The following is a 56,936-nucleotide window of genomic DNA, read 5'->3' as shown; positions in this document are numbered from 1 at the left end:
AATTGCTTGACCAGCTCGACGGCGTGTTCCGTATTGGTCGTCATCTCAATGGCAAAGTGACTTTCGTAACCAGCCAATGCCTGTAAAATCGCGTCAGCCTGCTGGCTTGTGTAGCCACGCATAATCACTGTGAACTTTGGATACTCTTCAACTTTCATTTCCAGAATTACTCCTTTATTTCATTGATCAATACTTCGTACACCTCATCGGCGTCTTTGGCTGCCACGATTTTTTTGATGGTGTGGGAATCAAGGGCAATTTCAGCTAGCTGGTTGATTGCCTTGATGTGCGGCCCAACGATTGCCACTGCCAGCGTTACCACAATGCTGACCTTCATTCCATTAGGAAAGACGGTGGGTTGCTTCAACACGAGAATGCCAAAACCGTCATTTTTAACGTCGCCTTCAGAGTCGGCATGGGGAATCGCCATCCTCTTGCCCAAAAAGCTGTATGCATCCTTTCCAGCATTCGCACGAGTAATACGCTGGATATACTGAGCAGTGATGCAGCCATCTTTAAGGAGCTTTTCAGCAGAAGCCGCGATAGCCGTTTTCCAGTCCGCCACGTAGTCCTTAACCACGATATGTCGACGACTCAGATAGTGGGCAAGTGCAGGCAGTTCCGTCGGCTCGGAACGCGTTTCATCACTCAACAAGGTACGCTGGATATCGCGCCGCAGCCGCTCCATGTCAATGATGTTGGCATTCTTGCTCACTGCCGCGACAATTTTGTTGACCTTATCATCGATCGCCACCACGTTCATCTCTCGCAGGACGCGATAGCGCAGGTTCAATTGCTGGATCCGACTCATGTTCGTGGGAATAATGAACTGCTTCAGCTTAGTCGTAAGTGGCACTGTAGAGAACACGAGGTCGACTTGGCTTTGGTCGGGATTGAAGTCTCTCACTGAACTGGCACTGGCGAGCTCGATCTCTGGGAAGGTTTGCGCTAACTGCGCGTATAAGATCCGAGTTTCGACGATGCCTGCGTTCGAGACGATTCCCGCCCGCAGCCGCTTGGCTTGGTTGAAATGAGGGGCGTCGTGCTGCTGTCCTGATTCCGAATCAAGGACCAACCCGAAGTAGTAGGCAATCAGCTGCAGCTCATTATTTGGAAAACGCTTGCCAGCCAATTTCTCGATTGGCTTGATAATTTCCCTAACAATGTCAATGAGAATGCTGCGATCTTCATCGCCAACGCTGAAGGTGTTTTCAATCAGCGGCATCCCGTATTTCACTCGGTAATAGGCTGGTTGCAAATGAGCAATCAGCTTATCGCGAAAGTCTGAGCGCTTGTCGATCGTGCTATAGGTAATTTCCTCAAATCGGTGAATCATCGTGTCCACCGCAAGGGAGAAATCCTCATCAAGCGTATTGTCATCGCGATACCAGGTGTTAGAAGTGAGAAAGATCAGAACGAGCCACTGAAAGTCGCTTTCGGTGTGGTACCAATTTTCGGGGAGAATGTCACGTAACTTGGTATATTCGATGCTGTTCGCAACTGCGGGCTCCTCGAAGTCAAAACGCAGATTGTGGAAAGTCAGAAGCCGAGAGATACTAGCCTGCAAACAGCTGATTAGTAATTTCCGCGATCGATCTGAATAATCTGTGCGCAACGCCTTTTCAGCCTTGGCCACAATAGCCTCAGTGTCCTCGCGATTGACAATCACCAGGGCTTCGATGTCGCTCTGTCCGCCCTCAAACCGTTGTAATCGAGTGGTTACTTCCAGCAGTAGGATACGAATCTTCAGCTCAGGGCCAAGAATGCGGTAACCATTTTGTCTGTCATACGACAGTTGGAGACCCCTTTCCTCCAGGTAGTTCGCAACCCCTTTCAGATCTTGGGTCACTGTGGTCTTGCCAACGTTCAGAAAGCTGAACAGATGATTCAGGGAAATATACTGGCCGCAGACTAGAACGTAGAAAATAATGTCAAACATCCGCTGTGTCTCATCGCGATAGCGTACCCCACCATCGGAGTTAGGAGTATCCGCTTCGAGACTTGCGAGGTATTTTAGGAGCTCGGAGCCAATCACAAACGCGCCATTGCGTGTCCGCTTAATCTGCGGCAGGTTAATCTCCTTCAAATGCTTGTTGATTTTTTTGATTGAATAGTCCAGCTGACGCCGGGTAATCCCTAGCCGGCTAAGGATATCCGTACTCGTCACATCAGGAGCGGAAACGATTGTATGCAATACGGTCATTTCCCGACTATCCATGAAACCTCACGCTCCTTTCCACGATTTAATTATAGAATGAATGCACTTTCAAAAATGGACGATTAGTTTCGTCTTTTGTCACACCTGATTAAATTAAATGTAGAACGATGGCATTGATGAGGGCTAAGCCCCCGGGTCATTAGGGTTTCCGACTTGTACAGTAGTGAGCACTAAGGCTCAATAGACAGTACAAGGGCATGCGAAGTCTCGCTCTCGCCAACCTCTGCGGTATTGTTCATAAACGTTATGGCGAACATATCTAGCATTCCAGACTTAACTCGCACTCTGGCGTCTGCAGGCAGTACGAAGACGCCCGCCACGGGTGGCTTGGGTCGCTTACCGGCATCTGTCCGGCTGGGTACGATGGAATCTCTCTGCTTAACATGATTCAAAAACCAAAATTGTGCTGCAACATGATATTCCCTGGTTATTGCAAGCATGATAAGAGGTTGCTCTTACGCCAATCCTTTAAATCACTTCCTCGATAGAACCGGATGTTTATCCTCCAATTAGCCGTACTTGCATATTTAACAGGCTTCCTTTGTACTTACTCAGGACGTATTTTTTGAGTCCCCTCTATCCGTGGGTATATAGTCGATTTATACAGGCAACGCGACTGTCACCGACTGAGCGAGGTGGTTGAATTGATTATAAAAGCTGCAAACGAGATACCTCTGGATGAGATCGTGGCGTGCCACACCAACATTGGCATCGAGGTGGAGAAGGTCCGCGTCGATCCGGAGAACCGGCTGAGCGAGCGACCGTTCCCCGCCAACTTCAATGCTGACATGCGTGATTTTGTCGAGCACGAATTCTTCAACGCGCAGATCGAGTTCGCGCTGCCGTTCGAACCTGTCGTCGACAAAAACCTCGCGCGCGGGGAACAGATTATTCGCGCAGCCGCGAGCCACCTGGCACCAGACGAACGGCTCTGGCCATACAGCTGTCCCCCACCACTGTCAGAGATGCTGGCGCAAAAGCATATCTCCAGGCAGCCAACAGAAACTTATGACTACCGAGAGCGCCTCAGTCACATCTATGATCTGCGCCGCATTCTCAACACTGGCATCCACATCAACCTCAGCTTCAGCGAGCAGGCGCTGACCGAGCTGCTTCGGCTGACGGACTTTACGACGACCGATGAGCTTTACGTGCACTTGGCGCAATACTTCATGCTCCACCGCTGGCTGTTCACGTATCTCTTCGGCGCGACCCCGCTGGCGTTTGCCGGGTATTTCCCGGGTGATGCGCCAACGCACCCAGTCCGCAGCCTTCGCAGCAGCCCGTTGGGTTTCCCGACCAACATCCACGGTGACTACCACTCAGTTTCGGGCTATGTTGCTCGCATCGAAAAGGCGCTCGAAAAGGGCGAGCTGCTGGCGCCAGGCCAGTACTACGAACCAGTGCGGCTGAAAAGTAAAGTGGGCAAAGACCCACGCGCGCTGTTGACCGAAGGTGTGTCCCACCTTGAGCTGCGCGGCTTCGACCTGAATCCCAACACCGCCACCGGCGTCGCCGCGGATCAGCTGCGGCTGGTCCAAAGTTTGGCCCTCTTTTTCGCCACTCAGCCGGTCCTCGAAGCCGACGAATTCGAGGTGCGCCTGGCGGAGTCGCGAATCCTCAACAATCAGATTGCGCTGGAGGACCCGCGAGACAACTCGATCTGTCAGGAACGGGCAATCGGCCTTCTCTCTCGGCTCTGCGATTTCGCTCGGTATAACCACTTCCCGGCAGCGTATCAACAGGCCATTGCGCACTACCTGGACGCCAGCATCGACACACGCGCCAGCCTCAGCTACACCGTCTGGCAGCAGCTCGCCAAGATTGACGACCCCGTCGCGGCTGATGCTTGCGCCATATTTTTCTAACTTCAAACGACCTAAACTAATGCATGCGTCATCCCAACCTGAGGGTGACGCTTTTTGATTGCAAAATAAAAAAGCAACGGTTACCCGCTGCTTCGCTATCTTTCCTAATAGGAGGAGGAAAAGATGGTAAGAAAGGACGCTTGGAACTGGTGTCTCTTATTGGAGGTTGCTTATGTCTTGCATAAATATAGTTTACCAGATGAACGGCAATTTATGCAAGCGCTTTCTGCGTTTTTCTCAATCACACTTTGGGTTCGGTCGCCCGCTACACGAAAAAAGCCCCGCCTCAGCGGGACCTCTCTACAACGTTGCCTCAAGCTGCTCGGCGCCTTGTTCCAGCAGCGTCATCAGCGTGATGGTCTGCTCCGGCGTGACCACCGGCACGGCGCCATTTTCCAAAGTGTCGACCAGCGCCTCGTAATACTTCTGGTAGCCGCCGACCTCAGAGACGACCTTTTCCTCGTGGTATTGGCCCGCGTCGTCCAGGTAGGACAGCGTCCCATACTGGTCCGGCCGGTCGACGCCGAAGTCGGGATGGTCAGGCCCCGGCATGTAGAACTTTTTCATCATGGCTTCCTGCTGGTCGGTTTCCTGCTTCAGGAAGCGGCCGCGGGTGCCGTACACCACAAACGACGGGCGGTAATTCAACCGGAAGAAGCTCGACTTGACCGACACCTTCAAGCTGTCTGGGTAGTGCATGCCGATGTCGAAATAATCGGCCATGTGGTCCGGCCCCAGCAGCTGGCGCACGTCGTAGTCGACGCTGACCGGCGTGCCCCAGTAAGACAGCACCTGGTCCATTGTGTGCACAGCGTGGCCGTACAGGAAGCTGCCCAGCCGCGAGTACCCGGTACTTTTTTCCACGGCAGCGGCGCGGTAGTAGTCAAAATTATCCTCGACTTCGTAAACCTTACCCAGCTTGCCGGACTCGATCACCTTCTGCACGGTGAGAAAGTCCGAGTCGAAACGCCGGTTCTGGTAGCCTTCCAGCAGCAGCCCCTTTTGCTTGGCGTGGTCGAAAAGTTCGCGCGCCTCGTGGGCCGTGGCCGTGAATGGCTTTTCCAGCAGAACGTTCTTGCCATGGTCCAGCGCGGCTTTGGCGAGCTCAAAATGGGCCTGCGGCGGCGTGGTGATCGCAACCAGCTGAATCTCCGGGTCGTCCCAGATATCGTTGATGTTAGTGGTGTATTTAACGTCTGGGAGCTTGGCCCACGGCGAGTCATCGTGCCGCGCGTAAATCGTCTTCACCCGAATGTCTTTCACCTGCCGCGAAAACGGCAAGTGATAGCGATTCGTCGCCTTGCCGTTGCCGATATAAGCCATTGTGATCATCGTATTACCTCCCATGAAATCGTTCACGTTAACTTTAGTCGAACCGGCGCGAAAATACAAAAGTCACGGCGAATGAGAGGGACATGAAACTTCAATTGCGGCTCGCTTAAAACGGGTGAATTGGTCTAGACTACCTGTTACAATCCCCCTGATAGGAGGTTTATACATTTGAAAAAGCGTACGTTATTCACCGCCGTTAGCGTCCTGGCGCTGCTCGGCGTTTCACCATTGACCACACAAATCGTTCACGCAGCAACATCCGCCACGACCCGGACAGTCGCTGCGGGCGACGCGTCAGTGCTGTATCCCAGCAGCTTTAACGTCAAAATCGAAGGCGTCGGTCACAACTCCGATGTGATGAAGGTGACTGCCGACAAAACTTACCAAGGCACCTGCACCGTGGGTTATTATGGCGCCGATGGTCGACTGCCACTTGAGCACATGACACTCGTCTCAGACAATCCGAACGTGAAAATGACAGTTGTCAGCGTCACGGCTGAAGACCCAATGGCACCCGGCAGCCGTTTCACGATCCATTTCACTATCTCAGTTCACGGCGAAACGAGCACGGCGCCCGTTGTCTCATACATTCACATTGAGCGCACCGATGGCGGCAAAATGACCAGCTACGGCCACGGCCAAACTTTCGTCATTGTCGCACAGAGCACGCCGGAAAAGCCGGAACCAAAACCTGAACCCAAGCCAGAACCCAAACCTGAACCGAAACCGGAGCCTAAACCTGAGCCAAAGCCTGAGCCGAAGCCCGATCCAAAACCCGAACCAAAGCCAGATCCAAAACCCGAACCAAAACCGGAACCAAAACCTGAATCGAAACCGGAACCAAAACCTGAACCGAGACCTGAACCAAAACCGGAGCCAAAACCTGAACCGAGACCTGAACCAAAACCAGAGCCAAAACCTGAACCGAGACCTGAACCAAAACCAGAGCCAAAACCTGAACCTGAACCAGTACCTGAGCCGAAACCGGAGCCTAAACCAGAACCAAAACCGGCGCCAAAACCTGAAACAAAACCTGAGCCGAAGCCTAAACCAAAGTCAACGCCCGGTCTTACGCCTAATCCTAGTCCGATTCGTTCCTTTCCAACCAAGCAGTCCGCCAATTCTAGGCACACTTTGAATAACCAGAACCAGCTGCCGCAAACAGGTGACCAACCCAATATTGCCATCACCACCTTTGGCTTGATCACCCTGCTGAGCACAGTACTCGCATTTTTCCGTAAGCACAAAGCTTAATGACCAATCAAAATGGCCCTATCTCTGCAACGAAACGCAGAGATAGAGCCGTTTTCATCCCCAACCGAGCAGGCGAATCAGCGCCATCGCGACAACGCCGACAATCACGACCGCAAGCAGGCTCTTGGAAACAACCGCCGTGATCACCGCCGGCACCGACGCCAGCAGGTTTTCCCAGTTGATGCCCGGCCAGGCACCTCGGTGATAAACGAAGATATTTTCAGCAATGATTGCGGCGAAAATCGCAATCGGGACAAACGAGAGGAATTGCACCAGCGGCTTCGGGAATCGGAACGCCTTCGCCAGGATCAGCGGCACGACTTTTAACAGCCACAGCGCAAACCCGCACGCGAGGATCGTCATCAGGACATATGAATTAGACATGCGCGCGCTCGACCCCCATTCCAATCAGGCAGCCGGCCACTGTCGCGATCAGCATCGCCGTCGACCCCGGGAAAAAACGCATCAGCACATACATCATCACCATGACCACAACCACGATCTGGGCCTGGCGCACCAGTGGCTTACTGCGGTCGCCAATCATTTGCAGGTACAAGAGCCCGATGAACATCGCCACCGCGGCAAAATCCAGCCCAAACGCGTTGGGATTCGGGATCAGCCCGCCGAGCAGCGCCCCGACCACCGTCGCCAGCATCCACACGAGGTACGCGCCGACGTTGGCCGCATGAAACCACGCAGGCTTCAGCTTGTGGTCCGTGTAGTTGACCTTATTCATCGACAGCGCAAAGGTCTCGTCGGTCAAAAGTGTCCCAATCATGATGTTTTGCAGCAGTGACTCTTCTTTAATGTACGGCGCGACCGTCATACTCATCAGACTCATCCGCGAGTTGATCAAAATGGCGGACACCAGCATCGCGCTGATGGGACTCGCGGCAGCCAGCATCGTCGCCAGTACAAACTGCACCGACCCGCCGTAGACAATCAGCGACATCAGTGCGACCAGCCACCAGGCGATGCCAGCCGTGTGCGCGACGACCCCGAACGCAAGCCCGACGCCGATGTAGCCGAACACAGTGGGCAAGACGTCCTTCAATCCCGAACGAAAAGATAAGTCACCTGTCACTGCCGTCGCCCCCCAAACCATTAAAAAGTAATTAGAATCAGTGTACCAATAATCGCGGAGGATTCAAGCAGATTCGTCGACACTTGGGCGGCGGCTGAATCGTCGGCGATGGTCACCAGTGCGCGGTGCTTCGGGCCAGAACGAAAAAATCGCTAAAGGACGATTTTAAATGTGCCGACATGTGGAAATTGAGAAAATGACACACGACAAATTTTTGAATTGGCGCAGTGAATTGTACAAACCTTTGCGCTTCATGGGGTTGAGTGTTTAATAAAAATATGAACAACATTGTCATATTCGCCAGAACAGTCGCAGTCCTTATACCATCGCGATTTGTGGGCACCGACCGCGCCAATTTGTAAATTTGTCGTGTATGCTTTTGGAAATTTGAGCATGTGGCCCCATTTTTTTGAAGCCTTTTGCGTCAAATCGCCTCTCACCGAAAAGTGTTGGTTGCGCGCCCATGAAGCGTACAAATAAGGCGTCCTGCCACCATATAAAAAAAGTCGCAGGAAATGGCTGCCATGCGACTGTTACCACTCATCACAAGTTCTTCACACCAGCGTCAGCAAGAATCGCCAGTAACTATTTCGCAATCTGCTCCCTAGCTGCTTCGCCAGCGATCCGCCCGGAATTCCAAGCGAACGCACAGCTGATGCCTTCCATCGTTGGATAAGAGGTATCGTACATCCCGTTGGCGTCATTGCCAGCGACATAGGCGCCTGGAATTGGCTTGCCATCTGTGGTCAGCACTTGCATGTGCGCATCTGTGGCCACACCACCGATGGTCCCAAGCGAGGTCGACTGCGCTTTGACCGCGTAGAACGGACCCTTTTCAACCGAAAAACGCAGATAGTCGCTCGGCTTGTAGAAGGTTTCGTCATCCTTCGCCTTCACCGCTGCATTATAATCGGTCACCGCGGCCGTTACTGTAGCAGCAGAGACGCCCAGCTTTGCCGCTAACTCGTCAAGGGTATCTGCATGGCAAGCAGCGCCTTGGGTCTCAGCATCTTCGAGATCGGCAGGAAGATCCGGGAATGGCCCCACTTGGTGCGTCACCGGTGTATGCGCGAGGCTGGTAAAGGTCCGCTCAAACGAGTCGGTCCAATCAAGCTTGTTGGCGCGCAGATAATCGACTGTCGCCTGGTCGAGCACGTAGTAATAGTACCCGCCTTGCGTGTAAGTAATGTTGCCCCACAGCGCGAAATCGTAGCAGATGCTTTCATCCACAAAACGCTCCCCACGCCGATTGAGCCAAAGAAACGGCAGATTAGTCAACGTAAAGATGGTCTGATTGTGCCACTTCGGATCTTTGGTCGATACCACAGAAGCCGCGTGGTTTTCAAAATTGCCCAGCTTGCGCGTATCCGCACCAATCGCGTTGAGCATCTTGATCCCATCACCGGTCGCCTTGCGCTCACCCATGCTATAAAGGTTCGAGGGATCGATCGCGAGGTTTGCATTGACCATCTTTTTACTGCCAATATAACCACCATCTGCGACAATCACGGCCTGGCAGCTGATGGTCCCAGTGCCATTTTTGCCATCGATTTTCACAGCGGACACGTGGCCGTCCGTTGCCGTAATCTCGGTCGCATAGGTCTCCAGCAGCAACTGGCCGCCCTTGTCCTTGAATCCTTGGGCCAGGCGATCGAACCCGGCGAACTTGTCGATGTACTGGTGGTAAACCTTGGGCCGGCCTTGGTGGACCTCTTGGGTATTATTGACCAGCTCGGTGCGCAGCCCGTGAGCCGCCAGCCAGTCGATCGTGTCGGCAGACTTGCTGAGAATGGCCTTCGTGATGGCTGGATCGGAACGGTAATGCGTATAATCCATCATTTCCGTGTAAGCTTCCTTCACGGTAAAGTCACTGCCGGCCTCTTTCTGTGCACGACTGCCAACCGCAAACAGGCCTTGGGCGCCGAACATGCCGGCACCGCCGTACTTATTGCCCTTCTCCAGTAACATGACGTGCTTTCCCGCGTCAGCCAGGGTGATTGCAGCGCCAAAACCAGCGGCACCTGCCCCAATGACAACGACATCTGTTGTATAGTCCATTTCAATGGAACCTCCTTCGCATTACCGGGTTATTGTAAGCGAAACCATTTAAAAATGCGAATACGGTTTCACAGGCAAATGAACCCTCATCAAAAAAAGAGCCTCATCTGAGGCTCTTTCTGGACTAATCTTCTCTTCACGATTCTCTTATTGCTGCCAGACTGCGCTCGGCCTGCCGAATCTTTTCGACAAATTTGTCTGCCTCACCTTTGAGAAAGACACTATTGTAGCTCTCAAAGTACTGCCCAAACTCCGCCTCGTCTACCGAATAACCCCGGTAATCATTGGCCAGTGTGATCAGCAGCGTTGGTTTACCGTCAATCGAGCGTATCGCTGATCCAAAGGCATTTACTAGCTCGCCTGGATAAGTCACGATCCGGAACCCCGGCATGTCGATTACCTCACTCGTGGTCTGAAAATGAGTATGGCCAAAGTACCTGATATGCCGATAGGTGCTCAGAAAACCAGCCAGTTCAGCGCGCCGATCTCCCGTAGCGTTGTCGTAATCGTCGTTGACCTTACGCCACAATGCGTCAGCCTGAGGCGCAGTGATGGGATCATAGTCGCTGCCAAACGGAACAATTTTGACCTGCATTTTTTCCAAAGAGACGCGTTTCTCACGATACGTCGCTAAGCTATCGACCAAGGCTTTGGCTTTAGTGTCGACTTCTGCGAAAGAACTTTCTTTGCGCGTGTAGCGCGTGCTGGTATCCCCGCAATCAGTCAACATAACCAGTGGCCTGATTCCATATACCGCCTGGTAATAATGGCGCACACCGCCAACAAGGTCAGCCGTGATCTGGGTATTTTTGGCATTCATAATGGTCGGATGCGAGCCCAGCAGGAACAGGCTTGCCTGAAGCTTTTGATCTGCCGTCAGCACGACCAGCTGCACGATATCTGGGTTATAAGGAAGATCCTGCCGATTCCTGTTGGCATAAATACCTGCCGGCACCTTTGAGACACGCAGCGCCAGCTCCCCTGGGCGAGGATCTGCGGCCGCCCGCTCTGCCGCCTTGACTGCTGCTGCGGTCACCTTAGCCCAATAGCCTTCATCAATGTGGGGACTGTCTAATAGAAGATCTGTGACGGTCGGGCCGGAATGCGTATGAATCGCTGAAATGATGACCTGCTCCGGAGCTAAGTCCATCTGCTCCTGCAGTGCGCGCTTGATCCGGTCAACGCGGTAACTCGGGACCGCCACCATATCTAACGCAATGAACAGCAATCTGGTTGACTGCGCCTCCAAGTACAGCGCAGAGACAGACAAGTCGTCATGAATTCCTGTGGCGAACCGACTCTCGTACCCTTCCATCTCACAGCCAACTTCTGGATTAATGATCTCGTAGTGCGAACCTGCCAGCATTGAGAATGCCTCCTTCATACAAGGACAGTCTAAGCTAACTGAGCAAAAATATCAACTTTAAATTTATACTTGATATTTATATCAGTGCTGATATACTGACGTTGTAAAGGGTTCCAAAAGATGCTAGGAGGCATGGTTATGAAAAGCATGAACCGCTTCTTTGAAAGATTCCAGTCGTTTATGGAAGCGAAAATTGTTCCAGTTGCCAACCGCATCTCAAATCAGCGGCACTTAGCTGCTCTTCGAGACGGTCTGACAAACTTGGTTCCATACACTATCGTTGGTGGTATCGCGTTGATGATCGCAAATCCACCAGTCAACACGCAACTCGTCAAGCCGACCAACTTCTTCAACGATTTTCTGCTGGCTTGGATGAATTGGGCGCACACGTATTACAACGTTCTTACCGTGCCGTTCAACCTGTCGATCGGTGTGATCTCACTTTATGTTGTCCTTGGGGTCTCATTCCAGTTGGCTCGTTCCTACAAGATGGCCGCTTTTCCAAACGCACTGGTTGCGCTGATGACCTTCTTGGCGGTTGTTGCAACACCGGCAACCGTGAAGGGCAAGCTCCAGATCGACACCACGTTGCTGGGTTCGAATTCTATGTTCGCTGCCATTATTATCGGACTTGCTGTTATTGAAGTGAACCGCTTCTTGATCAACCATAAAATCGCAATCAAGATGCCCGCTCAAGTGCCACAGGCCGTCGCGGCACCGTTCGAGGTACTGATTCCGTTAGTCGCAAACATCTTGCTGTTTGGGGCGATCAACGGCATCATGGGCCACTTTGGGACAAACATCGGGACTTTCGTCTTCGCGGTCTTCCAGCCACTGATGCACGCTGGGGCCACGCTGATCTCCATGATGATTCTCGTCGAAGTGGCGTTGATCTTCTGGTTCTTTGGGATTCACGGGGACAACATGATTTCCGCCGTCACCACCCCTATTTTCACCGCCGGTTTGGTTCAGAACCTGCAAGAATACGCGAACCACAAGCCGCTGACCAATATCTTCGTTGGTAACTTTACCTTCATCTTTGGTGAAGCCGCCGTCTACATTGCCATTTTGGTCAGCATGCTGGTCTTTGCTAAATCTGCCAAGTTGAAGTCCCTTTCTCGCTTGGCTTGGCCTGCTACTCTGTTTAACATCAATGAGCCTCAGGTGTTCGGTGTCCCGACTGTTATGAACCTGTTCACCTTCATTCCAAGTTTCATCTGCCTGCTCTTTGATATGCCAATTGCCTACTTCGCCACAACACTTGGCTTTATGAGCAAGACAGCGATGAGTGTTCCGTGGACCCTGCCAGCACCACTGTATGCCTTGATTTCGACGCTCGACTGGCACTCACTGGTGGTTTGGTTCGTCATCTTCGCACTCGACTTTGTGATTGTCGCACCATTCATGATTGCGTACGATCGCCAGTTGATCAAGGAAGATGAGGCCGCTACCGCCCAAGCTGCTAAGTAATTGACGCTTAAGCTGACCGCCCACAAGCCTTGCCGCTTGCGGGCGGTTTAATGCTAGAATGGGGCTATCATTGACGAAGGGTGATAGCGATGGATCTGGAAGAACGTATTGGTATTTATTACACAACACTGACAAAGACTGAAAAGAAGGTCTACCAGGCGGTCTTAGCCAATCCTAAGCCATCTCTGGAGATGTCGATTCAGGATGCGGCAAAAACTTACCGCGTGTCTGTCGCTTCAATTCAGCGCTTCGTCAAGAAAGTTGGGTACCAAGGCTACCCGGAATTCAAACTTGACGTGGCCAAGTTTATCAAAGAAGACGCCCAGACGCCCGTTTCAGAAACCCGGCTTCAGCGCGTCATGCGCGGGTACGTTCAGACCTTCCAGACCCTGGCGACGCTTGACCTTGAGCCGCAATTGACCGCACTGGCAAAAGCGATGCATGCCCACCAAAGCATCAAGGCCATTGGGATCGGCAACACTGGACTGTCGGCGGAGCAGCTGGCCTACTCCATGTATTCCGAGGAGCGCTTTATTGAGCCGGTCACCGACCGGATCCGCGTAGACTATCTGAGCCAGGCGGTAACCGATCAGGACCTGTTGATCATCTTTTCCGTAACAGGTTCCACCGCCTCGTATCAGACTCTTCTGACCGCTGCCAAGCGCAAGCACGCTGCGAGCTTCCTGATCACAATGAATCAAGAAACCCCGCTTCTGCGCCTAGCAGATGAACACATCATCCTGCCCTCAACACACATCAACGATGCCAACAACACCCCGTACCAAGTCGATAACCGCACCATTCTTTACGGGTTCTCAGAGGTCATTTCGTATTACTACGCCACCAGCAAGTCACCCAAACTAAATAGTGCAAAAGCATAGTTAGACGGTGAACACGTGATGCTCAGCCGCTTACTGAGCATCACATGTTCACCGTTGATAGTCCCCTTAGGGCTGTTGGATATCCGTAACTATCCGGCAGTCCTTTTTGGTATGGAAGATTGAAATTTCCAACTTGTTCGAGCAGCTAATGCGCCCCCAGATCCTATCCGCAATGTTTCCCGTGAAACAATAAAAAGGAATCACTGCCGAATTAATTTCAGTGGTGATTCCGATGCCTTTGGTGTAACCATATCGACTAACCGCTACCGGATCAACGCCCCAGTGCCGCCGCCATGGCTGACAAACGCTTCAACCTGCTCAGCGGTTGCCAGCGGACTGTCGCCAATCTGAGCATGGGCCAGTGCGGTGCTGGCAATCGCAAACGCCAGCACCTTATCGACTGCCCACCCAGCATTTAGCCCGTGGATGATGCCGGCCGCATAAGCATCCCCGCCGCCGATGCGGTCGAGAATGGTGAGCTCCTGCTCTGCTGACCAAGTCAGCCCGGCCGGTGTGCACAGGAACCCCCGGATGTAGGTCCGGCCGTCGCGCACACTGCGCTCGGTGCCAGCAAAGGCCTGCAGCTCGTGGTCCCGAACGAACTGACTGAACAGCGTCTCATCATTCTGCTGACGGTCGTAGCCCATCAAATCGGTCAGGTCACGCCGGCTGCCGAAGACCACAGTGCTTGGCTTGAGGATACGCTCATAGTAGGCCTTCATCTGCTCATGCGTGTTCGCAGCGTTCAGCGCGACGCGGTAATTGAAGTCAAAATACACAGGCACGTGGGCCGCCGCGGCTGCATCCGCGAGGGCAAATGCCGCCTCACGTGTGCCTTCACTTAGACTCAGCGAAATGCCGCAGATATGCAGCGCATCCAGCCCGGTTAACACTCCGGCAAAATCATAATCGGCCGTGGTACTGGTCCCAAACGCGCTGGCGAGGCGATTCAGATAAGTCACCTGCTCGGCACGATTGCCAAAGCCCAGCTCCACGAAAAAGCTGCCGATGTGATCGCCGCGCCGAACGATGAAGCGATCGCTCATCCCCAAACGGCGCAGCCCTGCAGCGGCGGCGTCCCCGACTCGGTTGGCCGGCAGCGCCGACACCAGCACCGTCTCGTGTCCGAAGTGCGCCAAGCTGGCCAAAATGTTGACCCCGGTGCCCGTGAAGCTCAGCTGGACCTGGTCAGCCTGCTCCAGGAGCAAGTGGTCGGGCACAGTTAGGCGCATCATCACCTCGCCAAATGCCGCAATTTTCATCGCAAATCCCTCCCCAAAGTGACGACGAACGGTTTAGGCATTCGCCAGGACTTTTTTGACGATTTCGTACAGCTTGGCGACGTCTTCCGGCCGCGTATCGCCGGTCGCTTTGTCGATGATCGAGCTGTAAACATGCGGAATGATGCGGCGCACGCCAGCGGCCACGGCAATCTGCAGAATCTCCTCGAAGTTGTCGAGCGAGATGCCACCGGTCGGTTCCAGGTCAAAATCATTATCAGCGCAGGCCTCAGCGACGGCGCGGAACTCGGCCTCGTGGGCCAAGCCCTTCATTGGAAAATACTTGATTGAAGTGCCACCCATGTCCTTCAGCAACGCGATGGCAGTTGCCACTGGGACTTCGGCGGCCGCCTGCTGACTGCTCAGCGGGCCGGTAGCGATGTTGACGGTGCCCACGTGACCCGTCGGGGAGACCAGGCCATTGATCACAGTGTCGCCTTGTCCGAGCGCGGTGCGACTGGCCCCCACGCCGGTGAACACCTGGTTGACATGCTGCGGCTGAATCGCCGCGGCCACCCGGGTCACCATGCTGCTTTGATTCGGGTCGCCAGCGCCGAGGCCAACGGAGACGGCGTTATCGATCGCCTGCTGGTACAGCTTCATGTCGGCGATCGCGGCCTCGTCCGTTGGGTAATTTTTAGTCAACACGCCCAGCACGACGTGACCCTCAGCGGCCTTGTAGCAGGCCTCAGCATTTTCCACCGAGTTAGCCAGTACGTTCAGCGCCACCCGGTCCTGATAGTAATTTGGTTTCAATCCAGCCATTAGTTTTCCTCCATGATTTGGCGTAGCCGCGCAACAATCTGCGCCATCTCGCCTTCGTCGACTGCACGGATGTCGAATTCAATGATGCCTTCGTTGGCCCGGTACTCCCGCGTGTAGATCGCGGGGTTGCCACTCTTTAAAGCCGCCGTCACCGCCTTGGCGTCCAGCGGCGCATCAGCGGCCACCTTCACGCTCGCGCGATATATCTCGCGGCCCGCACCATCCTGGGCCTGAGTCGCGGTCAGCCCGGGCACCTCGTTCAGCGCCGTTAAAAATGGCGCCAGGCGGGCCTTCATGTGTTCACCGTCCTCGGGGCCGTCCTGCAGGTACTGCTCGATTGCGGCGGTCAGCCCCAGGATGTTGTCCTTGCCAATTTTCATTGCCCGGCCGATGCCATGCGTCTGCATTTCGATCCAGTCGATGTACGGCTGCTTGCCAAACACCAGCCCAGAAGCCGGTCCTTCAATCGCCTTGGCACCAGAGAACACGACGATATCGACACCGAGCTGCACGTACTTGCGCAGGTCCTCTTCCGCCGCGGCATCAAGGATCAGCGGCAGCCCGTGCTTATGCGCTACGGTCAGCGCGTCTTCAATCGACAGCATGCTTTTCTGCACGGTGTGGTGGCTCTTCACATACAACACGGCGACGGTTTGGTCAGTGATCATCATGTCAACATGATCCGGCGTGCACATATTGGCGTACCCGGCCTCAACAACTTGCCCGCCGCCAAGCTCGATCATGACCTCTTCAGGCGCGCCATAATCGACGTTGTGGCCCTTGGGCATCACGATTTCCCGCTTATTGAACCGCGGGGCGTTCGGGTGGTAAACATGATATTCGCTGCCCTGCCCGATCACGGCCGCGGTCGCCAGCGCCAGCCCGGCAGACGCCGAGTTGATCACCAGCGCGCCTTCCGCTCCCAGGAGTTTGGCGATGTGCTGGCCAGTTTTTTCGGTGAGAGCCGCCATTTCAAAAAAGTTCTGGCCGCCGACCTTCTGCGCCGCCAGCACCGTATTCGAAACTTTTGACACGCCCAGGATCGTCATCTTGCCGCTGGCGTTGATCACGTGCTTGAGTGAGTACCGCTGGTATACATCATCAGTCATGGTTGGCCTCCAATTCGTAGACGCTGCCGCCAACGATTGCATGCGTCGGCACGATCAGCGTGTCGCCGATGCGGTCGTTGTGGTTGGAATCCGTCAGCGTCGTTGTGCCCTTTTTCACTTCAAAAACCGTCACGTCGGCGTCGTAGCCGGGCGCCAAGTGGCCCTTGCTGCGCAGGTTGAAGTTAGCGGCCGGGGCGCTGGTGACCATCGGCACGACCTCGTTCAGTGAATACCCGAGCAGCAGCATTTTCTCCATTGTCGTCGCCATGTCGACCACCGGCCCGTTGGTGCGGTTCGTGTGGTAAATGTCAGTGCTCAAGGAGAACGGGTGCATGCCGGCTGCCTTGGCGACTTCCATGGTGTGGAAGTTGAAGCTGTCCGTGCCGTGGCCGACGTCAAAAATCACGCCACGGTTGTATGCCTGCCAGACAAAATTCTCGATGTTGCCCTGCGCATCCAGCATGCCATTTGGCTTGCCGTTATACGCGTGTGTCAGAATGTCGCCAGGTTCCATGAGCGCCAAGACATCGCTCAATTCCGGCGGATTCGCGCCGACGTGCGTCATCAGCGGCAGGCCGCCCAGTTCCTTCTGGATCCGCTTGCCGGCGATCAGCGGCTTGACGTCGTTGTCGATGACCACCGAGTGGCTCTCGCGCACCTTCATGCCCACGATAAAATCCGAGTACTTGGCCACGGCGTCAAACACCAGCTGGTCCTGGATCGTACTCATGTCGCCGAGCTCGTCCTGCGCCAAGATGCCGGTCTTGGAGACATTGATCATCGCGTACACGTTGGTTTTCTTAGTCTGCGCGATCGCCCGAAAGTCGCCGATGTTGTCGGCGCCGGTCGAGCCCGCGTCGATCACCGTGGTAACGCCGGTTTTGTACCCATCCTCGTCTGGATCGTCGTAGTACAGCGTCAGCTTGGGATAGCAGTGCGTGTGATCGTCGATCCAGCCGGCGGACACATAGTCGCCGTGCACATCAAGCGTGCGTGCCGCTTGAATGCCGTCCAGGTGGGCGCCAACCCCAGTGATCTTGCCGCCGTTGATTGCCAGCTCAATCGGCTCGCCGGCCGCCGTGCGCCCATTTTTGATGTAAAGCTCTGTCATGCCTCATGCCCCTCTTCAAATTGAAATTTGGTCCATGGCTTGATGAAATCCAGCAGCATCAGCTCCGCCGGGGCAATCGCGCCCACCTTGTTCTTGCGCGGATCGCGGTGCGGCGTCAGGACGACCTGCAGCTCATTTTTGTACTTGCCAAAGTCGTCGTTGCCGACCACCACATCCCCGCGTTGGAACTCACCGGTGTTGTCGTGGGCCGGGTTGGCCCGGTCCGCGTACTGCTTGCGCACCTCGGTGGAGCGGATCATGCGGTCCGTGATATCACCGCGGCGAAAATGCTGATTGGCCAGCACGATTTCACGCTCCACGGCGCTGGCACTTGGCAGCATCGTGAGCTGAAAATGTGTCTGGTACCGGTCCAGCTGGCCCAGTGCGGTCAGCTCTTCCTGGCTGGCATACGCATTACCGATGATCACATCATCGATCAGGCCGGTGGCAAACAGGTGCTTAGCCTGCACCACCAGTGGCAGGTGGCGGTGTGCTTCCAGCGTCGGCAGGCCGTCGTTGACACTCCAGGGGCCCAGTGTGCCGCTTTGAGAAGTGATGAACGCCGCCGTGCGCACGCCTTGACGCTTGAAGCGGCTGGTCGCGCTGGCGAAAAAGTCATACGGCAGCCCAGTGCCCTCCTGTGGGTAAAAATTGTGGCAGCCGTACAAAAACGGCACGTTCGCCTGGTAGCTCAAGATGTTATCAAGGTAGGCGACATCGTTGCTCATGTTGAGCTCGATGGCCAGGTGCTGCGGATTGTAGGTCAGCATGGCTTCCTTTTTGCCGTCAAAGCCCTGGTCCAGCCGAATGCCATCCGCGCCCAGCAAGGCGAAGTAGCTCAGGTCATCGTAGGAAATGCCCAACGCTTCGAAAATATTCGGCGCCACATCAAGAATGACTTCAAACCCCAGCTGCTTGGCCTCACCGATCAGCGCCTGATACTTGTGCGTCACCTGGTCCTTGCCCTCGCTGACCTCCAACATACTCATGAAGATCCGCGAGAACCCGGCCTTCGCGGCGCGCTGCAGATAGTCCTGATTAGCGGCAAAGTCGCTGTGATCTGGGTAAAGTGAAATACCGATTCTGCGTGGATTCAAACCTTCTGCCCCTTTTCCATTTTTTCAAACACGTCGCGATACTTGCCGGCGATGACCGAAGCGCCGAACACCGTGACCATGACCGGCAGCTCCCATCCCAGGTGGGCCAGCGTGCTGACAACGATGCTCAAGGCAATCAGGCCCATCTGCTGCAACGTCGTCCCGCTCGCGTTTTGCCGCCGAAGGAAGGCCGGAAACCATTTTTTCGTGACGATGATTTGGCAAACGATAAAGTACAGTCCGAACAACACCATGTAACTCATGAACATGCCTCCTTTGACTCACGCGCAGCGCGGCGACTAATCAGTGACCTTGGTTTTCGCGTCTGCGGCTTCTTTTTCCAGTTGCTGCTTTTCAAAAACCTTGAAGAACGGGTAGTAAACAATCAGGTAAATGAAGAAGTTGATCACTGATAGAACCAGTGCGGTCCAGCTCCAGTTCGTACTCATCATCGCGGCGATCGGCGCCGGAATGGTGAACGGCAGACGCGCCATCATCATTGGCACGATATGCGTCACCGTCGCGACATACGCCAATGTGCCCGTGATCAGCGGCGCAACGATGAACGGAATCCCCAAAAGCGGGTTCAGCACGATTGGCGCACCGAAAATAATTGGCTCGTTAATGTTGAACAGCCCCGGCAGGAACGACAGCTTTCCGAGGTCCTTCAGGTACTTGCTCTTGGAGAACATGAACAGCACCACCAGCGCCAATGTACCGCCTGAACCACCGATCCACACGAACCACTGCAGGAACTGCTCGGTGAAAATCGTTGGCAGATGCGTTGCCGCGGCGCCGGCGTGGAACTGGGACATATTCTCCGCGATACTCATTTCCCAGAACGGCCGGATGACCGGATCCATGATGGCCGCCCCGTGGATCCCGAGGACCCAAAAGCCGCAAATCAGGAAAATCGTGGTCAACCCGCCGAGCAGACTGTTTCCAGCCAGGAAGCCTTTGAGCGGCATGAGGATCATGGACAAGAAGGTGGAGATGTTAAACCCCAGCAAATCACGCACCACCCAGAAGAAAATCAGGATGATCGCGGCGGGGATCAGCGCGACGAAGGAATTAGAGACTTCCGGCGGCACCCCATCCGGCATTTTGATTGTGATGTTGCGCTCTTTTAACCAGCGGAAGATCTCGACCGAAACCAGCGCAGTGACGATCGCCGCGAACAGTGATGATGCGCTGAGGTTGGCGATGTTGAGATACCGCCCAGCGTCAATCACACCTTTAACGTTCTCATTGACCTTGGTGGGCTGCACCGTCGCCACCAGAAACGCCATGGTCGCGAGAATCCCACTCGTGAGCTGGTCCATTTTATAACTAGAAGCTAAGGCCGACGCGATGCCGAATGTGGCATACAATGACAAGATCCCGACGGTGAACCGAAATGGAATATCGAGCATCGCAGAATACGGAGCGAGAAAGTTCGCGACCGCCGTAATCGGCATGTTTTCCAGAATCGTGAAGAAAGAACCGACAATCGTCAGCGGCAAGGTCGCGATGATTCCTTTGCGGATCGCGGTCATGTGCCGTTGCTGACCGAATTTATTGGCTACCGGCAGCACTTTGGCATCCAAGAAGTTTACGAAGCTATCCATGTTTTTCATCCCTTTCTGGAAACACCATAACATTATAATCTTTGGCTGTAAACGCTTTTCCGGTTAAAAAAGGGCACTCTCATCAATCTCATTGCATCGTCTCAGTCACCGTTAATCCAGCGTTCCTCGCCAATGGACCACAGCTAAATTTACCGGATAAACAAAAACTGACCAAAGGCTTGCGCCCGGTCAGCCGGCATAAATTATAATGTTTTTAGACCTCGTACTCGATCGTGTAAGGGTGGACCGCCGTGTTATAAATCGCCAGCGAATCCTCAACCAGCTCACCGACCTCGTTGTATCCGAGCCGCACCCGCTTCATGGCAGTGGGCTCTTCAAGCTTCAGGATGTCGCAGACGGTCGCCGCGGGCTTGGTCAGCGTAAAGGAGTCCTCAAACCGCGAGACCGTCACGCCCGCCAGCTTTAGCACCTGGTACATCGAGTGCTGTTCGAGAAATTGCGCCGAAATTTTGGCCATGGGCACCCGGAGAAAATGAGTGAAGTAGATAAACGGTTGATCGTTCAACAGATAAACGCGGTCGACCCGGGTGATCTCCTCGTTGGCATCAGCAAACGTTGTCGGCACTTTGGTGAAGCTGCTTGAGGTGACACTCAGCACCTTCTTAGTCAGCTTCTTCCCTTCGCTATCTAGGATCGTTGAAAACGACTCGGCCTTGGAAAGTCGGTTGAAGGGCCGATTGCTAATCACAAACGTGCCCCTGCCGCTTTGCTTATTCAGATACCCTTCCTTGACCAGGATATCGACCGCATTTCGCACTGTGATCTTGCTGACCCCGTACTGCTCACCCAGCTCGTTTTCCGTAGGGATCATGGCGTGCAGCGGATAGGTATCATCAAAGATTTTGCGTTTTATATCATCCGCAATGTCACGGTACAAAATACCGGTTTTTTTCATAATTAAAATTCCTCGTCTTATTTATTGCTTTCACTATACCACAGGCAGTCCACATCATAGTCTTAAACATTATAATCTTTTACATGGAACTTGCCAATTCTAGTTAACATGCCAAATATATTTCTACCACGACCGTCTGGATTACGGTATATTGGCCTTGGCAAAACGTCACCATTTGCGACACTACCCGACTCAAAACATGTTGATAGGCCCCGCGCGAATCTGTTGTCAGGTAATTCTCACAGTATGAAAGGACTTGAACCGATGAGCATTCTAGTTGGCTTGATCAGCCTCCTGTGTGTGATTGCAATTTTCTATGGCATCATCATGGGCATCCGCCTGCGCCACCAGAAAAAGGCGAAGAAGCTGTTCGGCATCGCGACCGCTGGACTCGTGTTACTTTTATTCTCCGGTGCCGCTAGCCTGTACGGTATCAGAAGCGTCCACTCTGCCGACGTTGCGAGAATCGCCAATAAAGCCAAAATCGCGAAGAAGAAAAAACTGGCAAAGAAAGCGGCAGCGGTAAGTAGAAAGAAAGCCGCCGCCTCCAGCCTTAAAGCTGCGGAGGCGGCGTCAGCGTCGAGTCAAAAAGCTGTCGAAGCCGCCGCCAAAAAAGCCGCTGCGGATAAAGCCAAGGCTGAGGCTGCGGCCCAGGTCTCCTCGCCAGTCCAAGCTGCCGCCACTGCGAAAGCTCAGACGGCAAGCGCGTCAACTACTCGGACCACCGGATCCACAGGTAACGTGGGCAACGCGAATCATGGCTCACCCAGACAACCAACAACAACCGATCAGACCTCTGGTTCGCAGACGCAGGCCGCAGAGAATACCCATCCCCACTCATCGCCGACTGGTACTCATAGCATCACTACGGGTACCTATACCGATGAAAATGGGACCCATTACTATCGATCAGACGCCGACATAGAAAGTGACGGAAAGGGTGGTTTTGGCTCCGGTTATGGGACTGGCAGAGTTATATTTAGCGGCAACTAGCCTTTCTAAATCGGGAGCGCTGCAAAGAGCTCGTTGCAGTGATTATTCGCCAGTCAAAAAAACGGATGCCAAGTCGCCTTGGTGTCCGCTTCTTTGATTAACTTTAGACTTGATTTACTTCGCTCCGATCAGCTGCTCCTTAGCGTGTACCAGCTGAGTCAGCAGCGTGCAATACGGGGTGGCGATTCCGTACTTCTTACCCTTGCGCGCAACGGCGCCGTCGATGAAGTCTACTTCGGTGACGCGGTGGTGCTGCACGAGGTCCTGATGCATGGATGGATAGTGATCCGCGATGTCGGCGGTGAAGGTCGCCGCGACGTGGTTATATACCTCGGCCTGATCCAAGTCGACGCCTTCTTGCTTGGCGACTGCGGCGAACTCACCAATGATGGTGTGCAGCAGGTCAGGTGCTTCGCGGGTCTTGCCGAACTCACCGATATTGCAATCCAGCAGCGCACACAAGACGTTCAGCGTGCCGTTAACGCAGGCCTTGCGCCAGATGGAGTACTTCACATTGTCGCTGTACTTCGGGTTCAACCCGGCGCCTTTGAACACGTCGACAACCTGCAGCGCAAAGTCCTTGCCGGCAGGCTCGAAGTTCTGAAGTTCAACTTCGCCATCGCCGACCAGTACCACGTGGCCTGGACCAGTCATGCCGGCGGTCCACATGGTGATACCGAGAATCAGGTGATCTTTGGCGACAAACTTTTCCAGGACGTCTTCGTGACCAATGCCATTCAACAGGCACAGCACGTAAGTATCAGGATGAATCAGTGCCTTGACCTGCTCAAACATGCTTTCCAGCTGATTGGATTTCAGAAATACAACGATCAAATCCGCAGTAATGCCGCTTTGATCGATCTCAGACGGCGAATAAACTGGCATTTTAGCCGTTACCGGCTTGCCGTTGAACTCGGCCTGGATCCCGTCCTTGCGAATCGCATCGACATTTGCCTGCCAGCCGTCTACTAGCGTTACATCATTGCCGGCATTGTGCAACATAATGGCGAAGCGGCTGCCCATGCCACCGACGCCTAATACTGTAATTTTCAAAACTGCCATCTTCTTTCATTCTCAATTCTACGCCGATCAGAGACTCGCTTCAAAAGCGCCAGCCCCTGCCAGCAAAAAGAAGTACCCGAAAACACAGGTACTCCTCTTTGAAAAACTAGTCTGCAACCAGCTCAACTTCCACCAGCGCATTCGCCGGCAGAGCCGTCACCGCAAAAGTAGAGCGGGCGGGTTTACTGCTGGCATACTGCGCATAGATATCATTGAACGTTGTAAAGGTGCTCATGTCTGTCAGTAGGCAGGTTGTTTTGACCACATCATCAAATGACTTGCCGGCTGCCTTTAAAATGGCCGCCAGGTTGATCATGACTTGCTTTGCCTGCGCCGCGACATCATCCCCTGCCATTTTGCCGGTAGCCGGGTCCAACCCGATTTGGCCGGACACGTACAACGTGCCGTCGACCAGCTTAGCTTGTGAGTAAGGGCCGATTGGTTCCGGCGCCTGATCTGTGTAAATCGTCTTCACTGCCATGTCTTATTCCTCCTTCAACGCGTGAACCGCCTTGGCGAGCCGATTCAGCCCGTCCTCGATCTTGCTCTTTGGCGCGCCCAGATTGAACCGCAGGTAGTTGTGCCCACCATTGCCGTAGACACTACCGTCCATGATCGCAACTTTTTGCTGCGTGACCATCTCGTGCTGCAGCGTTGTCATGTCCAGTCCAAGCGGCGCGATATTGATCCAGCCAAGGTACGTGGCCGCCGGAATCTGGTAATCCAGGTTGAGTTCATCAGCCAAAAATTGCTTGGTATAAGCGAAATTCTGATCGATGTACGCACTGAGCTGGTCCAGCCAGTCCTCCTGATTGTTGTAGCATTCGATGGTTGCGAGCATCCCCAAGTACGGGACCGACGACAGCGCATTTTTCTGCTTCAAGCTGAACAGGAACTGCTCACGGTCAAGTGCGTCGGGCAGCAACGCGTATGAGCAGCCCAATGCGGGAATGTTGAACGCCTTGCTGGCGGAAGTCAGAACGGCTTTCGGGACACTCAACTCGTGGAAGTACTTCGCTAACGTGTTGACCTGGGTCCCCTTGCGCACCACGTCCATGTGGATCTCATCGCTGATGATCGCCACGTGGTAGGCGTCGCACAGCGCGACAATGCGCTGCATATCCTCATCAGACCAGGCCACCCCCAGTGGGTTGTGCGGGTTGCATAGCAAGAAGATCGCTGGGTGCTCTCGAGCAAACAACTGCTCAACCGTCTGCCAGTCCACTCCCGCATCGATATTGTATTGCACAAGGACCCGGTTATTGGCCGTCACCGTGTTGATAAACGCGTCATAGCAAGGACTGAAGGTCAGGACCTTTTGCCCTGGTTGACTGAATTGTTCCAGCAACTTGGCGAGACTGAAAATGACACTCGGACTGTACACGATACTAGCTGGGTCAATCACTGTGTCATAGCGCCGCTTGAACCAATTCGTGATGGCACCCTTGAACTCCGGATTGTTCCAGCGCGTGTAGCCGAACAGGCCGCGGCTTGCCGCCTTGGTCAGTACATCGCTGACGCCTTGTGGGGCCTTGAAGTCCATATCGGAAATCGTGAAAGGCAGCAGATTCGCTTCACCGAACCGATCCTTCACGTAATCCCACTGAGTCGAATAAGTCCCGTAACGATCGACCACTGTGTCGAAGTCGACTTTTCCCATTATTCTCCGCCTCCGTTAAAGCTCGATCATGTGCTCCGGTGAGTGTGTCATCAGTTCTGGCTCACCGTCATCATTGATCCAGACATCATCTTCGATCCGGCAGCCGCCGTGATCTTCAAGATAAATCCCAGGTTCAACCGTGTACGTCATGTGCTTCTGCAGTTTCTCAGTACTGTCACGGTTAAGCAGCGGATACTCGTGAACTGTCAGGCCCAACCCATGGCCGGTACCGTAAAGGAACTTATCGCCGAGCCCTTCTTTAGTGATATAGTCGCGCGCTGCCTTATCCAGGTCCTTGAGCGGCACACCCACGTGACTCGCGCGAATCGCGGTAAGTTGTGCTTCTTGTGTGACATCATAAATGTGCTTGAGTTCATCGTCGACATGACCCAACACAATGGTCCGGGTAATGTCTGAGAAGTAACGGTCCTTTTCAAACCCGAAATCGAGAATGATCATCTCATTATTCTCAATCACCTTGTTTGAGGCATGCCCATGTGGGAGCGCAGAGCGCTTGCCAGAAGCCACGATGGTCTCGAAAGCCCGGGCATCGGCACCATGATCCAACCCCCAGCTATCAATTTCATTAGCCACTTGCTTTTCGGTCATGCCCGGCTTGATATAGGTCAAAATGTGCTTGAATGCAGCATCTGCAATTGCCCCGGCGGCTTGAATCTTCGCCTTTTCGTCGGCACTCTTGATCATGCGCTGACTTTCGATCCAATCTTGAGTCGGCACCAGCTCAGCACCGTTTTCACCCGAGGTCAAAGCCAGATACTCAGTCACGTTCATTTCATCCGTTTCAATCCCTACCCGGTGGTAGCCATGGTCCGCCAGTAGCTGACGAATCGTACTTTCCATGCGCATCTGATTGTCGACGACTTCGAAGTCAGGTGATTGCGTCTTAAGCTGTTCAAAGTACCGGCCATCTGCGATTACATACTGCGCATCGGGAGCGATGAATACCTGGCCATAAGTCCCCGTAAAACCGGACAAGTAATAACGATTCGGCTTACTGTTAATCAGAAAACCATCAAGATTATGCTCTTTCATCTTGTTACGTAATGCTGTCAAACGTGCTGTTTGCACAATAACGCCTCCTGTTATTATTTCGCTGGTTTCGCAACAACCATCGTGCCCAGGGCCCAGTCGTGTAAGGCCAGATGTTTCTTATTCCAAAAAACTAACACCATGGAGATAATCGTAATCACCGTCCAGACTGCCGTGAAATAACCATCGACGTAAAACTTGGTTGCCAGGGTGATAAACACCTTGACGTAGGTCGACGTCGCCGTGGCCAAGCCCTCGATGCAGACAAGGAAAACAAATTGCCGCAGGATCAATAACCCCAAAGTCAACGGCTTACCATCACGCCGAACGATCTGAACATGATTTAGGTGCTTGCCCACAGTCTGCCAGGGATAGATACGCCAAGGCACGATAACGTAGTAGAAAAAGCCGAAGAGTAGGCAAAGCGCTGTTGTCGCAAGTGTCGCGCCATCGCTGATGCCAGCAGCGTGAAACATATACATACTGGTCATCGGTTTACTTTTACCGCTCAAAACTGCGTAGATAAGCACCGCTGGCAAGCCACTGACAATCCCACCAAGCACCCAATCTAAGACCCCGGACAAGACACGCGCATTCCCGTGGTCAGGAGCTAACACCGGTTCTGGGACCTGATTCGGCCCTGCGTTTGGCCGGTCTTTTCTTTTTCTCTTCGCCATCGTGATCTCTCCTTTAACAAATAAATCAGGCAGGTTGCCCTTGCCTGATCTATGTCAATCCGTGTTAGAAATCAAGGTGCAGGTCATCAAGCAAGGATTCATCTTCATCAGAGATAACATCCTTCTTCTCTGCCCGATGCTTCTCGTTCTCCAACTCTTCTCGCTCTGCCATTTTGCAGAATGGGTACCAAATTAGGATCGAGAACAGCATCTGTGCACCATTGACGATCAAGCCCCGCCAGTCGAATGTGGCTAGATAGCCTTCTAGGAAGACCCCCACATACGGCGGCGTGAAGACCGACATTTTCAGCCAGCCAAAGTGCATTGCCCAAGCCCCAAAGGAAGCAGTGATTGGGCCGATGATCGCGAACGGAATGAAGAACATTGGGTTCAGGACAACCGGTGCCCCGAAGAGAATTGGCTCGTTGATCCCAAACAGTGCTGGAATCAAGGCAATCCGACCAATCTTCTTCTGTGCCACAGCCTTAGAGAACATGAACCAGAATACCAACCCGAAGGTGATCCCAGTCCCGGTGAAGTTACCAAATGCAGAGTCTTCGCCTGGGGTGAAGAAGTGAGTCAGGGCCAGGCCGTTCTTCGCGTTAGCAATATTCTCGGCCAGGAACTGCGTGGAAATTGGCGCAGTGATTGGCGAGAGAACAGCTGGGTGAATCCCGAAGAAGAACAGCAGCGCCTGCAGGAACTTCAGGAAGGTGTAGGCGAATGGGTTGTCCATTGAACCAACCAGCGGTGCCAGGATGTTGGTGAAGATCATCGGTGGCAGTGTGTGCAGCCAGTTGACGCAGATGACCCGAATGATAACGAAGGCACCAACCGTAATGACAGAAATCGGAATCATTTCAAATGACTTAGAAACAAAATCTGGAACGGTGTCTGGCATCTTGATGGTAAAGTTACGCTTTTTGCACCAGCCAAAGATTTCAATGGCGAGGATACTGCCAAACATGGAAACGAACAGGCCTTTTGTGCCAAAGTAGGTCACATCAACGGCACCCTCTTTGGTGAAGTCAACGGCCAAAATCAGGAAGCTCATGACGGCCATTGAAATACAGCCAGGCACATCGAGCTTTTTTGAAACCGCCAAGTGATAAGCAATAATCGCCGACACGTACAAGGCCATCATGCCCATCCCAACCGTCGAAGGAATCGTGATCACCGAACCATACTTGATGATCCACTCCGAAAGGAAGTTATTCTTACCGATCATGTTAGGAATCGCATCAGGAATCAACGCGAAACTACCAATAATCAGCAGCGGCGTCATCGCGACCATGGCCTTCTTGATTGCACTCAGATAGATATTGCGATCCATCCAATTGGCAACGGGGGTAAAGTACTTGTTCATGAAGGCTTCGAATTTATCGAACATCAATTACTCCCCCCTTCTTGTTCCTTCTGGTTCTTAAGTTCTTGTTTGCGCTGTGCGATCAAAGCCTCCTTTACTACTGTGGCTCCGTCCATTGCGCCATATGTCTCTTTAGGAATAACGACATACGGGATATTACGTGGCTTGGTGACAGACTCAACAAAATCCTTCTTGTAGGAAATTTGTGGGGCGAGCAAGACAACGTCTGTCCCTTCGATTTCTGCGGGCAGTTGTTCTGCAGGGATCGCCTTAAGTTCAAAGGTACTTTCGTCAAGCGCTTTGCTATCCTTGATGACTTTCTTCATGCTGTCCATCATCATGGTCGTTGACAAACCGGCAACGCAGGCTAAAACGATCTTCATTTCGATTGCTCCTCTCTATCTCTTTCTTGGAAAATCTTGATTAGTTCTTCAATCAAATCCCGCGACAGTTGAGCTGTCATGTAATGATCCTGAGCGTGCACCATCAGCAGCGTGATCTTGTTTGCATCACTCCCTTCACTGAGTTCTTTTTGAATCATCTTCGTCTGAATGTTGTGTGCTTCAACATCCAAGTCATCGGCTTCTTTTAACAGCTTGTGGGCCTCATCGTAATTGTGGCTGCGCACCTGCTGCAGTGCCTCAAATGCTTTAGATCGGCTTTCGCCTGACGACGAGATCAGGCCCATAATGTCTTTTTCTGATTCATCCATCTTCATTACCCCTTATCAAAAATTGTAGATTTCAGTTACCGCTGCTCGATCGACCTTATGCGCCAACTCCTGAACCAGCTTGCTCATGGTCTCTAAGTCCCTCTTGGACGCCAGGGAATATGGATTGTGGCAGTACCGCAGCGGCAGACCCAGAACGGCGGAAGCGGTCCCATTATTTTCCAAGTGAGCAGTGCCGGCATCAGTCCCGCCGCCTTTGAACATGTCCTTCTGATAAGGAAGCCCCGCGTTATCAGCCACTTGCCGAAGAAGCCGAATCAGCTTAGGGTTTGGCACCATCGTCTTGTCGTAAAATTCAAACATTGGCCCCTGACCGATCTTACGAGTGTTCATGAAACCACGGTCCAACTCTGGGTTCTTGGCGACATCGATGGCAAAGAACAGGTCCGGATCAACGATGTGCGAGGTGAGGCGCCCGCCGCGGGTGCCAACCTCTTCGCTGCCCGTGAAAGCTGCAACCACATTGACGGGCAAGTCCTCGTCCTTGAGAGCCTGCATGGCCCGAATCAGTGAGAAGCAGCCAGAGCGATCATCCATCGCCTTGCCAGCTACCACGCCTTCAGGAGTCAGCTCGCGATAGTCCGACGCGAAGACCACCATATCTCCAACGTCGAGGCCAGAGGCGAGAAATTCTTCCTTGGAGTTAAAACCGAAATCTACATAAGTTTGGGTAATGTTACCAGCAGCGTCTTGAGTCGAGTTGAGAACGCCTTCGATTTTCTTACCGCTGGCTGTGGTTGCCCGCACGATCTCACTGTGCTTGGCGCGATCTTCCACGCCGCCCAGCGCCTGCAGGTACGCCATGCCGATATCGGAGATGTAGCGGATCATGAAGCCAACCTCATCCATATGGGCGGCAAACATCAATGTCGGCGCATCTTTTTCCTTGCTCGGCTTGGTCACCATCAAACTGCCGATTCCATCGAATGTAAATGTATCTCGATAATCGGCCAGTTCTTCCTTGATAATTGCCCGCACGGCTTGCTCGTTAGAGGCAACCCCGTCGGCATTCGAGAGCTTTTCCAACAATTTAAAATCCATGATTAATCTTCCAGTCCCTTCAGAGTGGCGACCAACGTGGAAAGCGTTGGGTCGTTGTAGACTTGACTAATTCTTGGTTCGCTTTGCATCAGTTGAAAGATGCTATTCGAGATGCTGCTGTAATACTGAAAATCTTGTTTAGCTAGACAGACCATAAAGACTAAGCGAACAATCTTGCCCTGCTCCCTCACCTCTGGCTTAACGATGCTCACAGCAATCGCACTCGCCTTGCCTTTCATCTCAATCGGGTGCGGCATGGCGATACCATTGTTATAAACAGTGCTCATGTACGCTTCTCGCTTGAGCACATTCTGCTCGAAGTCTGAATCGCCAAAACCAGTTGCGCTCATTTCACGTGCCATAGCCTGAATTAACTTCTGGTAGCTATCGATTGACTGCACGTGAAACAGCTGGGGTTTGATCAAATCGAGATAATCATTGGCCACATCGATTCGCGTCGGCTCACCGCTCGGCACTCGATCGATGAATAGGGCGCGTTTGATGTTATCAATATCACGATTTGTCAGCAGTTCTTTGATGTATAGCGTTGGCACTTTCGGTTCGCGCTTTAACGGTACAACGGAAAATATCAGGTCAGGCTTGAACGCTTCTAGGTCTGCCTCTTCCCAGAAAGAGAATGACTTAACCGTAGACTGTGGAAAAATGCCGACGATTTGTGTTCTGATCAGATTAGAGACCCCACCACCAGTCGTGCAAATCACCGCCACTCGACGATACTGGCGGGCTTGACGATTTTGCTCAGTTGCCAGGTGATTCAGAAAGTGGATTGCAATGAAGCCCAGCTCATCGTTTGAGACCTGCACCTGGAATTGACTTTCCAGAAACTGTGAAAACTTAAGCACCAGGTCAAAAACCATTGGGTAGCGAATGCACAGTTCAAGAAGCAGCGGGTTTTTGTAGGTGATTTTCTTATCAAGACGTTCCAGCAGGAAGGTCAGATGCGTGGTCAACCCTTCAATGAACGCATCATCCTGTGCGTACCGAGTATGATTCTTTGCGTCGGCGGCGGTGAAGAAAGTCCTTAAGCTATCTTTGATGAAAGTCTGATTGACTCCGGTGCGCGGCTCCTCTTGCCGCTGTAGTGACTGCTCGACCAACGACTGAAACTCATCCACAACGTCTTCGTCAATGTCGATTTGGAAATGCCCAATCACCTCCTTAAGGACCTGATTCATGCAACTATTAATTGCGTCATGTTGCTCAACCGCCACGCTTTTCCGTTGCATGCTAGGATGCAATGTCGCGTATACAACTAACACCCTGAGCCAATCCATCAGTACTTGGAATTCGTAGTAGCCAATACGCAGTTGGTTCTCGCGGATGCAATCCTCAGCAATCCGCTCGTATTCGTCAAACGTCCCGACCCTCTCATCCACTATTGTCACGATGTAGTTGTCACCTTTGAGGTAAAGCTCCAACATAAGCTGACGGATGGCCCGGCTGGTGCCGACGAGACGGATCCCATAATGGCTTTTGCGCTCTAGGCGAAGTCCGAACGATTCAACAAAGTTATCAACGGTGTTCAGTTTGGTGTAAAGAAGCGTGCCGCTTATTCCCATCTCCTCGGCTAAATCACCCACCGCAGTATACGGCTGGTCACTAGTCAGTACGTGCCCGAGAATGTCGACGACCAACTCTTCTTCATTGAGTACCGCATCGTCAGAGGACAATGCCTTCAAAAATGCGTTCAAGAGGTCTTTGTCCATCACCTCCAGTGCATACCCCTTGCCATAGGCGTTGCGTAATTGATAACCCTGGTCATGACCCGCTCTTTTGATGAAGGCCAGCTCATTTTGGACCGTACGCTTTGATACCTTAAGATCATCCATAAAATAATTGAGGGACAGGTACGTATCTGCTTGAGCTAATGCTTTTAGAATTAGATATGTCCGCATCTGCTGTCGACTCCTTTATTTATTTCTATGGTAAACAACAATTACTAATATTAACAGAAAACTCTTTGCATTAAAAAGTGCAGCGTATACAATGAATCACACAGTTGGTTTATAGAAGACTTATCAGCTGATTGACTTATACTAATTATCGACTGAGATTGCTAATAATAACATTACATGTTAGTCTTTGATACGTTTAACTTGCGCCCCCTCAAAAGATTTCCCTGTAACCATACAAAAATCACCCGAACGAGCGCGCAAATTGCGTGGCCGTTCGGGTGATTAGGTAACGATTCGTATGAACTAACTAGTTCTGATTCTCTTTCAAAATGGCTTCCGTCTTCTTCTGCAAGGCATCAAACGCATCCTTGCCGGAAGTCCCCTTGGAGATGGTGCTGTCGACGGTATCCATCAGGTCGTTACGGTAGTCACCGTAGCCGGCGAAGACGGTCGAAGCAAAGGCGGTGTCGGAGGCATCGACGGCCGCCTTAAAGGTCGGATTGGCCTTCAGGTAGTCCTGGTAGGTCGCGGACTGTGTGGCGCTCTTGGTGATCGGCACGTAGCCGGACTTCTTAGCCCAGTATGCCGCGTTCTGCTTTTTCAGCAGAAACTTCTGGAAGGCCCAGGCGCCTTGCTGCTGGGCCTTGCTTGCACCCTTGAACAGCACGTTGTCGTTCCCGTTGAGTGGCTCGGCGACAGAATCGTTGGCGAAGCTCGGCACGGTCGCGGTGCCCCACTGCATGCCCTTCGGCGCCTGCACGGAGCCGATGGAGCTGGAGCTGCCGATGCCGAACACGGCCTTTTGCTGGCTGAAGGCAACGGTGAAGTAGTAATCAGTGCCCGCCGTCTTGACGTACCCGGCCTTGCGCAGGCTGAGGATCTTGTCGACCGCGGCCAGTGTGGTCGGCGCGTTCAGGTTGGCCTTGCCGTCCGCCGTGATCAGCTTGTGGCCGGCCTGCATCGCCATGCCTTCAAGCTGCACGTCGTAAGACTGGTCCATCGCCAGCGTGGCGAGGCCCTCTTTCTTGAGGGCCGGACCCATTTTTTCAATGTCATCCCAGGTCTTCGGCATGGCCAGGTTGTACTTCTTCATCAGGGTCTCGTTGTAAAACAGGACCTGCGTGGATTCGGAGTACGGCAGGCCGTAATACTTGCCCTTATACTCGCCGGCCTTCAGGAAGCTCGGGTAAATGTCGCTGAGCTGCGCTGCGGACAGCTTGTTGCTGCCGTGAAGCATCTGCGAATCCCACGGGATCAGGAAGTCGTTCTTGACGTAATCGCCAATGTTGGTGGTCGGCGCCTGCGCCATGACTGGCAGGGTCTTGCTCTTGGCCGCCGCCATCAGCTTTTGCTGCAGGGCGTCATAGCTGCCCTGGCTGGTCGCAACGACCTTGTACTTGCTTTGACTCTTGTTAAAAGCATCAATGGTCTTCTGCTGGGCCTTGTTCCAGGCCCCGGTCATGCGGTGCCAATACGTGATCTTCACCGGCTCCGACTTGGACTGACTGCCGCTGTTGCCGCAGCCCACCAAGCCAACTGTCAAAAGTGCGCCAAATGCTAACGCGAGCACACGGCTCATGCGTTTAGTCATGTTAAACTCCTCCAAATATGAAATAATATGGTGTCTTGTCATTAGACATTATGCAGACTTTTGCCCGAAATTGAAAGGGATATGCTCTCATTCGTGAAATTTTTTCCAAACATTGACCCTTTTGCGCTCGGGTCTGAGCTGAAAACTGGTCAGGAACAGTCAGGTTAATTACTGAAAGCGTCACCATTTCGGGTCACTCGCCGCGACCACGTATGGGCACGCTGTAAAAATAACATATTGGCTGCCAGCACGCAGGTCAGTTTTCGATAATGCCGGCGCGAGATAATGGGCGTATGCTAGCGGAAAAAGGAGGCGCCACATGCCAGAAACTTACGGCTACATCAAAGCAGTTCGCGCGAAGGTCGGCCACATGCCGCTGATCCTCAACTGCGCAGCCGGCATCCTGCTGAATGAGCAACGCGAGGTCCTGCTCAACCACCGCACCGACAATGGGACCTGGAGCCTGCCGGGTGGCTACATGGAATACGGCGAGACGTACGCGCAAACGCTGATCCGCGAATACAAGGAAGACAGCGGCCTGGACGTCGCCATCGTGCGCCAGCTTCACTGCTTCGACCAGGGCGAAACGATTTATTCCAACGGCGATGTTTGCCAAACCATCGCCATGCTGTACGAGGTCAGGCAGATTGGCGGCAGCTTTGAAGAGGCCGACCCGAACGAAACCACGGAAATGAAGTATTGGCCGCTGGACGGCCTGCCGCCGCTGCTCAACCAGCAAAACGCGGACATGATCGCTTACGCCGCCAAGCACTGCTAAGCGTACACGCAAACGCACCGCCCGAATTTTTACGAGCGGTGCGTTTGTGTTTCACTGCGCCATGTTGCGCCGTGAATTAGGCTAAATAAGACTGGTTGGTCATCGTGACCAGATTTTGCAAAAGAAAACCGTCAATCATTCTTTCGCATTCCGTCTGATCCCTCAGCTGCATTTGAGTTGCCGCATCAATCATTGGCTGCTCGTTTGCTTCCGCCATGTCTTTCGCTCCCTTTCTCAGGGTCTACTGGCCGTTTTTTAGGTAGTCCAAACATCTCGGTACAATCCCACCATACCACATCACCCGGGAAATGATCGCCCCGCGGCACAGTTTTACATCAGCTGCCCGATGCCGTAGTGGATGATCATCGTGATGATACCGACGACCACGTTGCGGATCATCGCGTTTTTGACCAGGCCGTTGCCGAGCTTCGCGGACAGGTAGCCGGTCAGAGACACGGACAGGATAACGGCGAGAATGGTCGCCGGCCACTGCCAGGCCACCGGCGCGACCGTCATGGCGAACAGCGGAAAAATGCCGCCAGACGCCGCGGAGACCAGGGACGCAAACGCGGCGTACCACGGGTTCATGTAGTGGTTCTTTTTCAGGCCGTACTTCACGCGGATCACTGTGCCCAGCGCATCTTCGTGCAGCAGCTGGTCGGCGATTTGCCCCGCCGTTTCGGCTGTGACCCCGCGCGCGACGTAGTAGTCCGTGACCGCCTGTTTCTCGCCGGCCGGGTCGGTTTCAAGCAGCCGCGACTCCTCAGCCACGACCGCCTTTTCGGTGTCCTTTTGCGACGATACCGACGCGTACTCACCAGATGCCATGGAAAAGGCGCAGGCCAACAGGTCCGACAGCCCCGCGATGAAAATCGTGAACTGGTTGGTGGTCGCCGCCGCCACGGAGAACAGCACACCGACGACCGTCAAGATGCCGTCATTAGCGCCCAGGACCCCGGCGCGCAGCGTGTTCGCACGCTCCGCCATGGTCTGTTTTTCTTTGGTTTTTGGCGTATGCATTGTCTTCATCATGATTGACCGCTTCCTTTAGTGGGCAAACAATGTGCCGATCCAGTAGGTCACGGCCATCGTCAAGATCCCTGACACCACGTTGCGCAGCGCCGCCTTCCAGCGGTTCGCGTTGCCCAGCGCCGCGGCGATGTAGCCGGTGATGGTCAACGCGATCACGACCGCAACGACCGTCGCCCAAAGCTTGATGGCCGCCGGAAACAAGGTGATCGCCACCAGCGGCAGGATCGAGCCCGTCGGGAAGGCAATCATGGAGGACACCGCAGCCGCAACCGCGCTGGTCGTCTCGCCGGAGTCGAACCCGAACCGTTCGCGCACGGCCACGTTCAAGGGGTCGCGGCTCAGCATCTCGCCGGTGGCCTTTTTTGCCAGGTCGCCGGAGATGCCTGTCTTCATATATTTGTGCTGGATGAAATCAAACTCACCCTGATAGTCGTCGTCAAGTGCCCGGCTTTCTTCAGTGATCGCGCGCTTTTGCCCGTCGCGCTCGGCGTTCACGGAGACGTACTCGCCCATCGCCATGGACACGGTGCCGGCAAGCATGCCGGACAGGCCGGAAATCAGGATCGCGTAATTGTTGGCGGTCGCGCCGGCCACGCCGATAACGATCCCAGCCACCGACACGATGCCGTCGTTGGCGCCCATGACACTGGCGCGCAGCACGTTGACCTTTTCTGATAGCTTCATGGTTCCACCCCACAATTTATAACCATTCTAATATGTACATAAGCAAGTCTAAATCTCACCTTCCCCATTGTAAAGCATTAAGCTGGTTTTGTTTGGGTATCCTAAATAAACTGGTTGGCGGGTTCTCGTTGATTTACGATAATTCTTCCATATATGCCCATGCACGGGCAACCATCTCGGTATTTTCAAGCTTTTCATTCACCGAATATTCTCTCTCGCGTATTGATGAATCACTTTTACTGTCTTTTTGTTAGGGACACAAAACTAACTAAAGTGCCTAGAATCCCTGGCATTATGGGCATATTCAGCATATTTGCATGCATGCGTCAAGAACTTTTGTTAGGTAATCCTAACAAAATGCTTTACAGAGAAAACTTCAGCGGTATACTGAGAGTGATTTCAGAAAGGATTGGGGATATTGAAAGAAACAGATGCAACACCCAAAAAGCGCAAACTCATTGAGTACGCGAATGGGCCCTCACTGGAGGAGATCAACGGCACCGTCGAAGTGCCAAAAGGCAAAGGCTTCTGGCGTACGCTACTGGCTTATTCAGGTCCCGGGGCTTTGGTTGCCGTCGGTTACATGGATCCAGGTAACTGGTCGACCAGTATCACCGGGGGGCAAAACTTCGGGTACCTCCTGATGTCCATCATCCTAATTTCAAGTTTAATCGCGATGTTGCTTCAAAATATGGCGGCTAAACTTGGCATTGTGACGCAAATGGACTTAGCCCAGGCGATTCGGGCCCGGACCAGCAAAGCACTTGGCATTGTCCTGTGGATCATGACCGAGCTCGCCATTATGGCGACTGATATCGCGGAAGTCATCGGCGCGGCCATTGCGCTGTACCTGCTCTTCGGCATTCCGCTAGTCATTGACGTGTTCATCACCGTTTTTGATGTTCTGCTCTTATTGCTGCTGACGCGCATCGGCTTTCGTAAAATCGAGGCTATCGTGGTCGCGCTGATCATGGTGATCCTGTTCGTCTTCGCCTATCAAGTCGCACTGAGTCGGCCAGATTGGATCGGTGTGATCAAGGGCCTGGTGCCATCGGCTGGCACAATCGCTGCGCACCCAACGGTCAACGGCATGACGCCGCTGTCTGGGGCGCTTGGCATCATCGGCGCCACGGTCATGCCGCACAACCTGTACCTGCACTCGGCGATTTCGCAGACACGTAAAATCGACCACGACGACGAGGAACAAGTTGCGCAATCGGTGCGCTTCAGCCAGTGGGATTCCAACATCCAACTGTCCGTCGCGTTCATCGTGAACTCGCTCCTGCTGATCATGGGCGTGGCGGTGTTCAAAAGCGGCGCGGTGAAGGATCCGTCCTTCTTCGGTTTGTACCAGGCACTGTCTGACACCTCCGTCTTATCCAACGGCATTTTGATTGCCGTCGCCAAGTCCGGGGCGCTGTCAGTCCTGTTCGCGGTCGCCCTGCTGGCGTCCGGTCAGAACTCAACCATCACCGGCACACTGACCGGTCAGGTCATCATGGAAGGCTACATTCACATGCGCATGCCGCTGTGGGCGCGCCGGCTGGTCACTCGCCTGATCTCCGTGATTCCAGTCCTGGTCTGCGTGTGGATGACGCGCAACCTGTCGCCAGTCGCCGAACATGAGGCGCTGAATGACCTGATGAACAACTCACAAGTCTTCCTGGCGTTCGCACTGCCGTTTTCGATGCTTCCGTTGCTGCTCATGACCGACTCCAAGGCCGAAATGGGCAAGCGGTTTAAGAACTCCACCTGGGTCAAGATTTGCGGCTGGATCTCCGTCATCGGCCTGACCTTCCTGAACATGCTGAACCTGCCGGATGCGTTTGCCGGCTTCGTCAGCCCCAGCATGGAAACCGAAGCCCACATCGCCGCGTATGTGGCGATTGCCCTAATCATTTTGCTGCTGGCATGGTGCCTGTATGACATGTACAAAGGCAATCAGGCCCTCGTAGCGTCCGGCATGGCCCGCGACCAGTTAATCGCGGCCGGAAAGTCTGCCGACGAAATGGTCAAGCAGGAGCGCGCTGAAGAAACTGCTGAAGATCAACAGAAAAAGGAGGATAATCGCTGATGTCACCAGATGACTATCAAAAAATCCTCGTGGGTGTCGATGACTCGGCCGACGCCTTGGCCGCGTTTCAGTACGCGATCCACCGCGCCCGTGTCGACGGGGCCAGCCTCGTGATCACCACGATCATGGAAAGTGACGAGATGAACGTGTACGAGGCCCTGTCGAAGGACTACGTGCACGGCGAGCGCAAGGACCTCGAACAACACCTGTCCGAATACGTCCAACTCGCTGAAAAAGCCGGCATCAAGGATGTCCGCGCCGTGATCGGCGAAGGCGACGCTGGGGAGACTATCGTCAAAACGCTCATTCCCAAGTACCAGCCGGATCTGCTGGTGATTGGGGCCGCCGCCAAAAAAGGCATCGCCCGGCACTTCGGCTCGCAGGCGGCCTACATGGCGAAGTACGCGCCGTGCTCCGTGCTGGTGGTGCGCGAGTAACGCAAACATTGCCCGGGAAATTTTCGGGCTTTGTTTTTACTGGACATATGCAACATAAAACATATAACAAGTTAGGAAGTCGCTTATGAACTACTGGCTCCTCACGCTGACTTTTCTCAGTGTGAACTTAGACTTTTTCTTCATGCTGCTGTTTCTGCTGAAGCGCTATTCGCGCGGCGCAGTGATCCTGGGCTACGTGCTCGGCGTCACCGTGCTGATGACGCTGAGCTTTGCGATCGGCAAAACACTTGCACTGCTGGTCCCCGAATGGGCGCTTGGCGTCCTCGGCGTCCTGCCCCTGTACATGGCGCTGCGGCAAGATCACGATGCGGATCAGCCGCGAACGCAAAGCTCGGCCGTCGCCTCGGTGTTTCTGACCTACCTGTCTGTGTGCGCCGGCTGCAACCTGTCGATTTTCCTGCCGGTCTTGGCCGGCGAGACGCTGGCCCACTTCGGGGTCACGCTGATCTTCATTGCGCTGCTGGCCGTTGCGGTGGTCCTGGTCATCAACCTGATCGGCCGCCTGCCGCAGGTGGCGGCAGTGATGAAGGCCCATGGTGAAGCGCTGATGCGCGTGTGTTATGCGGCCGTGGGGCTCTGGGTCTTTTGGGACAGCGGTTTGATCGCCCACTTGCTTGCCTTCGTCTAGGAGATGGCCAAATGAATGCGCAACAATTGGCGGAAGCGGTGAAGATCTTCAAAGTCCTCAGCAACGACACCCGCGTCCGCATCCTGTATTTCCTCAAAAATCGCGAGGCCGATGTCACGACCATCGTCGAAGGGTTAGACATCGATCAGCCGCAGGTTTCGCACCAGCTGGCGATGCTGTATCAGTATCGGCTGGTTTCACGCCGCCGAGTCGGCCGCCACGTGTATTACATACTGGACGAGCCACACGTGCTGACGGTGGTCGACGCCATGTTGGCGCACGTTTCACGTGAAACCGCCGGCCAGCCCGTTAAACTATGAACCAACCAAATTGAGACCGCGTCATCCCCTCTGCCTGAGGCGGTGACGCGGTCTGTTTTGGTTGCGCAAATTCGCCCCACCTGATATGCTTAGATTGAGAAAAGTTTAGCCACGCCTAAAACCAAGGAGGGGTTCCATGTTTCAACTCACGGACCTCACCGTTGCTTACGATGCCACACCAGTGTTCACTGATGCGACCGTCACCTTCGACGAGGGCAAAATCACTGGCATCATCGGTCCCAATGGTGCAGGAAAATCAACGCTGATCAAGGCCGCTCTCGGCCTGATCAAAAAGCAACACGGCACAGCCACGTTCAACGGCCGCCCACTCAGCGTCTTCAAGCGCCGCATCGCGTACGTCGAGCAGCGCAAGGACTTGGACCTGACATTCCCCATCAGCGCCTTTGACGTCGTCTTGACCGGCACGTACGCGCGCCTTGGCCTCTTTAACCATCCCGGACGCGAAGAAAAAGCCCAGGCCAACGCCGCGCTGGACCAGGTTCAGCTGGGTGCGTTTGCACAGCGTCAAATCGGCAACCTGTCGGGCGGCCAGCTGCAGCGGGTGTTCGTCGCCCGCGCAATTGTGCAAGACGCGGATCTCATCATCCTCGACGAGCCGTTTGTCGGCATCGACCTGCAAAGCGAGGCCACCATCATGGCGATCCTGAAACAGTGGCGCGACGCCGGCAAAACCATTATCATCGTGCACCACGACTTGAACAAGGTCTTCCAGTACTTTGACGACCTGGTCGTGATGAACCACGGCATTATCGACTACGGGCCAGTTGCGCAGGTTTACACCGCGGCCAACATTACCCGCGCCTTTTCCCCAGACTTGTCGGCGGTCCTGTTCGACCAGCAGGAGGTGGCGCAATGACGACCATTACCGAATTTATCACCGCACTGGGACGTTACGGCTTCCTGCAAAGCGCACTGCTGGCTGCGATCATGGTCGGCATCATGTCCGGCATTATCGGGGCCTTCATCATCCTGCGCGGGATGTCGCTGATGGGTGACGCAATTTCCCACGCGGTGCTGCCAGGGGTTGCCATCGCCTACATGCTCGGCATCAACCTGCTGATTGGCGCCTCGGTGTTCGGCATTATCGCGGCGCTGCTCATTGGTTTTGTCTCGACCCACAGCAAACTCAAAACCGACACGTCGATTGGCATCGTGTTCTCCGCGTTTTACGCGCTGGGCTTCATTCTGATTGCCGCGGCCGGCAGCGCGGTGAACTTGAACCACATTTTGTTCGGGAACATCCTCGCCGTGTCGGACGGCGACATCATGACCACCGCCGTGGTACTCGGCATCGTGCTGCTGTTTGTGGTGACCTTTTACAAAGAGCTGCAGATCACCTCGTTTGACCCGGTGTTCGCGCAGACTTACGGCCTGAAAGTCCAAGTCATCCACTACAGCCTGATGCTGGTGCTGACGCTGGTGACCGTGTCCGCGCTGCAAACCGTCGGCATCATCTTGGTGGTCGCGATGCTGATCACGCCAGCGGCCACCGCGTTTCTCTGGACGAACGGGCTGGAGGTGATGCTGGGGCTCTCGGCGGCAATCGGCGCCGTCTCCGCCACCGTCGGCCTGTACCTCAGCTACACCTTCAACTGGGCGTCCGGCCCGGCAATCGTGCTGGTCGCCGCCGCGCTGTTCCTGCTGTCCTTCGTCCTGGCGCCCAAGCAGGGCTTCGTGCGGTTAAAAACGCGCATCTCCCGCCCGCGCCGCCAGGCAAAAACGGCCCACGGGCTGGCCGACGAGGAGGTGCTGTAAATGCGCCGCTTTTGGCTCACGCTGTTCAGTGTCACCGTCATGATTGCCGGCGTCGCCATGTTTTTGACCACCCGGACCGACCGGCCGCATGCCGATGCACCGACTGGCAAGTTGCGCGTGGTCACCACCAATTCGATTCTCGAGGACATGGTGCAGCAAGTCGGCAAGGATCAGGTCGAGGTTTATTCAATTGTCGCGCGCGGCACCGACCCCCACGAATACGAACCGCGGCCTGCCGACATCGCCGCATCCGCTGAGGCCGACGTGCTGTTTCACAACGGCCTGAATCTGGAAACCGGCGGCAGCGGCTGGTTCACCAAGCTGGTCGAGACGTCAGGCAAGCACTTTGACCAGGAAGTTTTCGCCGCCAGTGCCGGTGTGCGGCCCCGCCACCTGACGACCAACCCCAAAGAACAAGATCCGCACGCGTGGCTCGATCTGGCCAACGGCATCCAGTATGTGCAAACCATCACCACTATTTTGGCTGAAAAAGACCCGCAAAACGCCCCCTTTTATCAGCAAAACGCCGATGCCTACACGAAAAAGCTCGCAGCCTTGCACGAAAGCGCCCAGCGCCAGTTCCAGGACCTGCCGAAAGACCGCCGCGTTCTAATCACTTCAGAAGGCGCGTTCAAGTACTTCGGCGGCGCCTACGACCTGACCCCAGCCTACATTTGGGAGCTGAACTCCGAGTCCCAGGGATCGCCTTCGCAGATGAAGGCTGTGCTGGCCAAAATCGCCGAAAGCGACGTGCGCAGCTTGTTCGTCGAGACCTCGGTGTCCCCTAAGTCGATGACTAAAATCGCGCAGGACACCGGCCTGCCGATCCACGCCCAGCTGTTCACCGACTCGCTGGCCAAAACCGGCAGGACTGGCGACACGTACTACGACATGATGAAGTGGAACCTGGAAAAGATCCACGAGGGCCTGAGTAAGGCGTAACGCAAAAGAGGCCTCTCAGGGCCTCTTTTTTTTGCATTCAACTACTACTTCTGATCATCATCCTTGTTAGCAAACACGCTCGGATCGATGCGCGAGTCGAGTCCATCATCCTGGGTGAAGCCGTCATGCGAAACTGGCAGCGGCTTGGACGGCAGCAGCGCCAAGATGATCATGGACAGCAGCGCCGCCCATTCCACCAAACTCTGCGCGGTCGAGCCGCTTTTCAGCAGCTGCGCGCCGCCGTACACAATAAGCTGAATGGGAAAAATCCACCACGGGATCCCGCCGTCACGGTAGCGCCGAACCGTCAGGCCAATGCTCGGCAGAATCACGGCGACGTAGAACACGACCACCAGCACCAGAAAAATCACCAGGCCCGCCCCAAGGCTGGCAAACAGTTTCTTGGGATCGATCCCGCTGGAACTGCCCGCAATGGCGCCGATCACCGCCCCGAGAAAGGCGATCATCACGACGATGGATAAAATGGTCTGAAACAGCGTGATCCACCAGTATTCACTCCGGCTGGACCGCCCCTTGAAATTCACATAATTGCCAAAAAACGCCTTGATCGACGTGAAGCCGGTCGCGCGGTAGTACCGATTGTGCGCCGCGGCTTGCTCGGCTTGATTGGATTTGATTGCCATTTCCCTACCCCCTTCTCTAATGGTGACGAAAGAATCATAGCACGGGCGATTGCCTATCACAATATAATTAACATTATTAACCAATATTCGTTCGCTGCTATACCAATTTCACAGTTGTGCTTCTGGGTATGTGCTGCCAGACCTAGTCGTCACTGAACACTGTCCTCCTTGCCGGGTGCTCAAATTGGCACCATGGGGCGCAGTGAGTTTTTCCTGAAGTCATTAAAAAACGGCCAGCCCCTGTACGGAGCAAGCCGTTATTTGTGCTACTGCAATTCCTTAGGCCGCGGCGCCAGGACCACGTTGGCCCCCATCGACATCAACCCATTGAACGTCTCTTCGCAGTCGGTCAGGTCAAAGCCTTGCTTGCCTGTCGGCTCCGGAAATCTCACGGTGGTGATCGGTGCCACTTCATTCAGGTACTCCAGCGCGGCTGGGGTGTCGGTTTTCAACCCATCGTCCCACCAGAACAGCACCGGGTTCTTGCTGACCATCAGACTGACCTTGAACTCCATGTGACTCGTCCCCTTCCCATTGGTGAAAGCGCTTCATCCATTTCTAGGATAACGCATGTTAGGGTTAAAATGCGAATCATATGCTCAGGGTGCTGGCGTTTTTTTTAGCTCGCGACGGCCTCGGCCTCGCGCAGCCAGCCGTCCTGCATGTTGTACAGGTGGTCGGCAAACGGCATCAGCCGCGTGTCATGGGTCACGACCACCACCGCCTTGTTGTGCTTGACAGCCAGGTCCTTGAGCAGCGCGCCGACGACTTCGACGCGGGCACTGTCGAGCGCCGCGGTCGGTTCATCGGCCAAAATAATCGCCGGATCTGGGTACAGCGCCCGCGCGATCGCGACCCGCTGCTGCTGGCCGCCGGAAAGCTCGCCGGGGTACTTGTGCACCAGGTTCTGAATGCCTAGTGTTGCCAGCACTTCATCAAGCTGTTCCTTCGACAAATTCCCGTTCGGCTTGACCTTGTCGACCAGCTTGAACTGGTCGGCGACAGTTAAGTACGGCAGCAGGTGATAGGCCTGGAGCACAAAGCCGATGGCGTCTAGGCGCAAGGCGTCGCGCTGCTTCTTCGAGCGCTCGGTATACTTGACGCCGTTGACCTCAACGCTGCCGCTCGTCGGTGTCAGCAGGCCCCCCGCAATCGTGAGAAACGTGCTTTTCCCGGAGCCGGATGGCCCCATAATGAGACTCAGCGACCCGGCATCGGCCTCAAAACTGACGTCGTGCAGCGCCTCGACCCGCGCCGTGCCGGTGCCGAACACCTGGCTCACGTGTGAGACTGAAAATGAATTTTTCATGCGACTTAACCTCCAATAACGGAAACGGGATCAACGCTGAGCACCGACTTAATGGGAATGAGACTCCCAAGCAGCGCCATGACCAGCAGGCCCAGGCCCACTTCGGTCAACGCCGGAATGTCAAAGGCCATCGGCACGGCGCTCGGCATCACGGCCGCCGTCGCGATGGTCAACACCGTCGCCAGCACTAGGCCAGACAGCACCAGCAGCAGCGACTGCGACACCGTTGCGCCGACCAGCACCTTGCTTGGGATTCCCTGCGCGCGCAGCACCGCGTAATTCGGCAGTTTCTGCATCGTCAGGATGTACAGAAACACCGCGATGATGATCAGCGAGATCACCATCAAAAACCCGATCATTAGAATGAAGGTCGCGTTTTGCGCAGAGTACCCGGGCAACTTATTGATGACCTGCTGCTTGGTGTATGTTTTCACGCCGGTATTCGTATTTTTGTAGGCCTTGCTTTGCGAAATCACCGCCGAGCCGACCGGGCCCGCAACGATGCCGCGCAGCGCGGACCAGCTGCTCAGGCGGCCGTAAACCACTGGCGCGATGTTCAGCTTGGCCTTATCGGTGAAACCGACAATGGTGAACTTATCCTTGTAGTCGTTCAGCTGCAGCTTGTAGCCCAGCTTGTAGCCGGCGTTCTTGAACGCGGTGTCGACCACGACCTCGTTGGCTTTTTGCACGTTGCGGCCGGCTGTCAGCTTCAAATTTTTGTAGATGAACTGACTCGACTTCAGCCCCAGGAACACGGCAGACTGCTGCTTTTGGCCCTTAGCCTTGGCGACCACGCTGGTTTCGCCCAGCAGCGCCTCCTTGTTCGACAACTTGCCGACCTGCTTTTGGGACAGGAACGACTGACGCATGTCGGTGTTCGCGTCGGCGTTCAGCACGATGCGCTGCGCCTGCCAGCCATTGATGGCGTCGGTGTTTTGCTGCGCGAGGCCCAGCGCCAGGCTGGTCAGGATGAAAATCAGATAGCCGATCAGAACGATCATGAAAATGATCAGCCCCGAGCGCAGTTTTTCTTTTTTGATTTCTTTGAGTGCTAAAAACATGACCTCATTCTCCTTCACTGCCGCGCGTCAAGGCGATGCGCAGCTGCGCGATCCGGGCCTCAGCGGTTTCCGGCGCTAACATAATGTCTTTGACAGTTTGGTGATACAGTACCGTGAACGCCCACTGCTTAGCGTCGCCGCCCGGAATCAGCCGCGTTGGCGCCTCGCCCAGGTAGCCTTCGTTGTAGCGAAAATGCTGCTGAATCAGCTCGCGGTACTCGCACTGGTTGGTGGTTTCGACAAACTGACGCAGCGCGGCGATGTACTCGTCGACGTTGCCGGCGGTCGGCCGCTTGGGCATCCCCTGGTGGATCTCGCGCATCGCGATGCCGAACAGGTACCGGTACGCGTCGGTCAGATCGGTGAAGTACTTGTAAAACGCGCCGCGCGCAATGCCGGCGTCCTTTACGATCCGCGCCACCTGGGCGTCCGCCAGCGGGTAATGGGAAAATTCATTCAGCAGCGCCTGGCGGATGCGCGCCTGCTTTTCTTCATCTAAATGTTCAAAAGTGGGTAATACCAAGGCTAGTCCTCGCTTTCTGCGGTGGTGACGCCGTGTCACCACATGCCGATGTTGATTAGTATACGCGCCGGTGACACCGTGTCAACTTTTTTCGCTTATTTATTTTCAGAGGATTTGTGAAAAAGTGAGTTGACACTCACTTTTTAGTCAGGTATAGTGATCGGCGTTGAGTGAGTCACCACTCACCAAGGAGACGATACGAATGACAACTAGATTAATTGATTTGAAGCACCTGCAAAAGAAGTTCGGTAAGCAAACCGTTCTGGCGGACGTTTCGCTGCACGTGGACGCAGGCCAGATCCTCGGGCTCATTGGCCCGAGCGGCGCCGGCAAGTCCACGGCGATCAAAACCGCGCTGGGCATGGAAGTCGCGGACGGCGGCGAGGCCCTCGTGCTCGCCACGCACATGCCTAACCGCGCACTTTTGGGACAAATCGGGTACATGGCCCAAGACGATTCGCTGTACGACGCCCTCACCGGCGAGGAGAACCTGCGCTTTTTCGGCCGCATGAAAGGCGTCAAAAAGGATGCACTAGCCGCTAACATCGCGCATGTCGCCGACGTCGTGGACCTCACGCCCGACCTCAAAAAGCGCGTTTCCGGCTACTCCGGTGGCATGCGGCGCCGGCTGTCGCTCGCCATTGCCCTGCTCGGTGACCCCGAGCTGCTGGTGCTGGACGAGCCGACTGTCGGCATTGATCCGGCGCTGCGGCGCAAGATCTGGCACGAGCTGCATCAACTGCGCGACGCCGGCCGCGGCGTGCTCATCACCACGCACGTGATGGACGAGGCCGAACTCACCGACGAGGTCGCGCTGCTGCTCGACGGCAAGGTCATGGCCTACGATGCGCCGGCCAAGCTCGAGGCACAGTACCAGGTCAAGACGATCGAAGAAGTCTTCTTAAAAGCGGAAGGGGTGGCTTAATATGCGCGCACTGTACATTGCCCGGCGCGTCGTCACCGAGCTGATCCGCGACAAACGGACCCTGGCGTTGATGTTCGTGGCGCCGGTTTTGATCATGTTTTTGATGAAGCTGATTTTTACGCAAAGCGCGACGACAAGCGTCAAAGTCGCCACAGTCGGACTGAACGATAATGTCCGGACCGCGTTAAACGACGTCAAGCACGTGAGCGTGACCAAAAAGACCAGCAATGCCAGCGCGCAACATGCACTGAAGAATCAAAAGGTCGACGCCGTGATTCACGAAACCAGCGCCAGCCATTACACCATCACCTACGCCAACACCGATGCCACCAAGACCAGCCTCGTCAAGGCCGGCTTCAATGCGGCTCTGACGCAAAACGGCATGAAGACACTGAAGCAAACGACCGTCAAGCTGAGCAAGACCGTCAGCCAAATGGCGACCACCATCGCCAAGCTGTCCCCGCAAGCGGCCGCGGCCATGAAGCATCCCAAAGCCAAGGCCCAACCGCGCACCAAGATCAAGAGCCGCTACAACTATGGCGATAAGAACACCGGCTTTTTTGACAAAATCGTGCCGATACTGATGGGCTTTTTCGTCTTCTTCTTCGTGTTCCTGATTTCCGGCATGGCGCTGCTCATGGAGCGCACGACTGGCACGCTGGACCGCCTGCTGGCCACCCCGGTGCGCCGCGGTGAGATCGTGCTGGGCTACATGATCAGCTATGGCATCCTGGCCATGATTCAAACCGTCATCATCGTGCTGACCACAGTTGGCTTCATGGGCGTTGAAATCACCGGGACGCTGGGTGCGGTCATGGTCATTAACTTCCTGCTTGCCCTCGTCGCGCTGGCGTTCGGTATCCTGATGTCGACGCTGGCGGAATCCGAATTCCAGATGATGCAGTTTATCCCCATCATCGTCATCCCCCAAGTCTTTTTCTCCGGCATCGTGCCGCTGGATTCGTTGGCGAGCTGGGTCAAAGACATCTCCTACGTGCTGCCGCTGACTTACGCCGGCCACGCGATGACGCAGATCATCATGTACGGCTCCAAGCTCACGAGCCTGGGGCTCGACATCGGCGTGCTTCTGCTTTTCCTGCTGGTCCTGACCGGCCTGAACGTCCGCGGCATGCGGCGGTATCGCAAGGTGTGATAAACTGATCGCAGCAATAAGGAGGTCGCCATGCAAGTCAATTCAGTCGAGACATTATTGGCCAACAGCCTGGCACAGTCAGACTTGTCGGAAAAACAGCAGAACGTGCTGAAGGCCTGCCTGAAGCTTTTTTCCGAGCAAGGCTACGATCGCACCACGACCGCCGACATCGCAAACCTGGCCGGCGTGTCGGAAGGCACCGTGTACAAGCATTTTAAAAATAAGCGCGAGATCCTCGACGCCTTGCTCGAGCCGCTGAAGGCGAGCGTGCTGCCCGCCGTCGCCGACGAATTCGTCGCGGAAACAGGCAAGCAGCATTTTGACTCGCTGGAAGCCACCCTGCGGTTTCTCATCAGCGACCGCATGCGCTTTGTGGTGGATAACCGGCTCATCATTCGCGTCTTTCTGCAAGAGGTGCTAGTGAACACCGACTTGTTCGACAGTGCCCTGGCAATGGCCAAGCAACGCTTTGTCCCGGCCGTCCTGCCCATGCTGGCAAACTTCAGCCAGCCCCAGCATCCCCTCACCCTCGAGTCCTTTCGGCCGATATTCGGCCTGATGCTGACGTACCTGTTGCCGGTTATCCTGAAACCGGCACTGCAGCTCGATGTGGATCAGGCCACCGCCAAGATCCTCACCAGCGTCATGCCGGCCCTAACCTAGAAATCAACAACAAAGAACCACCGCACGCTCTTCATTCAAAGCGCGTGCGGTGGTTCTTTACGGTATGGGCAAATTCAACAGCCAGTCAACACTGCTGATAACCGTTCAATCTGCAGTTGTTCCACGTGAAACCGATCAATTCAACTCTAGGTTAGCTGGTCAAACCGCGCTATTTTTGCCCGTAGTACGCGTTCTTGCCGTGCTTGCGATAGTAGTGCTTATCCAGCAGGTACTGCGGCACGTGATTGTCCTTAGCGCTCAGCGTCATGGTCTGGTAATCGATCTGGCTGACGACCTCGAGCACCTTGGCGTTGTACACGGCCTTGGCCGGCGTCGCTCCCCACGTGAACGGCCCGTGCCGACTGACCAGCACCGCCGGCACCGCGTCGTGGTCCAGGTGCCGGTCGGCGAAGGTTTTGACGATCACCTCGCCGGTTTCCTCTTCATAGGCGCGCTCGATTTGCGCCTTAGACAGCGGCTCTGACACCGGCACATCCCCGTAAAAGGTATCGACCGCAGTGGTGTTCAGCGCCGGGACATCCATATTCGCACTGGCGAAGGTGACGGCGTACGGTGAGTGCGTGTGCACGATCCCGCCAATGTCCGGAAACGCGTTGTAAAGGACCACATGCGTTGGCGTGTCGCTGGACGGTCGCAGCTTGCCTTCAACCACCTCACCCTTCAGGTTAACGACCACCATGTCGCTGGGCTGCAGCGTTTCGTACGGCACCCCGGACGGCTTGATCACAAACAGCCCGGCGTCACGGTCGATCCCCGAAACATTGCCCCAGGTGAACGTGACCAAGTCGAGTTTGGGCAGCTGCATATTGGCCTCGTAGACTTCCTCTTTGAGTTTTTCTAGCATGCTAGCCTCCTACTCAATCACGATTGCCTTCACACCAAACAGCGTCGCCAGGTCCTTGATCTGGGTGGTGTTGATGCTGAAGGATAAAACCGTGTGGTGACCGCCGCCGTTTTGGATCCAGGCGGTCGCGCCTGCCTTCAGCCCCACCTTTGGCGTCCAAAGCTGACTGGCGACGGGCAGATGCGGCAGCGGCTTTTCGGCCAAGGCTGCGTTAACTGGGTAACCGATGAACTTGAAGCCGTCGCGGAAGTCCGCCAGGGTCACGTCAACCGCGTCGCCAGCAGAGCCGTTAAAGACTAGGCGGGCCGGATCGGCCTTGCCACCGATGTCCAGCGGGTGCACTTCGATCCGCGGCTTGTCAGAGGCGATGGAAGGATCAACTTCCAGCATGTGTGAGCCCAAAATGGCTTCGTGCCCTGGACGCAGATCCAGCGTGTAGTCCTCCATGAACGAGGTCTTCTGGTTATGCGCAAGGACCTTCAGAACGTGGCTGAGCGCAGACGTCTTCCAATCTCCTTCGGCGCCGAACCCGTAGCCTTCCGCCATCAGCAGTTGCGCCGCCAGTCCAGGCAGCTGCTCGAGTCCGTGCAGGTCCTCGAAGTTGGTCGTGAAGCAGTTGTAGCCGCGGTCATCCAGAAACTTTTTAATGCCCAGGTATTCGCGGAGCTGGTAGCGCACTGCGTGGTCATACTTGGCCGCATCATTCTCGCCGCGTACCACAGTGTACTTGGCGGTCAGGTCTTCGTATGCTTGATCGATGTCGGCTTCACTCACGGCATCGATTACCTCAACGACATCGTGCAGTGCGTAGTAGTCGACGGTCCAGCCAAACTTGATCTGGGCCTCGACCCGGTCGCCATCGGTCACCGCAACGTTGCGCATGTTATCACCGAACCGCGCCACTTTAGTCTGAAAACTCTCGGCGTAAGCCACGGCCACGTCTTCCCAGTCAGCGATTTGCTGCTGGACCTCAGGGGTTGCCCAGTGCCCATACACGACCTTATTATGAATGTCCAACCGCGCGTTAATGTAGCCGTACTCGCGGTCGCCGTGCGCGCTCTGGTTCAGGTTCATGTAGTCAAAATCGATTGTTTCGTAAGGAATATCATTGCGGAACTGTGTCGCCAGATGCAGCAGTGGCTTTTGCAGAAGTTTGGTGCCGCGGATCCAGTTCTTCGCCGGTGAAAAAGTATGCATCCAAGTGATGACGCCGGCGACCTGATCGCGGTAGTTGGCCTCCTTCATGAAGGCCGTGATCCCATCGGCCGTCGTCAAAACGCCCTTGAACACAACGGGATAAGGCAGCGTGCCACTTTCGTTCAGCTTGGCCGCGATGGTCTTGCTGTCGGCTTCGACCTGTTTCAGCGTCTCCTCACCGTACAGGGCCTGACTGCCCACGGCAAACCAAAATTCATATTGTTGTGCTAATTTCATTGTGAAGTCCTCCATTCAGATTTTCTAATCAACGAGACTGCCGGCCTGGCGCGCCAACGGCAAGGCCTTTTGGTAGCGGGCAAGAAAATGCTGGTAAGCTTCGCGTCCGCTTGGCTCTGGCGCGAGTGTGGTCGCCGTCGTCTCCTGAAACACCTCAGACTGCAGATATTTCGCGAGATCGCCGCCACCGACCGCAGTAAACTGTGCGAGCACCGCCATCCCAAACGGACCGCCGACACTGGCGTTCGTCATGACCGTGATCGGCAGGCCCAGCGCATTAGCCAGCACCTGCTGCGCGATCTTAGGGGTCTTAAAGAGTCCGCCTTGCGCGACCATCGTGGACTCCTTCAGCGTGACCAGCTCGTGCAGCTTTTCCATGCCGACCGCCAGCGGGGCAAAGGCCGCGTCCAGCTGTGTCGCCATAAAATTGGCCAGCGTCATCTGCGTGCTTGACGTGCGGACCTGAATCGGTCGGCCCTGATCGACCTGGGTGATGTTCTCACCGGACACATTTGCAAAAGCGAGCAGACCGCCCAGGTCGGCATCCGCCTTTGGGACTGCGACAAAAAGCCGTTGGTACAAGTCGTCAGGGGTCTCACCGGTAACCGCGGCGATGGCATCCCCCATCAGACTGATCCAGGCGTTGAGGTCTGAGGAACAATTGTTGGCGTGGACCATCGCGACCGGCTGACCAGTTGGCGTCGCCACAATATCGATTGCCGGATCCCAAGAGTCGGGAAGCTCAGGCAAAATAGTCATCGTGAACGCCGACGTGCCTACAGAGATGTTGCCTGAATTGACCGCCACACTATTCGTGGCGACCATCCCGGTGCCGGCATCCCCTTCCGGCGGCGCCATCACCGCCCCAGGCTGCAGCTCACCGCTTGGATCCAGCCGCGCAGCCCCGCCTTCGCTCAGGCGCCCAGCTGGTGTCCCAGCCAGCAGCGGCGCTGGCAAGATCTGGCGCAGTTGCAAGTGGTGCGCCTGCACGGCCGGCAAGGTATCAAAGACCACCAGCTTCATCGCGTCGTACTGATCAGTGGCCGGATCAATGGGAAACATCCCTGAGGCGTCACCGATCCCAATCACCCTTTGCCCGGATAACTGCCAGTGCACATAACCCGCCAGTGTCGTCATAAAAGCAATCTGATCGACGTGGTTTTCACCGTTTAAAATCGCCTGATAAAGGTGGGCAACACTCCAGCGCTGCGGAATGTTGAAGTGAAACAACTGCGACAGCTGCTCCGCGGCCTGGCCCGTGGTGTTATCACGCCAAGTCCGAAACGGTGTCAACAGCTGGTCGTCGGCATCAAACGCCAAGTAGCCGTGCATCATCGCGCTAATGCCGATCGCCTTGATCTGCGTGATGGGAACGCCGTACTGCGCCTTCACGCGCGCCGCCAAATCCGCGTAGGCGGCCTGAATCCCAACCCACACCTGATCCAGTGAGTACGTCCAGTGCCCATCAGCCAACGTGTTCGTCCAGCCATAGGCGCCCGTGCACACCGGCGTCAAGTGAGCCGTTAGCAGTTCCACTTTGATTTGCGTCGATCCCAGTTCCAGGCCAAGCGTGAGCTGACCGGCTTCAATCGCCGCTTTGATTGCGTTGTCCATCTGATCCCTCCTGCCCATAAAAAAAGAAGTTGCGATCTGTTCGCAACTTCAAGGTAAGCGGTTTATTTGTCGTCATCAAATTGATTCAATTGATTCGACACAATTCAGCTCAGTTTCTTAATCGAGCGCCGCATCACAAGCTCTGCCGGATACTGAATTGAAGCCGGCGTCTGGTGCGCGATCGCCTGAAGCACTGCCCGGCCAGCCGCCTCGCCCATGCGTCGTTTAGGATGAACTGCGGTGGTGAGCCCCGGGCGCGAATAGCGACTCATCTCATAGTCGTCAAACCCGACCAGCGAAATATCGTCCGGCACCTTGATCCCCGCTTCACCCAGCCAGGAAATCAGGCGAATAGCCAGTTGGTCATTGTAGCAGGCAATCGCAGTAGGCCGTGAATCCCCATTCACAACATCCAGAATGCGGGCCTTCAGGTCAGCAAGGTGATCGCCGGATTGGTACAGCATGACGTTCCCGGTAGATAAGGTCGGCTGGTTCGCCTGATAGGCCTGAACAAATCCCTGCATGCGATCGACGCCCTGCTGGTCATCGATTTGAAAAAGGCCAAGGATCTGGCGGTGCCCCTGCTTGAGCAGCGTCTCGATCAGCTGGCGCTCCCCACCTGCGTCATCAACCGTCAGTGTCGGAAAGTCGGTGAGACCGGTGTAGCCGGCATTGATAAAGACCACTGGGATCCCCGCCAGTGCGATGCGCCGATAAAGCGCCAGATTGGGATTAGCCATGGCGCTGCGCGTCGGCTCGATAATGAGCCCAGCGACTCCGGTATCCATCATTCGGATCAGGCTGCGCTGCTCGTTTTCAAATTCGTTGTGCGTATTGCTCAGCATCAGGCCGTAGCCTGCCTCGCTCACAACACTGTCGATGCCAGAAATAATCGGCGGAAAAATGTAGTCTGCCAAGTGCGTTGTAATGACGCCGATAATTTTCCGGGCGGCCTGCTTACGCTGCTTATTGCGCGGATCCGCCACGTAAAAGCCGCTGCCCTGCACCGCTCGGATCAACCCTTCATCTGCTAGCGCCTTCAGGGCCTGACGCAGGCTGTAACGCGAGATGTCAAATTGTGTCAGTAGCGCTTGTTCTGTTGGCAGTTTATCGCCGATCGCATAGCGGCCGGCCATGATGGCTTCTTTTAGTGCCAGACGTACCGCTTCTTTGGTTTGCATGTTCCCACCCCTTATTGATTACAGTAAACCGCCTTTGAAAAATTTATTCAAATCAATTTTCGCCGAATCAGTGCGGTGAGGCCTAAAAATGCCGGCGCAACCGATTGCAATTATGTGTCAAATGACCACTTTCCTAGACTTCTTTCGGGGAACCCATCCGCCACGGTCAGCAATGATTACTGACCGCTTGTCGACCCTGGCTCTTGTTGAGACGTCGGCTGATCAGAAAGGATCGTGCCAATCAGTCGGCGTACTGCTTCGGTGCCGAACTGTGCCGGCAGCTGCGACTTGGGGTCCACCGCCTCCGTGTTCAGATGTGTTCGGCTCATAGACGCTCTATATGCACTTGGAGAAACGCCGACGCGCTGTTTAAAGGTGTGCATAAACTGTTTGGAATCGCCGAAGTACGCCTTATCCCTAACCTCCGCCACCAGTAGATTGGTCGACGCAAGCAGATACTTCGCGTAGCTGATCTTCATATCCAATATGTACGACTTGAGCGACACGCCCATTTCTCGCTTAAATAATCGACTTAAATAACTCGCATTCAGTTCGAACTGATTGGCCACGTCTCGCACCGTGAGTGATTTCGAGATGTTGGTCCTCACCCACTCCGAGATCTTTGTTGAAGCCAAGGATTCTGGCTTCTGGACTGGCAAAGTCTTCATAAAATCAGTGCTAACTTGGCACAGTAGATACGCAGTAAAGAAATCGTTTTGCCGTTCGCTGACCGGGTTTTCATTGACCGCCTGAAGCAGCTGGTGAAACAGCAACAGTAGGCCTTGCGGATCATCGGCCTGATAGACCGATGGGATCAGCGCATATTGATTTAAAGCAGTCGCGGTGTTGCCCGCTAATCGCTGACGATTTGCGGTGCTGATCTGCGAATCAGCATCCGAAATGGGCTGAATAACCGCAAAGAAATGAATCCAGAACAGTGATACTGCTTCCGTGGTAGCCTGCGTGCCTTCAACGGTTGCATCCGGGGGGATTAATAACGGTTGCCCAGGCCTTAAGGTCACTGGTTCACCGTTTACGCTTAAGGACAATGTGCCCTTTTCAAGTAGCATCAGCTCAATATCCGCTGAGTGATGATTACGCCGGTGCTTCCAAGCCGAACCAGCCTTCTTGACAAGGTGGCCTGACCACACATGAATAATTGGATCATTAAGCGAAATTAGATACCTCATCATCCACCGCCTTAGGTCAAATTTTCACACCCATTGTACATTAAAAACGGTTATAAGATGGCTCGTGCCGGTGTATTCTTCATTGTGGTCCGCGATATCAAGGCACAGGCCAAACAATAATGCCAGTTTTCTTGAAAAGGAAGTGTGGTTTATTGACCGCAAAATCTAAAGTGACCGTCACTGAACAGGGCGTTTCAAGCCTTTCACAATCTGTCCAAACGTCTGCCTTTCAACAGGTGATTGACGCCTGTGCCAGTGCTGGCGGTGGCGTTATCGAAGTGCCGGCTGGCAGGTATGTGATCGGCAGCATCCGCTTACGGTCAAACATCACGTTAAGACTAAACGCCGGGGCCGTGCTCGTCGGCAGCGCTAACCTCAATGACTACACCGACTTCAACGAGGCCAACCCGGTCGACTATGTGCATGATCCTTTTTATATTAAAGAATGGCACTTACCAGATCATTACTTCGCGGCACTGATTAGCGCGTATCACGAGCAGAACGTCCAGATTATTGCTGAAAGCGGCAGTGCGATCGACGGGTCCTCGCTGACGGACCCGCGAGGGGAAGAAGGGTTCCGTGGGCCGATGGGAATCGCCATGGTGGGAATCAGTCACCTGACCCTTAAAGGCTACACATTCGTCAATAGCGCCAACTGGTCACACGCCATTCTAGGCTGCCATCATGTCACAATTGACGACGTGCAAATTCGCGGCGGCCACGACGGTTTCAATCTACATCACTCACGGGATATCCGAATTAGTAACTGCGGCGTCTACTCTGGTGATGACACTATCGCTGGCTACGACATTCATCAGCTGACGGTTCGTCATTGCTTGCTAAACACGGCATGCAACAGTATGCGAATCGGCGGTCAGGAGATTCAATTCGACGACTGCACATTTAGCGGTCCCGGACTGTACCCTCACCTTGCCAAGCAAACCAATTACACCCATGCATTTTTTAAGTATTACGCAATCGACGCGGATAAAAATCAGCAGCCATCTGAGAACATTACCATCAAGCGTTGTCTAATCAATGATATCGGCCGGCTGATCAGCTACAATCGCGGCGACAAATCTGTAATGCAAAACGGCTCTTACATGCGGACACTGACTTTTGACTCTTGCGTGATCGATCACGTCTCGGCGCCGTCCGTCATCCACGGCAACGGGACCGCGTTGACCGTCACCTTCACCCACGTTCAATTTGGACATAACGAAGCGACTGAGCTATTCCAGCTGGATTCGTCAGTCAAAGTTGTCCTAGAAGCCGTCACTTTTCTTGAGCCAACAATGATTAAGCAAGGCACTGATACATGCTCGCTGTGCGGGCATGTGACTCGCATGGTACTGTCCGATAATGGCTAACTGGCATTCCTCAAAATAGTCAACAAGCACCATCAGCCCTTTCTCTCAACCAAAAGGGCCGGTGGTGTTTTAGTATCAGGCGGATCTCTGTTACACGTGAAACTTGCGGCCTGCTTCACGATTCGGTCGTACACCTGCGGCTGGGGTTACACATGATCACCTGGAGAGCGGTAAATTACTGCAGCCGAACCGGCTGTGAAGGCGCATGATAAAACCCAATAAAGTGCAAGCGCACACTAGGATCAAAGGAGTCTTACCATGACCGAAACCCAAATCATCCCCGTCACCGAGTCTCAGATCCCCACGCTGGTGAACCTGGCCCGCACCACTTTTGCCGATACGTTCAACGCCAATACGGCGCCAGCCGACATGGCGGCCTTTCTAGACACGGCGTATTCGCCTGAGCAGCTCACCCAGGAGCTGCACACGCCAGGCACGACCTTCTGGTTCATCACGGTCGACGGCACCCCGGCCGGCTACCTTAAGCTCAATGTCGATGGCGCGGTAACTGCCGATGTGCAGGCGAAAAACGCGCTGGAGCTGGAGCGGATCTACATTTTACCTGCGTACAAGCACCAAGGCCTGGGCAGCAAGCTCTACGCTCATGCGTTAAAAATGGCGCAGAGCCTGCACAAGGACACCATCGCGCTCGGCGTCTGGGAACATAACGAGCCCCCCAGTTTACAATTCAAGTGCAACACCTTAGCGACTAGACCAAAAAGGCCATGAAGACCTATTCTTGTTAGTGCAACCAGACAAGAAAGCAGGAATCTTCATGACCCACTCTCAGATTAACACTCACAAGCACTA

Annotated in this window: 57 protein-coding genes (1 of these 57 running past the window's edge); 18 read left to right on the top strand and 39 right to left on the bottom strand. The window is 54.5% G+C overall.

Annotated features, from left to right (window positions below):
- Positions 1 to 158: the 5' portion of a bifunctional 4-hydroxy-2-oxoglutarate aldolase/2-dehydro-3-deoxy-phosphogluconate aldolase gene (locus tag JUE30_RS03630; protein ID WP_203623663.1), read on the bottom strand. It extends 472 nt beyond the left edge of the window; the window shows 158 of its 630 coding nt (coding positions 1-158); its start codon is at positions 156 to 158; its stop codon lies off the left edge, out of view.
- An 8-nt stretch (positions 159 to 166) separates the two neighbouring features.
- Positions 167 to 2,218 carry a BglG family transcription antiterminator gene (locus JUE30_RS03625; RefSeq protein ID WP_203623662.1) on the bottom strand — a complete coding sequence of 684 codons (2,052 nt, stop codon included), beginning with the start codon at positions 2,216 to 2,218 and terminating at the stop codon, positions 167 to 169.
- A 644-nt stretch (positions 2,219 to 2,862) separates the two neighbouring features.
- Between JUE30_RS03625 and JUE30_RS03620 the strand changes: the two genes are divergently transcribed.
- Complete coding sequence (locus JUE30_RS03620) at positions 2,863 to 4,086, top strand: hypothetical protein (RefSeq protein ID WP_203623661.1); 1,224 nt, start codon at positions 2,863 to 2,865, stop codon at positions 4,084 to 4,086.
- 300 nt (positions 4,087 to 4,386) lie between these two features.
- Here the strand turns inward: JUE30_RS03620 and JUE30_RS03615 are convergent, their stop codons facing one another.
- Positions 4,387 to 5,418 (bottom strand): Gfo/Idh/MocA family oxidoreductase, encoded by a 1,032-nt coding sequence (locus tag JUE30_RS03615; protein ID WP_203623660.1) that lies wholly within the window; start codon positions 5,416 to 5,418, stop codon positions 4,387 to 4,389.
- A 168-nt stretch (positions 5,419 to 5,586) separates the two neighbouring features.
- Between JUE30_RS03615 and JUE30_RS03610 the strand changes: the two genes are divergently transcribed.
- Complete coding sequence (locus JUE30_RS03610) at positions 5,587 to 6,672, top strand: LPXTG cell wall anchor domain-containing protein (protein ID WP_203623659.1); 1,086 nt, start codon at positions 5,587 to 5,589, stop codon at positions 6,670 to 6,672.
- Positions 6,673 to 6,726: 54 nt separating this feature from the next.
- Here the strand turns inward: JUE30_RS03610 and JUE30_RS03605 are convergent, their stop codons facing one another.
- From JUE30_RS03605 to JUE30_RS03590, 4 genes are all read right to left on the bottom strand, one after another.
- A complete protein-coding gene (locus JUE30_RS03605; RefSeq protein WP_203623658.1) occupies positions 6,727 to 7,056 on the bottom strand; it encodes an AzlD domain-containing protein in 330 nt (109 codons plus the stop codon).
- Entirely contained in the window at positions 7,049 to 7,756 is a 708-nt protein-coding gene (locus JUE30_RS03600) for an AzlC family ABC transporter permease (RefSeq protein WP_203623657.1), read from the bottom strand. The genes JUE30_RS03605 and JUE30_RS03600 overlap by 8 nt, the downstream gene beginning before the upstream one ends.
- Positions 7,757 to 8,341: 585 nt before the next feature.
- Positions 8,342 to 9,814, bottom strand: coding sequence for an FAD-dependent oxidoreductase (locus JUE30_RS03595; RefSeq protein ID WP_203623656.1), 1,473 nt, complete (start codon positions 9,812 to 9,814; stop codon positions 8,342 to 8,344).
- A 136-nt stretch (positions 9,815 to 9,950) separates the two neighbouring features.
- The gene (locus JUE30_RS03590; protein WP_203623655.1) at positions 9,951 to 11,180 is read right to left on the bottom strand and encodes a neutral/alkaline non-lysosomal ceramidase N-terminal domain-containing protein; all 1,230 of its coding nucleotides are present in this window, start codon (positions 11,178 to 11,180) and stop codon (positions 9,951 to 9,953) included.
- A 138-nt stretch (positions 11,181 to 11,318) separates the two neighbouring features.
- Here JUE30_RS03590 and JUE30_RS03585 point away from each other — a divergent pair, with 138 nt between their 5' ends.
- Positions 11,319 to 12,650, top strand: coding sequence for a PTS sugar transporter subunit IIC (locus JUE30_RS03585; RefSeq protein WP_203623654.1), 1,332 nt, complete (start codon positions 11,319 to 11,321; stop codon positions 12,648 to 12,650).
- An 89-nt stretch (positions 12,651 to 12,739) separates the two neighbouring features.
- Positions 12,740 to 13,531 (top strand): MurR/RpiR family transcriptional regulator, encoded by a 792-nt coding sequence (locus JUE30_RS03580; protein ID WP_203623653.1) that lies wholly within the window; start codon positions 12,740 to 12,742, stop codon positions 13,529 to 13,531.
- Between the two features lie 263 nt (positions 13,532 to 13,794).
- Here the strand turns inward: JUE30_RS03580 and JUE30_RS03575 are convergent, their stop codons facing one another.
- The 8 genes from JUE30_RS03575 to JUE30_RS03540 all read right to left on the bottom strand — a co-directional run bounded on the left by JUE30_RS03575 (position 13,795) and on the right by JUE30_RS03540 (position 21,416).
- Positions 13,795 to 14,793: a sugar kinase gene (locus JUE30_RS03575; RefSeq protein WP_203623652.1), complete on the bottom strand. Its 999-nt coding sequence runs from the start codon at positions 14,791 to 14,793 to the stop codon at positions 13,795 to 13,797.
- 33 nt (positions 14,794 to 14,826) lie between these two features.
- Positions 14,827 to 15,576, bottom strand: coding sequence for a KDGP aldolase family protein (locus JUE30_RS03570; RefSeq protein ID WP_203623651.1), 750 nt, complete (start codon positions 15,574 to 15,576; stop codon positions 14,827 to 14,829).
- Positions 15,576 to 16,685, bottom strand: coding sequence for a DgaE family pyridoxal phosphate-dependent ammonia lyase (locus JUE30_RS03565; RefSeq protein WP_203623650.1), 1,110 nt, complete (start codon positions 16,683 to 16,685; stop codon positions 15,576 to 15,578). Before JUE30_RS03565 ends, JUE30_RS03570 begins: the two co-directional genes overlap by 1 nt.
- A complete protein-coding gene (locus JUE30_RS03560) occupies positions 16,678 to 17,796 on the bottom strand; it encodes an amidohydrolase/deacetylase family metallohydrolase (RefSeq protein ID WP_203623649.1) in 1,119 nt (372 codons plus the stop codon). Before JUE30_RS03560 ends, JUE30_RS03565 begins: the two co-directional genes overlap by 8 nt.
- Positions 17,793 to 18,893 (bottom strand): DUF871 domain-containing protein, encoded by a 1,101-nt coding sequence (locus JUE30_RS03555; RefSeq protein ID WP_203623648.1) that lies wholly within the window; start codon positions 18,891 to 18,893, stop codon positions 17,793 to 17,795. The genes JUE30_RS03560 and JUE30_RS03555 overlap by 4 nt, the downstream gene beginning before the upstream one ends.
- Positions 18,890 to 19,156 carry a hypothetical protein gene (locus tag JUE30_RS03550; RefSeq protein WP_203623647.1) on the bottom strand — a complete coding sequence of 89 codons (267 nt, stop codon included), beginning with the start codon at positions 19,154 to 19,156 and terminating at the stop codon, positions 18,890 to 18,892. Before JUE30_RS03550 ends, JUE30_RS03555 begins: the two co-directional genes overlap by 4 nt.
- 36 nt (positions 19,157 to 19,192) lie before the next feature.
- The gene (locus tag JUE30_RS03545) at positions 19,193 to 20,500 is read right to left on the bottom strand and encodes a PTS sugar transporter subunit IIC (RefSeq protein WP_203623646.1); all 1,308 of its coding nucleotides are present in this window, start codon (positions 20,498 to 20,500) and stop codon (positions 19,193 to 19,195) included.
- 214 nt (positions 20,501 to 20,714) lie between these two features.
- Complete coding sequence (locus JUE30_RS03540) at positions 20,715 to 21,416, bottom strand: GntR family transcriptional regulator (protein WP_203623645.1); 702 nt, start codon at positions 21,414 to 21,416, stop codon at positions 20,715 to 20,717.
- Between the two features lie 246 nt (positions 21,417 to 21,662).
- Between JUE30_RS03540 and JUE30_RS03535 the strand changes: the two genes are divergently transcribed.
- Positions 21,663 to 22,409, top strand: a complete 747-nt coding sequence (locus tag JUE30_RS03535) for a hypothetical protein (protein WP_203623644.1) — start codon at positions 21,663 to 21,665, stop codon at positions 22,407 to 22,409.
- 114 nt (positions 22,410 to 22,523) lie between these two features.
- On the opposite strand, the gene JUE30_RS03530 is transcribed toward JUE30_RS03535, so the two are convergent.
- The 11 genes from JUE30_RS03530 to JUE30_RS03480 form a co-directional block, all read right to left on the bottom strand.
- A complete protein-coding gene (locus tag JUE30_RS03530) occupies positions 22,524 to 23,462 on the bottom strand; it encodes a 2-dehydropantoate 2-reductase (RefSeq protein WP_203623677.1) in 939 nt (312 codons plus the stop codon).
- A 115-nt stretch (positions 23,463 to 23,577) separates the two neighbouring features.
- Positions 23,578 to 23,952: a Rid family detoxifying hydrolase gene (locus JUE30_RS03525; protein WP_203623643.1), complete on the bottom strand. Its 375-nt coding sequence runs from the start codon at positions 23,950 to 23,952 to the stop codon at positions 23,578 to 23,580.
- Positions 23,953 to 23,955: 3 nt separating this feature from the next.
- Complete coding sequence (locus JUE30_RS03520; RefSeq protein ID WP_203623642.1) at positions 23,956 to 25,131, bottom strand: MalY/PatB family protein; 1,176 nt, start codon at positions 25,129 to 25,131, stop codon at positions 23,956 to 23,958.
- A gap of 15 nt (positions 25,132 to 25,146) precedes the next feature.
- On the bottom strand, positions 25,147 to 26,220 hold the full coding sequence (locus tag JUE30_RS03515) for a Xaa-Pro peptidase family protein (protein ID WP_203623641.1): 1,074 nt from the start codon (positions 26,218 to 26,220) through the stop codon (positions 25,147 to 25,149).
- 17 nt (positions 26,221 to 26,237) lie between these two features.
- Positions 26,238 to 26,858: an RDD family protein gene (locus JUE30_RS03510; RefSeq protein ID WP_203623640.1), complete on the bottom strand. Its 621-nt coding sequence runs from the start codon at positions 26,856 to 26,858 to the stop codon at positions 26,238 to 26,240.
- A 64-nt stretch (positions 26,859 to 26,922) separates the two neighbouring features.
- Positions 26,923 to 28,248 carry a PTS sugar transporter subunit IIC gene (locus JUE30_RS03505; RefSeq protein WP_203623639.1) on the bottom strand — a complete coding sequence of 442 codons (1,326 nt, stop codon included), beginning with the start codon at positions 28,246 to 28,248 and terminating at the stop codon, positions 26,923 to 26,925.
- Positions 28,248 to 28,607: a PTS sugar transporter subunit IIB gene (locus JUE30_RS03500; protein WP_203623638.1), complete on the bottom strand. Its 360-nt coding sequence runs from the start codon at positions 28,605 to 28,607 to the stop codon at positions 28,248 to 28,250. The genes JUE30_RS03505 and JUE30_RS03500 overlap by 1 nt, the downstream gene beginning before the upstream one ends.
- Positions 28,604 to 28,936: a PTS lactose/cellobiose transporter subunit IIA gene (locus JUE30_RS03495; RefSeq protein WP_203623637.1), complete on the bottom strand. Its 333-nt coding sequence runs from the start codon at positions 28,934 to 28,936 to the stop codon at positions 28,604 to 28,606. Before JUE30_RS03495 ends, JUE30_RS03500 begins: the two co-directional genes overlap by 4 nt.
- A gap of 15 nt (positions 28,937 to 28,951) precedes the next feature.
- Positions 28,952 to 29,995: an aminopeptidase gene (gene ypdE / locus JUE30_RS03490; protein WP_203623636.1), complete on the bottom strand. Its 1,044-nt coding sequence runs from the start codon at positions 29,993 to 29,995 to the stop codon at positions 28,952 to 28,954.
- 2 nt (positions 29,996 to 29,997) lie between these two features.
- Complete coding sequence (locus JUE30_RS03485; protein ID WP_203623635.1) at positions 29,998 to 31,911, bottom strand: transcription antiterminator; 1,914 nt, start codon at positions 31,909 to 31,911, stop codon at positions 29,998 to 30,000.
- A 307-nt stretch (positions 31,912 to 32,218) separates the two neighbouring features.
- Positions 32,219 to 33,502, bottom strand: a complete 1,284-nt coding sequence (locus JUE30_RS03480; RefSeq protein ID WP_203623634.1) for an ABC transporter substrate-binding protein — start codon at positions 33,500 to 33,502, stop codon at positions 32,219 to 32,221.
- Positions 33,503 to 33,821: 319 nt separating this feature from the next.
- On the opposite strand from JUE30_RS03480, the gene JUE30_RS03475 reads away from it, so the two are divergent.
- The gene (locus JUE30_RS03475) at positions 33,822 to 34,280 is read left to right on the top strand and encodes an NUDIX hydrolase (protein WP_203623633.1); all 459 of its coding nucleotides are present in this window, start codon (positions 33,822 to 33,824) and stop codon (positions 34,278 to 34,280) included.
- 76 nt (positions 34,281 to 34,356) lie between these two features.
- Here the strand turns inward: JUE30_RS03475 and JUE30_RS03470 are convergent, their stop codons facing one another.
- From JUE30_RS03470 to JUE30_RS03460, 3 genes are all read right to left on the bottom strand, one after another.
- On the bottom strand, positions 34,357 to 34,497 hold the full coding sequence (locus tag JUE30_RS03470) for a hypothetical protein (protein WP_156314368.1): 141 nt from the start codon (positions 34,495 to 34,497) through the stop codon (positions 34,357 to 34,359).
- A gap of 113 nt (positions 34,498 to 34,610) precedes the next feature.
- The gene (locus JUE30_RS03465) at positions 34,611 to 35,309 is read right to left on the bottom strand and encodes a VIT family protein (protein WP_203623676.1); all 699 of its coding nucleotides are present in this window, start codon (positions 35,307 to 35,309) and stop codon (positions 34,611 to 34,613) included.
- Positions 35,310 to 35,327: 18 nt separating this feature from the next.
- Entirely contained in the window at positions 35,328 to 35,996 is a 669-nt protein-coding gene (locus JUE30_RS03460) for a VIT family protein (RefSeq protein WP_203623632.1), read from the bottom strand.
- Between the two features lie 418 nt (positions 35,997 to 36,414).
- Here JUE30_RS03460 and JUE30_RS03455 point away from each other — a divergent pair, with 418 nt between their 5' ends.
- The 7 genes from JUE30_RS03455 (at position 36,415) to JUE30_RS03425 (ending at position 42,194) form a co-directional block, all read left to right on the top strand.
- Positions 36,415 to 38,070, top strand: a complete 1,656-nt coding sequence (locus JUE30_RS03455) for an Nramp family divalent metal transporter (RefSeq protein WP_374706434.1) — start codon at positions 36,415 to 36,417, stop codon at positions 38,068 to 38,070.
- Complete coding sequence (locus JUE30_RS03450; RefSeq protein ID WP_203623631.1) at positions 38,070 to 38,507, top strand: universal stress protein; 438 nt, start codon at positions 38,070 to 38,072, stop codon at positions 38,505 to 38,507. Before JUE30_RS03455 ends, JUE30_RS03450 begins: the two co-directional genes overlap by 1 nt.
- Positions 38,508 to 38,592: 85 nt before the next feature.
- Complete coding sequence (locus JUE30_RS03445) at positions 38,593 to 39,156, top strand: cadmium resistance transporter (RefSeq protein WP_203623630.1); 564 nt, start codon at positions 38,593 to 38,595, stop codon at positions 39,154 to 39,156.
- 11 nt (positions 39,157 to 39,167) lie between these two features.
- A complete protein-coding gene (locus JUE30_RS03440; protein WP_203623629.1) occupies positions 39,168 to 39,476 on the top strand; it encodes a helix-turn-helix transcriptional regulator in 309 nt (102 codons plus the stop codon).
- A gap of 136 nt (positions 39,477 to 39,612) precedes the next feature.
- Entirely contained in the window at positions 39,613 to 40,353 is a 741-nt protein-coding gene (locus JUE30_RS03435) for a metal ABC transporter ATP-binding protein (protein WP_203623628.1), read from the top strand.
- A complete protein-coding gene (locus tag JUE30_RS03430; RefSeq protein WP_203623627.1) occupies positions 40,350 to 41,252 on the top strand; it encodes a metal ABC transporter permease in 903 nt (300 codons plus the stop codon). Before JUE30_RS03435 ends, JUE30_RS03430 begins: the two co-directional genes overlap by 4 nt.
- On the top strand, positions 41,253 to 42,194 hold the full coding sequence (locus tag JUE30_RS03425; RefSeq protein WP_203623626.1) for a metal ABC transporter solute-binding protein, Zn/Mn family: 942 nt from the start codon (positions 41,253 to 41,255) through the stop codon (positions 42,192 to 42,194).
- Between the two features lie 44 nt (positions 42,195 to 42,238).
- Here JUE30_RS03425 and JUE30_RS03420 read toward each other — a convergent pair whose 3' ends face one another.
- The 5 genes from JUE30_RS03420 to JUE30_RS03400 all read right to left on the bottom strand — a co-directional run bounded on the left by JUE30_RS03420 (position 42,239) and on the right by JUE30_RS03400 (position 45,731).
- Positions 42,239 to 42,838 carry a DUF805 domain-containing protein gene (locus JUE30_RS03420; protein WP_203623625.1) on the bottom strand — a complete coding sequence of 200 codons (600 nt, stop codon included), beginning with the start codon at positions 42,836 to 42,838 and terminating at the stop codon, positions 42,239 to 42,241.
- Between the two features lie 266 nt (positions 42,839 to 43,104).
- A complete protein-coding gene (locus JUE30_RS03415) occupies positions 43,105 to 43,353 on the bottom strand; it encodes a hypothetical protein (RefSeq protein WP_125755118.1) in 249 nt (82 codons plus the stop codon).
- Between the two features lie 104 nt (positions 43,354 to 43,457).
- Positions 43,458 to 44,147: an ABC transporter ATP-binding protein gene (locus JUE30_RS03410; RefSeq protein WP_203623624.1), complete on the bottom strand. Its 690-nt coding sequence runs from the start codon at positions 44,145 to 44,147 to the stop codon at positions 43,458 to 43,460.
- A 5-nt stretch (positions 44,148 to 44,152) separates the two neighbouring features.
- Complete coding sequence (locus tag JUE30_RS03405; RefSeq protein WP_203623623.1) at positions 44,153 to 45,208, bottom strand: FtsX-like permease family protein; 1,056 nt, start codon at positions 45,206 to 45,208, stop codon at positions 44,153 to 44,155.
- Between the two features lie 4 nt (positions 45,209 to 45,212).
- The gene (locus JUE30_RS03400; protein WP_203623622.1) at positions 45,213 to 45,731 is read right to left on the bottom strand and encodes a TetR/AcrR family transcriptional regulator; all 519 of its coding nucleotides are present in this window, start codon (positions 45,729 to 45,731) and stop codon (positions 45,213 to 45,215) included.
- 202 nt (positions 45,732 to 45,933) lie between these two features.
- Here JUE30_RS03400 and JUE30_RS03395 point away from each other — a divergent pair, with 202 nt between their 5' ends.
- The 3 genes from JUE30_RS03395 to JUE30_RS03385 are packed head-to-tail and all read left to right on the top strand — an operon-like array spanning position 45,934 to position 48,472.
- Complete coding sequence (locus tag JUE30_RS03395) at positions 45,934 to 46,656, top strand: ABC transporter ATP-binding protein (protein WP_203623621.1); 723 nt, start codon at positions 45,934 to 45,936, stop codon at positions 46,654 to 46,656.
- Between the two features lies 1 nt (position 46,657).
- The gene (locus tag JUE30_RS03390) at positions 46,658 to 47,809 is read left to right on the top strand and encodes an ABC transporter permease (protein WP_203623620.1); all 1,152 of its coding nucleotides are present in this window, start codon (positions 46,658 to 46,660) and stop codon (positions 47,807 to 47,809) included.
- 30 nt (positions 47,810 to 47,839) lie between these two features.
- The gene (locus JUE30_RS03385) at positions 47,840 to 48,472 is read left to right on the top strand and encodes a TetR/AcrR family transcriptional regulator (protein WP_203623619.1); all 633 of its coding nucleotides are present in this window, start codon (positions 47,840 to 47,842) and stop codon (positions 48,470 to 48,472) included.
- A gap of 169 nt (positions 48,473 to 48,641) precedes the next feature.
- On the opposite strand, the gene JUE30_RS03380 is transcribed toward JUE30_RS03385, so the two are convergent.
- From JUE30_RS03380 to JUE30_RS03360, 5 genes are all read right to left on the bottom strand, one after another.
- A complete protein-coding gene (locus JUE30_RS03380) occupies positions 48,642 to 49,337 on the bottom strand; it encodes an L-ribulose-5-phosphate 4-epimerase (RefSeq protein ID WP_203623618.1) in 696 nt (231 codons plus the stop codon).
- 9 nt (positions 49,338 to 49,346) lie between these two features.
- The gene (gene araA / locus JUE30_RS03375; protein WP_203623617.1) at positions 49,347 to 50,771 is read right to left on the bottom strand and encodes an L-arabinose isomerase; all 1,425 of its coding nucleotides are present in this window, start codon (positions 50,769 to 50,771) and stop codon (positions 49,347 to 49,349) included.
- A gap of 24 nt (positions 50,772 to 50,795) precedes the next feature.
- Positions 50,796 to 52,385 (bottom strand): FGGY-family carbohydrate kinase, encoded by a 1,590-nt coding sequence (locus JUE30_RS03370; RefSeq protein ID WP_203623616.1) that lies wholly within the window; start codon positions 52,383 to 52,385, stop codon positions 50,796 to 50,798.
- A gap of 104 nt (positions 52,386 to 52,489) precedes the next feature.
- Positions 52,490 to 53,566, bottom strand: a complete 1,077-nt coding sequence (locus JUE30_RS03365; protein WP_203623615.1) for a GntR family transcriptional regulator — start codon at positions 53,564 to 53,566, stop codon at positions 52,490 to 52,492.
- A 176-nt stretch (positions 53,567 to 53,742) separates the two neighbouring features.
- On the bottom strand, positions 53,743 to 54,756 hold the full coding sequence (locus JUE30_RS03360) for an AraC family transcriptional regulator (protein WP_203623614.1): 1,014 nt from the start codon (positions 54,754 to 54,756) through the stop codon (positions 53,743 to 53,745).
- 152 nt (positions 54,757 to 54,908) lie between these two features.
- On the opposite strand from JUE30_RS03360, the gene JUE30_RS03355 reads away from it, so the two are divergent.
- Positions 54,909 to 56,126, top strand: a complete 1,218-nt coding sequence (locus JUE30_RS03355) for a glycoside hydrolase family 28 protein (RefSeq protein ID WP_239061350.1) — start codon at positions 54,909 to 54,911, stop codon at positions 56,124 to 56,126.
- A 258-nt stretch (positions 56,127 to 56,384) separates the two neighbouring features.
- Positions 56,385 to 56,855: a GNAT family N-acetyltransferase gene (locus JUE30_RS03350; protein WP_203623612.1), complete on the top strand. Its 471-nt coding sequence runs from the start codon at positions 56,385 to 56,387 to the stop codon at positions 56,853 to 56,855.
- Positions 56,856 to 56,936: the final 81 nt, after the last annotated feature.

It is taken from the genome of Lacticaseibacillus sp. 866-1 (assembly GCF_016861825.1).
GTDB lineage: Bacteria > Bacillota > Bacilli > Lactobacillales > Lactobacillaceae > Lacticaseibacillus.
The sequence above is the reverse complement of the archived record's forward strand: the minus strand, read 5'-3'. Positions and strand labels throughout refer to the sequence as shown.

Excerpts from the sequence above, each read along its gene's own strand:
- JUE30_RS03625 (WP_203623662.1), bottom strand. The coding sequence starts at position 2,218 with ATGGATAGTCGGGAAATGACCGTATTGCATACAATCGTTTCCGCTCCT.
- JUE30_RS03615 (WP_203623660.1), bottom strand. The coding sequence starts at position 5,418 with ATGATCACAATGGCTTATATCGGCAACGGCAAGGCGACGAATCGCTAT.
- JUE30_RS03605 (WP_203623658.1), bottom strand. The coding sequence starts at position 7,056 with ATGTCTAATTCATATGTCCTGATGACGATCCTCGCGTGCGGGTTTGCG.
- JUE30_RS03595 (WP_203623656.1), bottom strand. The coding sequence starts at position 9,814 with ATGGACTATACAACAGATGTCGTTGTCATTGGGGCAGGTGCCGCTGGT.
- JUE30_RS03590 (WP_203623655.1), bottom strand. The coding sequence starts at position 11,180 with ATGCTGGCAGGTTCGCACTACGAGATCATTAATCCAGAAGTTGGCTGT.
- JUE30_RS03585 (WP_203623654.1), top strand. The coding sequence starts at position 11,319 with ATGAAAAGCATGAACCGCTTCTTTGAAAGATTCCAGTCGTTTATGGAA.
- JUE30_RS03580 (WP_203623653.1), top strand. The coding sequence starts at position 12,740 with ATGGATCTGGAAGAACGTATTGGTATTTATTACACAACACTGACAAAG.
- JUE30_RS03575 (WP_203623652.1), bottom strand. The coding sequence starts at position 14,793 with ATGAAAATTGCGGCATTTGGCGAGGTGATGATGCGCCTAACTGTGCCC.
- JUE30_RS03570 (WP_203623651.1), bottom strand. The coding sequence starts at position 15,576 with ATGGCTGGATTGAAACCAAATTACTATCAGGACCGGGTGGCGCTGAAC.
- JUE30_RS03565 (WP_203623650.1), bottom strand. The coding sequence starts at position 16,685 with ATGACTGATGATGTATACCAGCGGTACTCACTCAAGCACGTGATCAAC.
- JUE30_RS03560 (WP_203623649.1), bottom strand. The coding sequence starts at position 17,796 with ATGACAGAGCTTTACATCAAAAATGGGCGCACGGCGGCCGGCGAGCCG.
- JUE30_RS03550 (WP_203623647.1), bottom strand. The coding sequence starts at position 19,156 with ATGAGTTACATGGTGTTGTTCGGACTGTACTTTATCGTTTGCCAAATC.
- JUE30_RS03545 (WP_203623646.1), bottom strand. The coding sequence starts at position 20,500 with ATGGATAGCTTCGTAAACTTCTTGGATGCCAAAGTGCTGCCGGTAGCC.
- JUE30_RS03540 (WP_203623645.1), bottom strand. The coding sequence starts at position 21,416 with ATGAAAAAAACCGGTATTTTGTACCGTGACATTGCGGATGATATAAAA.
- JUE30_RS03535 (WP_203623644.1), top strand. The coding sequence starts at position 21,663 with ATGAAAGGACTTGAACCGATGAGCATTCTAGTTGGCTTGATCAGCCTC.
- JUE30_RS03525 (WP_203623643.1), bottom strand. The coding sequence starts at position 23,952 with ATGGCAGTGAAGACGATTTACACAGATCAGGCGCCGGAACCAATCGGC.
- JUE30_RS03520 (WP_203623642.1), bottom strand. The coding sequence starts at position 25,131 with ATGGGAAAAGTCGACTTCGACACAGTGGTCGATCGTTACGGGACTTAT.
- JUE30_RS03510 (WP_203623640.1), bottom strand. The coding sequence starts at position 26,858 with ATGGCGAAGAGAAAAAGAAAAGACCGGCCAAACGCAGGGCCGAATCAG.
- JUE30_RS03505 (WP_203623639.1), bottom strand. The coding sequence starts at position 28,248 with ATGTTCGATAAATTCGAAGCCTTCATGAACAAGTACTTTACCCCCGTT.
- JUE30_RS03500 (WP_203623638.1), bottom strand. The coding sequence starts at position 28,607 with ATGAAGATCGTTTTAGCCTGCGTTGCCGGTTTGTCAACGACCATGATG.
- JUE30_RS03495 (WP_203623637.1), bottom strand. The coding sequence starts at position 28,936 with ATGGATGAATCAGAAAAAGACATTATGGGCCTGATCTCGTCGTCAGGC.
- ypdE (WP_203623636.1), bottom strand. The coding sequence starts at position 29,995 with ATGGATTTTAAATTGTTGGAAAAGCTCTCGAATGCCGACGGGGTTGCC.
- JUE30_RS03485 (WP_203623635.1), bottom strand. The coding sequence starts at position 31,911 with ATGCGGACATATCTAATTCTAAAAGCATTAGCTCAAGCAGATACGTAC.
- JUE30_RS03480 (WP_203623634.1), bottom strand. The coding sequence starts at position 33,502 with ATGACTAAACGCATGAGCCGTGTGCTCGCGTTAGCATTTGGCGCACTT.
- JUE30_RS03475 (WP_203623633.1), top strand. The coding sequence starts at position 33,822 with ATGCCAGAAACTTACGGCTACATCAAAGCAGTTCGCGCGAAGGTCGGC.
- JUE30_RS03470 (WP_156314368.1), bottom strand. The coding sequence starts at position 34,497 with ATGGCGGAAGCAAACGAGCAGCCAATGATTGATGCGGCAACTCAAATG.
- JUE30_RS03465 (WP_203623676.1), bottom strand. The coding sequence starts at position 35,309 with ATGAAGACAATGCATACGCCAAAAACCAAAGAAAAACAGACCATGGCG.
- JUE30_RS03460 (WP_203623632.1), bottom strand. The coding sequence starts at position 35,996 with ATGAAGCTATCAGAAAAGGTCAACGTGCTGCGCGCCAGTGTCATGGGC.
- JUE30_RS03450 (WP_203623631.1), top strand. The coding sequence starts at position 38,070 with ATGTCACCAGATGACTATCAAAAAATCCTCGTGGGTGTCGATGACTCG.
- JUE30_RS03445 (WP_203623630.1), top strand. The coding sequence starts at position 38,593 with ATGAACTACTGGCTCCTCACGCTGACTTTTCTCAGTGTGAACTTAGAC.
- JUE30_RS03440 (WP_203623629.1), top strand. The coding sequence starts at position 39,168 with ATGAATGCGCAACAATTGGCGGAAGCGGTGAAGATCTTCAAAGTCCTC.
- JUE30_RS03435 (WP_203623628.1), top strand. The coding sequence starts at position 39,613 with ATGTTTCAACTCACGGACCTCACCGTTGCTTACGATGCCACACCAGTG.
- JUE30_RS03430 (WP_203623627.1), top strand. The coding sequence starts at position 40,350 with ATGACGACCATTACCGAATTTATCACCGCACTGGGACGTTACGGCTTC.
- JUE30_RS03425 (WP_203623626.1), top strand. The coding sequence starts at position 41,253 with ATGCGCCGCTTTTGGCTCACGCTGTTCAGTGTCACCGTCATGATTGCC.
- JUE30_RS03420 (WP_203623625.1), bottom strand. The coding sequence starts at position 42,838 with ATGGCAATCAAATCCAATCAAGCCGAGCAAGCCGCGGCGCACAATCGG.
- JUE30_RS03415 (WP_125755118.1), bottom strand. The coding sequence starts at position 43,353 with ATGGAGTTCAAGGTCAGTCTGATGGTCAGCAAGAACCCGGTGCTGTTC.
- JUE30_RS03410 (WP_203623624.1), bottom strand. The coding sequence starts at position 44,147 with ATGAAAAATTCATTTTCAGTCTCACACGTGAGCCAGGTGTTCGGCACC.
- JUE30_RS03405 (WP_203623623.1), bottom strand. The coding sequence starts at position 45,208 with ATGTTTTTAGCACTCAAAGAAATCAAAAAAGAAAAACTGCGCTCGGGG.
- JUE30_RS03395 (WP_203623621.1), top strand. The coding sequence starts at position 45,934 with ATGACAACTAGATTAATTGATTTGAAGCACCTGCAAAAGAAGTTCGGT.
- JUE30_RS03390 (WP_203623620.1), top strand. The coding sequence starts at position 46,658 with ATGCGCGCACTGTACATTGCCCGGCGCGTCGTCACCGAGCTGATCCGC.
- JUE30_RS03385 (WP_203623619.1), top strand. The coding sequence starts at position 47,840 with ATGCAAGTCAATTCAGTCGAGACATTATTGGCCAACAGCCTGGCACAG.
- JUE30_RS03380 (WP_203623618.1), bottom strand. The coding sequence starts at position 49,337 with ATGCTAGAAAAACTCAAAGAGGAAGTCTACGAGGCCAATATGCAGCTG.
- araA (WP_203623617.1), bottom strand. The coding sequence starts at position 50,771 with ATGAAATTAGCACAACAATATGAATTTTGGTTTGCCGTGGGCAGTCAG.
- JUE30_RS03370 (WP_203623616.1), bottom strand. The coding sequence starts at position 52,385 with ATGGACAACGCAATCAAAGCGGCGATTGAAGCCGGTCAGCTCACGCTT.
- JUE30_RS03365 (WP_203623615.1), bottom strand. The coding sequence starts at position 53,566 with ATGCAAACCAAAGAAGCGGTACGTCTGGCACTAAAAGAAGCCATCATG.
- JUE30_RS03360 (WP_203623614.1), bottom strand. The coding sequence starts at position 54,756 with ATGAGGTATCTAATTTCGCTTAATGATCCAATTATTCATGTGTGGTCA.
- JUE30_RS03350 (WP_203623612.1), top strand. The coding sequence starts at position 56,385 with ATGACCGAAACCCAAATCATCCCCGTCACCGAGTCTCAGATCCCCACG.